The organism is Pantoea sp. SO10, from assembly GCF_005281435.1.
Classification (GTDB): Bacteria; Pseudomonadota; Gammaproteobacteria; order Enterobacterales; family Enterobacteriaceae; genus Pantoea; species Pantoea leporis.
On sequence record NZ_CP040096.1, the window covers coordinates 1 to 57388 of the forward strand.

Consider the following 57388-nt stretch of genomic DNA (forward strand, 5'->3'; position numbering starts at 1 on the left):
GTTTTGACCCTATACTAAGTCAGGATATGTCTTATAACGTCTGGAGGATAATGCGATGAGTACGGCTACTGACAGACTTTCTCAGGCAGCGCTGCGCCGCCACCATATTGGGGTGAAAACCAAAGGATTGCGCTATCGCGGCGATCTATATGTGTTCCGCTATAACGCCGGCCACTACGATGTGTTCCTTAATAACGACCGCGTAATGTCATTGAATACCAGCAATGTTCAGGAAGCGATTCAGCTGTTCAAGCAGCAAGCTTAATCTTCTCCTCTCCATTTCTGGAGCCCGCTCTGCAATCCCGATGTATGCCGCTGTAACGCCCTTTTACCTCTCGCACCTATCCTCGCTTCGGCGTAAAGTCCTGGCAACGACAAGCCTGGATGGCGCGAGGTATGAGTAATGGAATACGTATATGGCTTAATTAGTGGCCTATTAGGATTGGCCGTAGGCAGCTTTCTTAACGTGGTGATCTCGCGGTTGCCATTGCAAATAGTGCACCCGAACACTCCGCTAAATGTGTGTTGTCCGCCCTCTCACTGCCACCAATGCACCACCGCGCTGCGCTGGCGCGACAACATTCCGCTCATAAGTTGGTTACTGTTACGCGGTAAATGCCGTTATTGCCATTGTAAAATCAGCGGGCGTTATCCACAGGTGGAGATAATTACCGCGCTTCTGACGCTGCTGCTTATCTGGCTGATGCCAGTCAATATGCAATTGCTGGCGCGCTCATATTGTTCTGGGCGTTAACGGTATTAGCCTTTATTGACCTCGAACATCTGCTTTTACCGGATGTGATTACGCTGCCCTTGCTGTGGATTGCGCTGCTGTTTAAAGCGATGGGATGGCTACCCGGCTCATTACAAGAAGCGGTATGGGGATCCATAGCGGGATATTGCTTGTTGTGGGCGCTATCAATTTTATATCAATGGATTAGAGGGATTGAGGGATTAGGGATGGGCGATGCAAAACTGCTGGCTGCAATCGGCGCCTGGTTGGGCTGGTCGCTTTTACCTTGGGTGCTTTTATTGGCTTCGGGCGGCGCTATTTTATGTGTTTTGATTTCCAGAGTTAGCGGGCAGCGCGAGCTCAATCACGTCATCGCCTTTGGTCCGTGGATCGCCTTAGCGGCTATAAGTCTCTTTATTCATTCGATTATTTTTTAACCACCCCAACTGAGGTGCGAAATTAAGTGGCCAATTTCTGGCCAACGCCCTGATTCATATATGGAAAGAGTAAACAAATCTAAACAAAATTAATCATTGTGATGTAGGTCAAAAGGCTCTATATTGGCCGCGTTTTTTCACAGCTGTTACTTTTTTGTTCAATTAGTCAATTGGCGAGCCTTACGTGCCCCGGTTGAAGGAGAGATATGATGACGGATAAAGTCCGTATTGATAGTTTTGGTGCCAATGCATTCAACGGAAATAACGACGCATTCTTAGCCCGTCAGGCTGAGTTTGAATCTAACGTCAGGAGTTACCCGCGCAAACTGCCTTTAGCTATCGCTAAAGCCCATGGCGTGTGGATCACAGATGTTGAGAATAAACAATATCTTGACTGTCTGGCTGGCGCAGGGACGCTGGCACTGGGTCACAACCATCCTGATGTTCTCCAGAGCATTCAAAATGTCATTACCAGCGGCTTGCCGTTACATACTCTTGATCTGACTACTCCACTGAAAGATCAGTTCTCTGAGTCTCTGCTCTCGCTGCTGCCAGGCCAGGGTAAAGATTATTGCCTGCAGTTCACCGGCCCTTCGGGTGCCGATGCGGTTGAAGCCGCGCTGAAACTGGCGAAGAAAGCCACTGGCCGTAGCGGCGTGATCAGCTTCTCTGGCGGTTATCACGGTATGACGCACGGCGCGCTGTCCGTCACCGGTAACCTGGCACCGAAAGAAGCGGTTGATGGCATGATGCCAGAAGTGCAGTTCATGCCTTATCCGCATCAGTATCGTTGCCCGCTGGGTATCGGTGGTGAAGCTGGCGTGAAAGCGCTGACCTATTATTTCGACAACCTGATCAACGACGTGGAAAGCGGCGTGCGTAAGCCTGCAGCAGTAATCCTCGAAGCCGTTCAGGGCGAAGGCGGCGTGAACCCAGCTCCCGCTGAGTGGCTGCAGCGCATCCGTAAAGTGACGCAGGAACACGGCATTCTGTTGATCCTCGACGAAGTTCAGGCTGGCTTTGCCCGTACCGGCAAATTCTTCGCCTTCGAACACGCCGGCATCGAGCCAGACATCATCGTGATGTCTAAAGCTGTGGGCGGCGGTCTGCCACTGGCTGTGCTGGGCATCAAAAAGCAGTTCGACGTTTGGTCACCGGGTCATCACACCGGCACCTTCCGTGGCAACCAGCTGGCGATGGCTACCGGCCTGACCACGCTGAAAATCCTCAAAGAGCAGGATATTGCAGGCAAAGTGGCCGCGCAGGGTGAATGGCTGAAACAGCAGCTGGCCGCGATGCAGAAACGCTTCCCGGTAATTGGTCACGTTCGTGGTCTCGGCATGATGATCGGTATTGAGATCGTTAAACCGAACGAAGCGGCCGATCACATGGGCAGCTTCCCGGCTGACGGCGAACTCTCTGCGCTGCTGCAGAAGAAGTGCTTCGAAGCAGGTCTGATTCTGGAGCGCGGTGGCCGTCATGGCGCAGTTCTGCGTCTGCTGCCTTCACTGCTGATCACCAACGATGAGCTGGCGATTTTCCTGGATAAATTTGAGCAGGCGCTGATTGGCGCTGGCGTCAAACCTGTTTGATTGGAAGAGTAAATGTCTGAAGTAAACCCGATTCTGGCCGCCTCTGCACAAAGCATTGAGGCGTACCAGCAGGCGATTGCCCAGAGCAGCGCCGCGGTTGTGCAGTGGCTGCAACAGCCTGAGATGTATCAAGGCAAAAGCGTTGCCGAACTGCGCGAGCGTATCACGCTCGACTTCAATCCAAACGGCCTGGGTAACCAGGCCGCGATTGAACGCGCGATTGAATATTTCCTGAAAGACAGTCTTTCAGTGCATCACCCACAATGTGTAGCGCATCTGCACTGCCCGAGTCTGGTGGTAAGTCAGGCGGCAGAAGTCCTGATCAACGCCACCAATCAGAGTATGGATTCGTGGGATCAGAGCCCTTCTGCCACCATCATTGAGATCAAACTGATCGAATGGCTGCGTGCGCAAGTGGGTTACCCTGCTGGCGACGCCGGTGTGTTCACCAGCGGCGGCACCCAGAGCAACCTGATGGGTCTGATGCTGGCGCGCGACGCCTTCTATCAGCGCCAGGGTCACTCGGTGCAGCAGCACGGGATCACTGGCGATCTGCGTAAGATCAAAGTGCTGTGTTCTGAAAACGCGCACTTCTCCGTACAGAAGAACATGGCGCTGCTTGGCCATGGCTACCAATCTGTGGTGCAGGTGAAGTCTGATGAGTTCGCCCGTATGGACGTGTCAGACCTGAAAGCCAAACTGGCGCAGGCCGACGCTAACGGCGAACAGATCCTGGCGATCGTGGCGACCGCCGGTACCACCGATGCCGGTGCTATCGATCCGCTGCGTGAAATTGCCGGCATTGCTGCCGAGCGCAACATTTGGGTACACGTTGATGCAGCATGGGGCGGCGCGCTGCTGCTGTCCGAGAAGTATCGCGACTACCTCGATGGCCTGGAGCGGGTGGATTCCGTCACTTTGGACTTCCATAAACAGTATTTCCAGACCATCAGCTGCGGTGCGTTCCTGCTGAAAGATGAGCGTCATTACGAGCTGATGCGTTATCAGGCGGCTTACCTGAACTCTGAGTTTGACGAAGAGGCCGGCGTACCGAATCTGGTATCGAAATCACTGCAGACCACGCGTCGTTTCGATGCGCTGAAACTGTGGATGGGCCTGGAAGCGCTGGGTCAGAAACAGTATGCGGCGATCATCGATCACGGTGTGACGCTGGCGCAGGAAGTGGCGAAGTTTGTCACCTCTGAACCACGTCTGGAGCTGGTAATGCAGCCTCAGCTGGCTAGCGTGCTGTTCCGCTATCGTCCAGAGCAACTGACCGATACTGCTCAGATTGCGCTGTTCAACCAGCGTATCGGCGATGCGCTGCTGGATTCAGGCCGCGCCAACGTAGGTGTGACCGAGAATCAGGGCGTAACCTGCCTGAAGCTGACCTTGCTGAACCCAACCGTCACGCTGGAAGATGTTAAACTCCTGCTGGCGCTGGTTGAGAAAACCGCGAATCAGCTGCTAAACGCATAATTACCTGTGATGCGAATAAGCCGATAACTGGCAACGGTTATCGGCTTTTTTTCGCTTCTGCACCTGAATTCAGTTCGCGCACATAATCCAGAAACGCCTGTAGCGGCGCCGGAATCAACCGGCGATCGTTGTAATAGAGCCAAAGGCCAGAGAAGCTTTGCCACCAATCCGGCAGAATCGGCTGCAGGCTGCCATCACTCAGCGCCAGTCTAATCCAATCCTCAAATAAGTAGACCACGCCGCAGCCAGCGATTGCCGCTTCTACCGTCAAGTCCATCGCCGCGCCGATACTGCAAATCAGCGGACCTTTCGGCTGCAAGCGCACGGTTTCCTCGCCGCAGGTAAATTCCCATTCGGCAATAACGCCAGTCGCATAGCGTCCGTGTAAACAGCGATGCTGCACTAAGTCGCGCGGATGCTGTGGTTTACCGAATTGCGCCAGATACGCGGGAGATGCCGCCAGGGCAAAGCGCTGGGTGCGCGGACCGATTGGCAGCGCCACCATGTCTTGCTCCAGATGATCGTCATAACGAATGCCGGCATCACAACTATCGCGGAACACATCCTGCACATTACTTTCCGCCACCACTTCCAGCTGGATATCGGGATAGCGCTTTAGAAATCCCGGCACAATCGCCGGTAACACAATGCGCGCGGCGCTCACCGGCACGTTTAAGCGCAAGGTGCCGCCCGGCGTATCGCGGAACGTGTTCAACGCATCCAGCGCCGCATCCACTTCGTTCATCGCCGGAAGCAGGCGCGACATCAGCGCCCTGCCGGCTTCAGTTAACGCCACGGTGCGCGTGGTGCGATTAAACAACCGTACGCCAAGTTGCTCTTCGGCACGCCGCACCGCATCACTTAAGCGCGACGGATTACTGCCGGTTATGCGCGCCGCCTCGCGAAACCCGCCTGCTTTGGCCACCGCCACCACCGCGTGCAGCAAGGCAATATCTAATGCCATTGTTCGCTACCTCGTACACTGTGTCCTGATTTGTACGGATAGTCGCACAGCGTTTTGGCGATTACAATCTAACCACACACTGACGAAGGAGCTTTCCATGTCTCATCCAGCATTGACTTACACCCTTGGCGACCGCCAGGTTGCACGACTCGGTTACGGTGCCATGCAGTTAGCCGGTCCCGGCGTGTTTGGTCCGCCGAAAGATGAAGCGCGTGCTTTACAGGTGCTGCGCGATGCGGTCGCAGCAGGCGTGAATCACATTGATACCAGCGACTTCTACGGTCCGCACATTACCAATCAGCTGATCAAAAAAGCGTTACATCCTTACGCCGACGATCTGGTTATCGTCACCAAAGTGGGCGCGCGCCGCAACGATAAAGGCGGCTGGTTACCGGCATTCACGCCAGAAGCGCTAACGCAAGCGGTGGAGGATAACCTGCGCAACCTTGGGCTTGATGTGATGGAAGTGGTCAATCTGCGTTCGATGCTGGACGTGCACGGACCGAAAGAGGGTTCGCTGGAGCCGCAGGTTGAAGCGATGATCAAGCTAAAAGAGCGCGGGCTGGTTCGACACATTGGTCTGAGCAATGTGACGGCTAAACAGGTGGCCGATGCCCAGGCGATGACGCCGATCGCCTGCGTGCAAAATCTCTATAATCTGGCCAATCGTCAGGATGAGGCGCTGCTCGACCAGCTGGCAGCGCAAGGCATTCCTTATGTGCCGTTTTTCCCACTCGGCGGATTTTCACCGCTGCAATCGGATCAGCTGAGCGAGGTAGCGAATGAGCTCAATGCTACGCCGCTGCAGGTGGCGCTGGCGTGGCTGCTGCAGCGTTCGCCTAATATTCTGCTGATTCCGGGAACGTCATCGCCGGAGCACCTGAAGCAGAACCTGGCGAGTAGCGAAGTGACACTTACGCCAGAAATTGTGCAGCGGCTAAATACAATCGGCCAGCGATAGAGCACCCTTCGTAGCGGCGCCATTTATTGCGCGTGTTTTGCCCATATACATTGCGCAACAAGTTGCGCCGCTACGGATTATTCACTGTTTAAATGATTTTTGCCTCGACCAGACAACCTTTGAGAATACCAAACGCATCCTGACACTGCCGCTCATCGACGCAGGCAAAACCCAACAACAAGCCGCGCCGCTCCTGCGGATGCATATAATATTGCGACAACGGCCGCACCTTAACGCCGCGCCGTAGCGCCAGCGCGGCGACCGCCACATCGTCGCAGCCGGTTGGCAAATTCATTACCAGGTGCAATCCCGCCTCATGATTCACTACCGGCAGAAAATCGGCGCCCACATAACGCTCAATCAGGCTCACCATAAAGCGCCGCCGCTGGCTGTAGAGCTTGCGCATGCGGCGAATGTGCGACATGTAATGCCCTTTTTGGATGAACTCTGCCAGCGCGCGCTGCACCAGCAAATGCCCGCCGCGATAGAGTTCCGCCGCCGCCACACGCAGCGGCTGCGCCAGCGCTTTTGGCACCACCAGATAACCGAGACGCAGCGCCGGATAGAGCGTCTTGCTAAAAGTGCCCATATAAATCACCGGCGCATCCGGCTCAAAGCCCTGCAACGACGGGAACGGCTGGCCGGAGAAACGAAACTCGCTGTCGTAATCATCTTCCACCAGCCAGGTTTTGTGTTTGCGCGCCAGATCGAGCAGCTGCTTGCGCCGCTCCAGGCTGAGATGCACGCCCAGCGGATATTGATGTGACGGTGTCACGAAAATCATCTTCGGTGCGCGACTGCGCGGCGGCAAATCGGGGATCAATCCCTGCTCATCCACCGCAATGGCATTGATTTTCAGTCCGTTGATGCGTAGCAGATTGCGCGTCCCCCAATAACCAGGCTCTTCGATCCACACCAGATCGCCGGGATCGCACAACACGCGCGAAACCAAATCCACCGCCTGATGAATCCCTTCAGTGATGATGATTTGGTCGGCATCAGCGCGTACCGAACGCGCCACGCTCAGGTACTCCGCCAGCGCAGCACGCAGCTGTGCACAGCCGCCATTGCTGCTGTAGATCAGCCGTTCAATATCCGGTTCACGGTTTAGACGCGCCTGAATCTGGCTGAAGAGTTTATGCGGGAACTGCGTGACATCCGGCGCGCCAGGCACAAAAGCGCCCCACTGATATGGCGAGGCATTGGCATGGCCGAGCAGCGAAGCGCCGCGTTTGGAAATCGCCGCCGGTTTCGCGGTTAACGTTTCGATCGGCGCCACGTTGCGCGGCGTGTTCAGCGATCCCTCCGGCAAATTTTCTGCAATCCATGTTCCGCTGCCGGTACGCGCCGTTACGTAGCCTTGTGCCATCAAATTCTCATACACGTTCAACACCGTGTTGCGCGACACCGACAGCTCGCGAGCCAAATCGCGCGTGGCGGGCAAGCGCGTGGCGCGCGGGAAAATGCCTTCTGCGATAGCGGCTTGCATACAGCTCAGCAAACGCTGCTGCAACGTCCCTTCCGGCATAAACTGCATGCGCTCTAATACATGATCGGCGTACAAACTTCGCAATTGGCTCCCCTCTTTTCACTGAAAGTGGCTCTGGCAAGATAACTCAGCGCAGGCATAAATAAGCGTGTTTGTCGTGATTTGTAAAGACGCTTATCGCTAAGGAAAGGTTATGGAAGGTAAAAACAGCCAGTTGCAGCAACGTAAAGATGATGCCCTGCCACGCGGCACCGGCAATCTTTGTCAGTGGTATGTAGAGCACGCGGAGAACGCCACGCTGCGCGATGGTGAAGGCAACAGCTGGATCGACTTCGCTGGCGGCATCGCGGTGCTGAACACCGGGCATCGCCATCCGCGCATCGTGCAGGCGATTGCCGATCAGTTAGAGAAATTTACCCATACCGCATTCCAGGTGACGCCGTATGAGAGCTATGTGGCGCTGGCGGAACGCCTCAACCGCGTGGTGCCGATTGCCGGTAAAGCCAAAACTGCGTTCTTCTCCACCGGCGCTGAAGCGGTAGAAAACGCGGTAAAAGTGGCGCGTGCGGCGACGCGTCGTCACGGCATCATCACCTTCGGCAACGCCTTCCACGGTCGTACTTTCATGACAATGGCAATGACTGGCAAAGTGGCCCCTTACAAACGCGACTTCGGTCCGATGCCCGCGTCGGTGTGGCACGCGCGCTATCCCAACAGCGTTACCGGCATCAGCGTTGATGATGCGCTGGCCAGCTTGCAGGATATTTTCACGCAGGACATCGCGCCACAGGATGTTGCGGCCATCGTGCTGGAGCCAATTCAGGGCGAAGGCGGCTTCCACGTCGCGCCGCCTGAATTCTTCAACCGCCTGCGGTCGCTGGCCGATGAGCACGGCATTTTGCTGATTGCCGATGAAGTACAAACCGGCTTTGCCCGCACCGGCAAATTGTTCGCGATGGATCACTATACGGTGAAACCGGATCTCATCACCATGGCGAAAAGCCTCGCGGGTGGCATGCCGTTATCGGCGGTCAGCGGCCGGGCCGAGATTATGGATGCGCCGGGTCCAGGCGGCTTGGGTGGCACCTACGCTGGCAATCCGCTGGCAATTGCCGCGGCGCATGCGGTGCTGGAAGTGATAGCCGACGAGAAGCTGTGCGAACGTGCGCAACAACTCGGTACTCAGTTAACCGATTTCCTGCACAGCGCACGCAGCCAGTGTTCCTCCATCACCGACATTCGCGGCCTTGGCTCGATGATTGCGGTGGAGTTCGCCAGCGCGCAAACCGCGCAAACCATCCAGCAACACGCGATGGCGCGTGGGCTGCTGCTGCTTACTTGTGGCCCGCAGGGCAATGTCATCCGCTTCCTCTATCCGCTCACCATTCCTGATGCGCAGTTCGGCCAGGCGCTGGAGATCCTCAGCAATGTGCTGAGTCAACACGCCGATTCGTAACAATCTACCCAGCTCGCGCGGCGGGCTGGGCTTCTCACCTGTTGTAACCCGGCTGCGCGTCGCGCGGCCTGAGAGACGCTTTGGAGAAACATTGATGAGTTCACAGAATGCCGATGTACTGGCGCAAGGCTTGAAGCCGCGCCATGTACGGATGTTATCGATTGGCGGCGTAATTGGTGCCGGATTGTTTGTTGGCTCTGGTCATGCGATCGCCGAAGCCGGTCCGGCGGTACTGCTGGCCTACATCGCCGCGGGCGCGTTGGTGGTGCTGATTATGCGCATGCTGGCAGAAATGGCGGTGGCGTCACCGGATTCCGGCTCTTTCTCCACCTACGCCGACAAATCGCTGGGCCGCTGGGCCGGCTTCACCATCGGTTGGCTTTATTGGTGGTTCTGGGTGTTAGTGATCCCGCTGGAAGCCAATGCCGCTGGCACCATTCTGCATTCGTGGTTTCCGCAGGTTCCGGTGTGGGAATACACGCTGGCGATCACCACGTTCCTGACCATCAGCAACCTATTCAGCGTCAAAAACTATGGCGAGTTTGAATTCTGGTTCGCCCTGCTGAAAGTGGTGGCGATTGTGGCGTTCCTCTGCGCGGGAAGTTTAGCGGTATTCGGTTTGATGCCGGGCAGCAGCACGCAGGGGATCTCACATCTGTATGACACGCAAGGCTTTATGCCTAACGGCATCGGCGCGGTGCTGGCGGCGATCCTCACGACCATGTTCTCTTTTATGGGCACCGAGATTGTCACCATTGCCGCCGCCGAATCGCGCGAGCCGAAGAAACAAATCACCCAGGCCACCAACTCGGTGATCTGGCGCATCGCGCTGTTCTATCTGCTGTCGATCTTCATCGTGGTAGCGCTGGTGCCGTGGAATACGCCGTCGCTGATGAAAGCCGGTTCTTATCAGACAGCGATGCAGATGATGAACGTGCCTTACGCTAAGCAGATCGTTGATGTGGTGGTGTTGATTGCGGTGTGTAGCTGTCTCAATTCTGCGCTGTATACCGCATCGCGCATGATCTATTCGCTTTCACGTCGTGAAGATGCGCCTGCCGTCGCGTCGCGCACTACACGCAGCGGCACGCCGTGGGTAGCGGTGTTGCTCTCCACGGCGGCGGCCTTCCTCGCGGTGATCGCTAACTATCTGGCGCCGAGCGCAGTATTTGAGTTCCTGCTCGCCAGTTCCGGCGCCATCGCGTTGCTGGTGTATCTGGTGATCGCCGCTTCTCATCTGGTGCTGCGTAAAAAGCGCGAAGCGCGCGGTGAAATCCTCAGCTATCGCATGTGGCTGTTCCCTGGCCTGACGTGGGCGACGATGGTGTTCATCGTTGGCGTGTTGGTTGCCATGCTTTTCAACCAACAACACCGTCCAGAGATTATCGCCACCGGCCTGTTGACGCTGGGTGTCGTCGCCGCCAGCCGTATTGTGCATCGCAAACGCGTGGCGCGGAAAAACGAGGAGATGGTGGCGTTACGTTCGTAACGCATAACTTCCAGGCAAGGATGCCGCGGAACTTAGTCGTACTGCACGTCGATGCTGATGGCTTCTTCCTGCACGTTGAGGTTTATCGCGCATTTACGCCACACCGGCAGACCGTTGGTCATGTTGTTATCCACGAAGTACTGCTGAAAATCTTTCAGCGCCTCCGAGAGATCGCCTATCGCGCGCGCATCGGGTTCAAACCAATCCGGTTCACCGTTTTCATCGATGTAATCGAACTGAAACTGCCCGCCATCATCGTCCGCAAACAGTTCAGCCTGAACGATCAATTCCCGCGCACCTTGCGGGCCACAGCTAAAGATGATCTGGCCGATACGGCGATAAAGGTCTTCGTATTGCATAGGTTTTGGGTTCCTCAAATAAATTTACTGCGTGCAATTCATTGCGACGCTACAAAATCCCGTACTTATCAGTAGCGGCGCGATTCATCGTGCAAACCATGACACCATTATTGACTTTAGTTCGCATGATAAGAGAATGAGGCTCTTCGAACAGAAAGTTGCAAAAAAGAGAGTTTATCATAGCCTGTTCACATCGTTTTCCCTGGGTTAACACCTATAAAAAATCCGCTGCGCTGGTCGCCATTGCTGTCGCCCTCTCACTGGCCAGTTGCTCCTCGCCGCCACCGAAATCGCTGGTCACGCCGTTGCCGACGGTCACCAAACCGCCAATGCCGACTAAACCAGCGCTGAGCAAAGAACCGGTACGCGGCGTGTGGCTCACCACCGTTTCACGCCTCGACTGGCCGCCAATCAATTCCGTGAATGCCAGCCCGGCCAACCGCATCCACCAGCAGCAACAGGCGTTGACCGATAAGCTAGATAAACTGAAAAGCCTCGGCATCAATACGGTATTTTTCCAGGTAAAGCCGGATGGCACCGCGCTGTGGCGCTCCAGCATCTTGCCGTGGTCAGATATGCTCACCGGCAGGATTGGTGAAGATCCCGGCTACGATCCGCTGAAATTTATGCTGGATGAGGCGCACAAACGCGGCATGAAGGTGCACGCGTGGTTCAACCCATATCGCGTCTCGACCAACGTCAAACCTTCCACGGTTAACGCGCTGAATAATACGCTTGCGCTGCAACCGGCCAGCGTATTTGTGCTGCATCGCGACTGGATCCGCACCGCCAGCGACCGCTTCGTGCTCGATCCCGGCATCCCCGCCGCGCGCGACTGGATCACCAGCATCGTTGCGGAAGTGGTGTCGCACTATCCGATCGACGGCGTGCAGTTCGATGACTATTTCTATACCGAAACGCCCGGTTCAACCCTCAACGACAGCGCCACGTTCCGCCAATATGGTCAGGGTTTTGCATCGAAAGCTGACTGGCGGCGCAACAACACGCTGCTATTAATTGAGCAGGTGTCGCGCACCATCAAGCAACTGAACCCGAACGTAGAATTTGGCGTCAGCCCGGCAGGCGTGTGGCGCAATCTGTCGCATGATGCGGCGGGCTCCGACACGCGCGGCGCGGCCGCCTACGACGAAGCCTACGCCGATACGCGTCGCTGGGTGCAAATGGGACTGCTGGATTACATCGCGCCGCAGCTTTACTGGCCGTTTGCGCGCCAGGCCGCCCGTTACGACGTGTTAGCCCACTGGTGGGCGGACGTGGTGAAGCCAACGCATACGCGGCTCTATATCGGTGTGGCACTGTATAAAATCGGCGAAGCGTCGAAAAGCGAACCTGACTGGACGGTGAATAACGGCGTGCCGGAGTTAAAAAAGCAACTCGATCTCAACGAGTCGCTACCGCAAATTAACGGCACCATTTTGTTCCGCGAAAATTACCTTAATCAGCCACAAACCCAGGATGCGGTGAATTATTTGCGCAGCCGTTGGGCCGATTAACATTATCGTAAGGTCGCCATTCAAGGCGACCGATTACGCCAGCAACTCCTCACTCTGCATCAGTGCAAAAAACGACTCCAGCTCGCGCAGCATCATCGAAGCGGCAATCGAAAGCTGGCGCTGCGGCGCAACACACAGCGACAAGGTAAATGGCTTCAGCACCGTATCGATCAGCGGAATAAACTTCAGTTCACCGCGCCGATACTCATCAACGATATCCAGCCAGCACATCAGGCTTATCCCCACATCATCACGCACCAATGAACGCAGCATATGAATGTTATTGGTGCACGCCACTTCGTTGATCTTAATGCCCGAGCTGTTGATCAGCGCCTCCAGCGGATCGGCCAGCATTAGCGGCGCGGCGGGCACGATAAATGGCCAGGATTCGCAGTGGCTGAAACGGATCGATTCCAGATTGGCCAGCGGATGTTGACTGCTCACCACAATACCCAGACGTAAATCGGCAAACGACTTCACCAGCAACTCGCGCGAACTTTGCGGATTAAGCATGATGCCGAAATCCGCATCGCCCGAGGTCAGCGCATTGGCGATGTGGATGTTGCTCATGGTGGTCAGCGTGAAGGAGATGCCGGGATAGTCGCTGCGAATGCGCTGCAAAATCGATGAAAAAAAGCCGCGATTAATCGCATCAATGGTGGCGATATGCACATGACCGTGACGTAATCCGCGCAAATCATCCAGCTGCGTGCAGACGCGACCAAAATCCCGCTGCCAGTTTTTCGCCGCATTCAGCAGGATCTCACCCGCTGCGGTCATACGTAATCCTGATGGATGGCGCTCAAATAGCGGCATGTCCAGCTTTTCCTCCACGCGCAGAATCTGCCGATCAATTGAGGATGCCGAGACGTGCAGCACCTCAGAAGCCTTGCGCAGCGAACCCTGGCGGGCCACCTCAGTGAAATAGAGCAGAAATCGGGAGAAGGCGAACATAAGAGGTGCTCTCTTTTTTGCAACGCATCATGCGAATTAAACAGATGGACGCTTACACATGGGCAAAATAATAATCGCTGCCATGATTAAAACAAGGGTTTGCGCGGCCTCCCAGCCGACGACATCCCTGCTCAGGCAGATAGATGATGAAATCCACTCCTCTCACCGTCACCGTCATCGCAAAGCAGTTCAACGGTGCAGGCAATGTGTTACTGACGCTGGCGAATCGCAGCGGGCAGCCGCTGCCTGCTTTCACGCCCGGCGCGCACATCGATGTCATTATTCCTGACTGCGGTAAACGCCAGTATTCACTCTGCTCTGCGCCAGCCGATCATTATGAAATCTGCGTACGTCTGGATGAGTGTTCAACCGGCGGATCGCGTTGGCTGCATCAGCAGTTAACCACCGGCGATAAGCTAGAGATATCCGCGCCACGTAACCACTTTCCGCTGCCGCACGCGTCGCGCACGCTGCTGTTTGCCGCCGGCATCGGCCTGACGCCGCTGTTGGTGATGGCCGAAGCACTGGCGGCGCGTCAGGCGAATTTCACCCTGCACCTTTACCTGAAACACGCCGACCAACTCGCTTTCAGCCAACGTCTGTGCAATCTCGGCACGCGCGTGGTCATTCACTACAGCAGCGAAGGCGACAGCCTGCGCCAGCGCGTTCCCGAAGAACTCACCCAGCCAGACAACGCTGCGCTGGTGTTCTGCGGCCCGGCGGGTTTTATGCATCATCTGCAGCAGCTGGCGTTGCAACATGGCTGGGACGAAGCACAGCTGCACAGCGAGCGCTTCCAATCCACATCTTCGCTGATGGCTGGCGCTGCCTTCGACGTGCAGCTCGCCTCCTCCGGCGCACGCTTTGCCGTGGGCGAGCAACAAACCATCGCTGAAGTACTTGAAGATGCAGGGATTGAGATTGAACTCTCCTGCGAACAAGGCATGTGCGGCGCCTGCATCACCGGCGTGTTGGCGGGCGAGCCGGATCACCGTGATGATGTGCTGAGCCAGCAAGAGCGTGCGGCCAACGATTGCATCGTGCTGTGCTGTTCACGTGCGCGTTCACCTTTATTGGTACTGGATCTATGAGCGGCTATCCGGGTGCGACCGGCGCACGTTTACCCCGCTGGCTGCTGCCAGAAAACTGGCCTGAAGCCAACAATCAACCGCAGCTGGCGACCTTACATTTCCACGCCGCGGGCCTGCAATTCGAACCCGACCATGCAGCAGCACCCGCTGATTATCTGCCGCTTCACGGCGCGCTGGTGCTGCCCGCGTTTATCGAACCGCACGCGCATCTGGATAAAACCTTCACTATTCAACGCAGCCCGGCGCAACAGCCCGGTTTGCTGGCCGCGATTGCTGCCATGCATCAGGACCGCGCGCACTGGAACACAGCAGATCTGCAGCAGCGCGCTACGCAGGCGCTGCGCTGGGCGGTAGAAGCTGGCGTCGGTTTGCTGCGCACCCACATCGACTGGTTCTCCGTTGATGCACCATTAGCGTGGCAAGTGATTGGCGATCTGCACCATCCGCTGTGCAGCATTGAGCGCGTGGCCCTCGCGCCACTCACCTTCTTTGCCGACGCCAGCGATGCGCAGCATATTGCCGCGCAGGTGGCGACCAGCGGTCCCGGCACGCTGTTGGGCGGCTTTATTCACAGCAGCAACTGGGATGCGCAGGCGTTTCAGCATCTGATGGAAGCCGCCGAATTGTGGCAGCTGGATATTGATCTGCATATTGATGAAGAACTTAACGTCGAGGCGCAGGGATTGCGCTGGCTGGCGCACTATTTGCAGCAGCATCCATTTAGCGGCGCGATCACCTGCAGCCACAGCTGCGCGCTGGCGCAGCAGGACGATGCGCAACAGATTCTTGCCTTACTGGCGCAACACAATGTGACGTTGATTGCGCTGCCGCTCACCAACCTGCTGTTACAGGACGCGGTGCCCGGCCGCACGCCGCGTCTGCGCGGTTTAACGCTGGTAAAAGAGGCGCAGGCGCTGGGCATTCCGCTGCTGCTAGGCGCGGACAACGTGCAGGACGCGTTCTGTCCGTTTGGCAGTTACGACCCGCTCGATACGCTGTTTAGCGGTTTGCTGAGCCTGCAACTGGGCGCGGCGTTTGATCAGGCTTCCGCGCTGATCTGCCAACGCCACGAGCTGCAGGCCAATGATTTGGTGATTTTTCCGCATGCCGATGTGGCGAGCTGGCCGTTGCGTCAACGTCAGCGCTATCGGCTGAAAAGGGGTGTGCGTTATGGAGAAACAACAGATGGCGCTTGATGCAGGAGCGGGAAAACCGCTGGCGAAATATGCCGCGTGGCGACGCGCGGGCGACTTCATCTTTCTCTCCGGCATTATTCCGGTGAACCCACAAACTGCCACCATTGTGCGCGGCTACGACGACATTCCCGCAGCGGCGCAACAGCTGCTTGGCCGCACCGGCGAATTCTCCACCGATATTAAAGAGGGGCCGATTCTGGCGCAGAGCTGGTACGTGCTGGAGAGCATCCGCACCACCATCGAAAGCGCCGGCGGACAGATGAGCGATGTCTTCAAACTGGTGCAGTACTTCCGCAATCTCGACCATTTTCCCCACTACAGCCGGGTGCGTAAGCAATTTTTTCCCGATGCGCCGCCGGTTTCTACCGTGGTGCAGGTGAGCGAGATGCTGCCGAGTCCGGACGTCTTAATTGAAGTTGAAGCCACGGCGTGGTTGCCGCAATAACACGAGGAGTTGAAATGTTGCATGGTTATATTCCGGCAAACCGCTTTTTGCCGTACCTGAGCTGGACCGACATCGCCACGCTGGAAAATAAAGCCAACACCGTGATCGTGTTGCCGACCGGCGCGATTGAGCAGCACGGCCCGCATTTGCCGTGCGCGGTGGATAGCGTGATCGCCTCCGGCGTGGTCGGCCATGCGCTGGCGCGCTTACCGGCGGAAATCCCGGCTTACGCCATTCCGCCGATCACCTATGGCAAATCGGATGAGCATCTGCATTTTCCCGGCACGCTAACGCTGACCGGCGAAACCCTGCTGCACACCATTCTGGAGATTGGCGAATCACTCTATCGCGCCGGTTTCCTCAAGTTCCTGATGGTTAACGGCCACGGCGGCCAGCCGCAGCCGTTGCAGATGGCGGCGCGCGAGCTGCGTCTGCGCCACGGCGACATGATCATCATCATGCAAGACACCTTTAAAGTGCCGAACTGCGCGGAAAGCTTTATGGACGACAAAGAGCGGCAGATGGCGATGCACGCGGGACATGCCGAAACCGCGCTGATGCTGGCGCTGGCGCCCGATACCGTGCAGATGGATAAAGCGGTGGCTAATTATCCGCCGGCATTCCCCTGCCCGACGCTTTCGACCAACAAGCCGATGGCGGCGTGGGCCTCCTACGATTTCGGCCCGAGCGGCGTGATTGGCGATCCTCTGCCCTCCACGCCCGAGCAAGGTGCAGCCATTCTCGATTCACTGGCAGAAAGCTGGGCGCAGGTGATTACCGAAGTGCACCAGATGACATGGGTAACCCGCGCCGAACCGGCGTGGGGCACCGGCCAGTGGCAAGGCAAAGTATTAGATCACCACGACGCAGCCGCCTTTTTACCACCTCGCTAGGGAATAATGATGAAAAAGACATTGAGCACTGTTGCCGCGCTTGCGCTGGCACTCTCGGCCCCGAGCATGGCGGCGGAGAAATTCACCTTTATGACCAACTGGTATGCGCAGGCCGAACACGGCGGCTTCTATCAGGCGCAGGCGCAGAATCTCTATCGCGATGCCGGCCTCGACGTCACCATCAAGATGGGCGGTCCGCAGGTGCATACCATGCAGCTGATGGCGGCCGGTCAGGCCGACTGCATTATCAGCGATAACATGCAGGCGCTGGAAATCTGGCAGCAAGGCGTGCAGGCGATGCCGGTTGCCACCACCTTCCAGCACTCGGCGATTGCCTTTCTCACCCATCCGGATGTGAAAAACCAGGCCGATTTGCAGGGCAAAACCTTCCTGCTGGCGGCGGAAGCCTACACCTCATATTGGCCGTGGGCGCAGAGCGCGCTGAAGCTGAAAAATGCCCGCGTGCGTCCTTACACCTTCAGCATTCAGCCGTTCCTGGCCGATAAAAATCTGGTGCAGCAAGGCTATATCACCTCCGAACCGTTTGCGGTGCAAAAAGCCAATGCGCAGGCCAATGTTTACCCGATCAGCGATTGGGGCTATCCGCCATACGGCAACAGCATCGTGTGCATGAAATCGACCATTGAGAAACGGCCGGCTGCGGTGGCGGCGTTTGTGAAAGCGTCGATGCAGGGCTGGAAAAACTATCTGCAAGATCCTGCCGCTGGCAACGTGCTGATCAAGAAAGAGAACCCGCAGATGAGCGATGAACAGATCGCTTTCGGCATTGCGCAGATGAAGAAATACCAGATGCTGACCGGCGGCGATGCGCAAACCGGCGGCATCGGCATCATGACCGAAGCGCGTCTCAAGCAAACCTGGCAGCTACTGGTCGATACCAAGCTGATCGATGCGGCCAAAGTACCGTTTGACGGCAGCTACACGCTGAAATTTATCCAAGACGTCAAGGTTCTGCCATGAATAGCGCCAGCCATCTAACGCTGCTGCATCCCGATGCGCAAGCGGTGCCGCGTTCTGCGGCGCCACCGGCGATTGAGGTGCTTTCAGCGGAGAAAATTTATCCCAACGGTACGCGCGCACTGCTGCCGGTCGATCTCACCATTCGTCAGGGCGAATTTGTCTCGCTGCTCGGCCCGTCCGGCTGCGGCAAAAGCACCTTGCTGAAAATGATCGCCGGGCTGATTGAGCCCACCGATGGCAAATTAATGCTGTTTCGTCGCGATCGGCGCGAAAATCAGCGCGAGCTGCCGCTGTCGTTTGTGTTTCAGGAAGCGACGCTAATGCCGTGGAGCAACGTGCACAAAAACGTGCGTCTGCCGCTAGATTTGGCAGGCGTGCCGCGTGCCGAAGCGGACACCCGCGTGCGCGAAATCCTCGAACTGGTCGACCTCGGCCAGTTTGGTCACGTATTGCCGCGCGAGCTTTCCGGCGGCATGCAGATGCGCGTGTCGATAGCGCGCGGCCTGGTCACGCGCCCGAAGGTGCTGCTGATGGATGAGCCGTTTGGCGCGCTGGACGAGATCACCCGCAACAAGCTGGACAGCGATCTGCTGGATTTGTGGCAAGAGCAAAAGCTGACGGTGGTGTTTGTCACCCACTCAATTCAGGAAGCGGTGTTTCTGTCGCAGCGGGTGATTATGATGGCGGCGCGCCCCGGGCGCGTGGTAGATGACATCCGCATTGAAACCACGTTACCGCGCGACGATGAGTTTCGCGTCAGCCAGGATTTCACGCATTATGCGCAAAAGCTGCAACGCGGCCTGCTGGCGGCGAGCAAGGAGAGTCAATGATGAAACCGTTAGCAAGCCATCGGCAATTTCAGCAGTGGCTGTTTCCCGCCATCGTCGCGGTCGCCATGCTGCTGCTGTGGCAGTTTCTGGTCACCGCCTTCAAGGTGCCGGTGTTTCTGGTGCCGTCGCCGCTAGTGGTGGCGCAAAGTCTGGTGCAGAACTTCCCGACGCTGTTTATGTCATTGCTCTACACCCTGAAAATCACCGTGATTTCCTTTGCGGTGGCGATTGTGATTGGTTCGATTGTGGCGTTTCTGCTGGTGCAAAATCGTTTTATTGAGACCGCCCTTTTTCCCTATATCGTGTTCTTGCAGGTGACGCCGATTGTCGCTATCGCGCCGCTGATCATCATCTGGGTGAAAGACACCACGTTGTCGCTGGTGGTGTGCGCCACCTTAATGGCGGTGTTTCCAATAATTTCCAATACCACGCAAGGTCTGCGCAGCGTGTCACCAGGATTGCTGAGCTATTTCCGCCTCAATCATGCGTCGCGCATGCAGATTCTGCTGCGCCTGCGTATTCCTTCAGCGCTGCCGTACTTCTTTGGCGCGCTGCGCATCTCCAGCGGTTTGTCGCTGATTGGTGCGGTGGTGGCAGAGTTTGTCGCTGGCACCGGCGGCACCGATACCGGGCTGGCGTACCAGATTTTGCAGGCCGGTTATCAGCTCAATATCCCGCTGATGTTTGCCGCGCTGCTGCTGATTTCACTGGCAGGCTTCCTGCTGTTCGCGCTGATGTCGTGGCTAACGCGCCGCGTGCTGGCGGCATGGCATGAGAGTGAATTGAGCCCCAGTTAAGAAACACGCATGCGCCGTAGCGGCGCAATAACCCTTTTCACACAGGAAATAAACATGTCTGATTCCGATCGCCAGTCTGCACTGGCGGCGCTGGTCGCGGCGTTGCCTGAACTCGACTGGATTAAAGAAGCGCCGAAGGTCAAACGTCTGTCGCGCGATTTTCACTGGTTCAGTCCGGTCTTGAAACCGCAGCTGGAAGCGAAGTTTGCCGAGCTGGCGGTGCGTCCGCGTGATGAGCAGGAGCTGGCACTGATCGTGGCAGCCTGCGCCAAACAGCGCGTGCCACTCAATTTGCGCGGTGGCGGCACCGGTAATTACGGTCAGTTGATTCCGCTGCACGGTGGCGTGATGGTTGATATGACGCGCCTCAACGCGGTGACCGCCGTCGGCCACGGCACGGTGCGTGCGCAGGCGGGCATTCGCCTTGGCGACCTCGAATCGCATACGCGTCCACTTGGCTGGGAGCTGCGCTGCATGCCCTCCACCTGGAAACTGGCGACGCTCGGCGGCCTGTTTGGCGGCGGATTTGGCGGCGTAGGTTCGATTAATTACGGTCCGCTGGCCGCGCCAGGCAACGTGTTGTCGGTGCGCCTGATGACCATGGAAGAGACACCGCGCATTATCACCCTGCAAGCGCCGGATGCGCTGCTATTGCATCACGCGTACGGCAGCAATGGCATCGTGCTGGAGATTGAACTGGCGCTGGCACCGCGCCACGACTGGATCGAACGTCTCGACACTTTCAACGACTTCCCTACGGCGATGGCCTTTGCCGATGCGCTGGCCCGTTCGCCGGGCATGGTGAAGCGCCAAATCGCCGTGTTCGCGGCGCCGGTGCTTGATTACTTCAGCGATCTGGCCGATGCCGATGTGGCGGGCAAACATGGGGTGATTTCCGTGGTGGGCAGCGAAAGCGACGGGCTGTTACCTGCGCTACTGAGCCAGCATGCGGGCCGCAATGCGCTGCATTTTGCCGCAGGGGAAAATAGCGGCCATTCGCTGATTGAATATTGCTGGAATCACACCACGCTGCAGGCGCTGAAAATCGATAAGACGCTAACTTACCTGCAAACTGCTTACACGACGGATAACTATTTGCAGCAGGCGTTAACGCTGGAAGCGCAATTATCCTATGAGGTGATGTCGCACATTGAATTCTTACGCGATATGAACGGCAGCATTACCTGTAGCGGTTTACCGTTGGTGCGTTATCAGGACGAAGATCGCCTTAACGCGATTATGGCTACTTACCGCACGAATGGCGTGAAAATTAATAATCCACATGTGATTCATATTGAAGATGGCAAACAGGGCATGGTGCGTGCTGATGTGGTGGCGATGAAACGCGCCTGTGATCCCCACAATTTATTAAATCCCGGCAAATTGCGCGGCTGGGAAGTACGCGATACGTTACCGGATGTGCATATCCCTGGCGTCAATTAACCACGTAGATTTTATTATTGTCGAGCCAGCAACCTCGATTGCTGGCTCGATAAAATTAATAGGGATCGGTAGCACTGTGCAATTCAATACTGCGCTCCGTTCCATTGACTCGAACTTTTAAGAACCGACGCGTTCTCCATGTTCCATCGGGATTTTGCACGCTCTTTTCGAACACCGGACCATGCAATAACAACTCTTTATTGTCGTTGTACCCAAAGCCAACTTGTTTATTACCAATCCAGTGCTGTTCAAAGGCAACAACTTTCTCCGCATCCAGTCTGGTGCTCTCTTCCGCGCTACAGGCCGTGAAACTTTTACGGAAAATAAAGCAATTTCCAGCCTGGTATCGGTCTTTGCCATTGGTATCGACTAGCGCAATGGAATAGGCGGTAAAGCCCGCAATTTTCACATAGAGTTTGGTTCGGGCACCATTACCCGAAATATGCACTTTGGTCACCGGACTGGAACCTTCGCCGTACCAGCTGCCAATAGAATCTGCACCATTTCTTGCCTGCAGATAGATATTTGCCACGCCTTCCGGCGTACGGCTACTAAAGTCAGTTTGGGTTGCACTTTGTGAGAGGAATTGTGCGGTGCCAATAATTCGCACATGTATTTGCGAGTTGGCATTAGAGAAGGCGAATTCCCCGACATAAAACCACTGTTCAGCCTCCTTCCCCTGATTATCCATGTGATATTGCGAGGAGATATAGTCATAGCTCAATGAACCTTGCGCAACGATTCCCCAATCCGACATCTCCAGTACGCCACGATCGCCTTCACCGATAAGCGTCCACGGCTCAATACCTTCGGTACTGTAATCGAATCCGGCACTTTGGTTGTGAATACTTTTTTGAATTATAGTGGCGCGGCAATAACCCAGTTTTAATGGGTTATCGGTGGATTCAATCGCTAATCCCTCAATCACCCACTGGCCATTGGAAAGATCACCGGCAAATTCGGAGTGTTCAATCCAGCCGTTGCGAATAAAGGATTGCGTACAGCGCGGTAAATCCAGCACCGGCTTTTTGGTGCCGCCCTGCAAATTAAAATTGGAGAGTTCAATTGCCGTAGAGTGATCCCAGGCGCCTTGTTGGCGATCGGACCAACGAGCATAAACAATGCTGTCCTGACAACCACGGGAATAGAACTGGTCGATTTTACAATCCAGCGTATCGATAAGATCAAGCGCACGTCCGCCCAAATAGCGGAATTCCATACTGCTGACGCGCAAGAACTGGCCGCCGATAATGGTGTTGGCATAGAAACCGACATTATTGAACGCCGTGCCGCCATCACCACCGCTGTCCGAACTCTTGCCCTTCACAACCAGCCCAGAAATTTCGGCATAGCGTGCCTGCACTTTAAAGAAATGCTGACCACGAGGTTTGGTATCCCAGTTAAAAAACAACGTCGTCGTTGGGAAATAACCGAAATTGACCGCCGCACCGGTAACCTTAAAACGGTTAATTTCTTTATCTGAGATATCAAACGTCGACATACTAAATTCGCCCGCAGTAAAACGTATCCCTGCTGATGGCAACACGCGCTGCGACCAGTCAAACATGCGTTTTACCGCTGCGATGCAGTCGGTTTTCCCGTCAGGCACCGCGCCAAAATCCAGCACGGTGACCGAGTTATAATCCAGTATCACCCTTTTCCAGCGTTTATTTCCCCCAGTCACAATCACCAACCCACCATCGTCTGGCGATGTGGTATCTGTTGCGTCATAAACAAATACGCCGCCGCCAGCTTTCGTTCCGCGCTTATATTCCAGCACCGTAGCAAGTTCACCGCCGGTTGTGGGTTCGGTGGCTTTGAGCTGTTCGATATCTATGACCTGAATAACCGGTGCCGCCGCCGTGACAGTATTTTGTGGTGTGGCATTCGTATTGCTGGACGCATTCGCCATGGTGTACCCCTTAACCATTAAGAGAAAGTAACTGCACCATCGAGTATAAGTAACTGAAAATTAATGTGTTGATGCGTACCACGCTAACTGGGGCATTTGACTTATGTGATTTTTGCATGGCCAGACAACAATATGATTAATGGAAAAAAGCGTAGCGGCAGCGAGGCGATTTACAGATTAATCGCAGACAACTTCTTTATTTACATGGTACGAAATAGAAGAGAAAACGCGGAAATACAAGGTTGATTGCTAAGCAGAGAAAGCATTTGTGATCGTTATAAATTAACAGGCCAGCAACTAACAGTTACTGGCCTGCATGCTTAGAACGTGGCGTTGACACCGACATTCCAGGTCACCTGATGGTAATCGCTATTCCCACCGACGGTTGAAACCCCGGCAAACGCATTCACCGTTTCGCCGAGCGGCACGTTGGCACCTAGCGACAGATCCAGCCAGTTTTTATCGCGCGCCTCAACGCTGCGTTCAAACGAAGTACGCGTCGATTTCAATCCGGCACGCACCGTGGAATCGGTATCGCCAAACTGATGGTTGTAGCTCACCTGTGCCCAGGGATTAACCACCCACTGTTTGCTGTCGATGCGCCAACCCACTGAGCCAATCTGTGAATGGGTGGTTTGATCGGAGTAGCGCATCGCGGTGCTGCTATCACTGTTCTCGCTGTAGCCGCCGACGCGACCGTAATCCAGCGCGTAACTGGCGACCGGTCCGGTGCTGAGATTTTCAGTAATTGGCAGCGTCCAGCCGCTTTGCACACGCATGCCGAGCAATTTACCGCTGGTGCTACCCTGCTCGGTACGTTTGGCCGGGCCGATGTGGATGTCACGCTCGATGCTGTCGAAATCGAGATCGGCATAATGCAGATCGGCGTTAATCCAGCCCTGATCGAACACCGTCAGCTGGCTGTAAAGCGCCACCAGATTGCCGCGCAGTTTGTAGTCGTAGTTCGACGAAGGTTCCTGGCGCTGATTGGTGTTGGAAAACAGCACACCCGTTTGCCAGTTGTCGGTGATCTGATAGCCGATACCCAGCGTTAAGTTGGTGGTGTTGGCATTTCCGTCGCTCCAGCTGTCGCCCTGATAATCGACATGTTGCCCGGCATAGCCGCCAAATACCGTGAACTTTCCGGCGCTGGCGGGCTGTTGACGCTGCTGCTGCAAATGTCCATCCAGCGTGTTTTGCGTATCACGCGCCATCATCAGTGGCGATTGTGATAACGCCGCCACCTGCGCTGGCGCATCCAGAATCGACTGGATGTAATCGGCAATCATCGCATGCACCGCTGGGCTCGGGTGCAGACGGTCGGCAAACAGATAATCCTGCGCCGTGGAGAAGCCCGGCGTGCTGGATTGACACTCATCCGCTGAGGTGCCAATAGGACAAGCGATGCCGATGGTGTTGGTTAAGCCATATTGGGTTGGATTGGCGATCACTTCATCGAACAGCCCGGCGATATCCACGCGCACAATATTGCCATTCAAGGTCGCCAGCCCCGCTTCTTCCTGCTGGTTATAACCGTCGGAGAGCGCCGTGACCTGCTCGCTTAGCTCCTGCCATGCGTTATAAAGCTGTTGCGCCAGCGCGTCACGCACCGCTGGAACCGACGAAACTTCACCTGCCGCTTGCGTGAAGGCATCCTGCACCGCTTGCTGTCGCGCGGCTTTATCTGGCGTGGTCACGCCATCCAGTGACTGAAACGCCGCCACCATCGCTGGTGTGGCTTCACTTCCCAGCACGCGCAGCACGGTTTGAATCATATAGGGCGTTGAGCCGAGCTGCGGCACGGTGGGCACAATCACCGCGCCCGCGCCGGCATCCAGCAGGGTTTTAATTTGCGCAACCGATTGATTGGCGCTGTTGCTGATGGTTTCACTGGCGGTTAAGGGATTGGTGACGGCAATGGCGATGTCATTGGCACCGACCCAATGAATATACAAACCGTTGCTATCCGCGCGACCGCCGGTTGAAGCGAGATAACCCGCCAGCTGATCCTGGGTGTTTAAATCAGGATCGAGCTTGGGTACCGATACCGCGCCACCCTGCGCATAATTGCTGCCGCCTAACGTTGAGCGCTGTAAATCCTCCCCCAAATGCGCGGCAAGAATCTCATCATATAAAGGATGTTGTGCACCGTCGAAGGTAAAGCGGCCTACGTTGCCGCTATCACTCAGGCTATCGCCAAACACGGTCAGGCTGTCCCATGCCAGCGCAGGTGCGGGCGTCAATAACGCAGTGAGTGTGGCGGTGGCGACGGCAGAAAGCGCAGATTTGTGGTTGTTCATCATCAACTCCGTGATGGGCCAGAGATGCAGCGTCTGACCGGCAAAAGGTAAGGTCCGCGCATCAAGCGAACCCGCAACATCGCATCAGGAATGCGTAAAGAAAATATCAAGGACGTTTAACTGTTTAGTCAGGAAGGGGGCGTTATGCCAGTTTGCAGCGGCAAATAAACTCAAGTTTATTAACAGCCCTTTTACATGCATTTAAATTAAACCTTTAAATAAGGCCGCCGATAACTCGTATTGCGGAGCGCGAGTACGCTCTGAGCGGTACATTTTGAAAACATCAGGTAGGTTAATTACATACCCCGTGCGGCGCTGCGGCGCACAGAGACACTTAAGTGTACGGCGAAGGGGAATCTGCGGGCAGCTCAGGTGACGCATGTTGAGCGTGACCAATTTTGCACTGCACGCATTACGTTCAACAGCACAATAATCACCTGAGGCTTCCCATGTTTGGTGTGAAAAAGTCGAGTCTTTCTTTGCCGTTTTATAAAAGTGGCGATGTGGCTAAAGATATCAATGCGATCAAACAGCATGTGGCATGGATTGAATTTACGCCTAACGGCGAGATTCTCACCGCCAATCACCTCTTCCTTGCCACCACCGGCTACCAGTTAAATGAGATTCAGGGGAAGCATCACCGCCTCTTCTGCAGCCCGCAACACAGCCAATCCTCGCGCTATCTTGCGTTTTGGCAAACGCTGGCGTCTGGCGAATCGGTGACCGGCATTTTTGAGCGCTTTAATAAGCAAGGCCAGCGCTTCTATCTCAGCGCCACCTATTTCCCGGTGAGCGATGACAAAGGCCAGGTTTACAAAGTGATCAAGGTGGCATCGGATATCACAGAACGTCATCAGGAGTTGGAGCATAAAGAAGCGGTGATCACCGCGCTGGATCTCTCCATGGCGGTGATTGAGTTCACGCCGGACGGACAAATCCTCACTGCCAACAATAACTTCCTCAAGCACATGGGATATGAGCTGGCTGCGGTTGTAGGGCAGCATCATCGCATGTTCTGCTTCGATAACTTCTATAGTGAAAATCCCGACTTCTGGCGCAAGATGGCCAAAGGCCAGCACTTTGTCGGCCGCTTCGAACGCAAAACCGCCGGCGGCGAACGCATCTGGCTTGAGGCCAGCTACAACCCGGTTTATGACGCCGATGGCAAGGTGTACAAGGTGATCAAAATCGCCTCAGATATCACCGCGCGCGTGGAAGCCGCCAAGCGCGTGGCCGACATCGCGCTGACGACCTCAGAAGAAACGTCACAAATTACCGACAACGCCAACGAGGTGCTGGACGAAACCATCCGCAATTCAGGGTTGGTGGCGCTGCAGGTTAATGCAGCAACGGCGATCGGGGGCGAGCTCAACGCCTCGGCGAAAAGCATTGGCGAAGTGGTCGAGACCATCAACCTGATTGCCTCGCAAACCAATATTCTGGCGCTGAATGCGGCAATTGAGTCTGCGCGCGCCGGTGAAGCAGGACGCGGATTCAGCGTGGTGGCGGGCGAAGTGCGACGTTTGGCGGCGTCCACCTCCAGCGCGACGAAGCAGATCACGCAAGTGGTGGAACACAACGCCAGCCTGATTGCGCAGATGGAGCAGCAGCTTAATGAGGTCAAGCAGTTTGTGGTGACCGAGCAGGATAAAATCAGCGTGTTGTCACGCAGCCTGCGAGAAATTAACAGCGGCGTACATGAGTTTGTGAACGTGATTCATCGGTTGGATGTGTAATGTTCGGCCGGTGTGCAACAACGCGCACCGGCCCACCCTCACATCATCTGCGGTTCACGGATCGCCTGACCTTTGGCGAACCGCGCCAGGCTGTACGGCTTCACATCAGTGAACAGCGGTTTGTTATTGACCATCTGCGCGCACAACAAGCCTGCGCCTGGCCCAATACCAAAACCGTGGCCGCTGAAGCCGGAGGCGATAAACAAGCCCGGTATGCTCGTCATCTCATCAATCACCGGCACCAAATCCGGCGTGGTATCAATCCAACCGCCCCACGCGTAATCCACCTTAATGCCGTTCAGCTCCGGATAGAGCTGCACCAGCGCCTGCATCGCTTCCTGCACAATGCCGTTATCCGCTGCCGGATCGAGGGTGCGGATCTTCTCGAACGGCGACTCGCTTTGATTGGACCACGAACCGGAGGCTTCCGGGCCGTTGAAGAACGAGCCGTTGATGCGCACCTTGAGCTTCTTAGCGATCTTGCTGCGATACATCGCATAGAACCTGGTGGCGTAACGGATATTTTGCGGCGCGAGATCAATCTGCCCGCGTCCGGCGAGCGCCACGGTGTAGCTGCCATCCTGACGACGGCGAATACACAACCCGCCGGTGCTGAGACAGCCTTTGATTACTTCAGGCGCCGCCGTGGTTTTGAACGCGGTGCCCAGGATATTGGCGCTCGGCAGTTCAATGCCATATTGCTTGCAGAAGCGCGAACTCCACGCGCCGCCGCAGCAGATTACACGGTTAGCTTTCACCAGGCCGCGCTCGGTCCAGACGCCGGTGACGCGTCCGCCAGATACATCGAGGCCGCGCACCGCGCAGTTTTGCTGGATTGATGCGCCGAGATTTTTCGCGCCAGTCGCCATCGCCGGTGCTGCCAGCGACGGCTCTGCGCGACCATCGCTCGGCGACCACACGCCGCCAATCCACGGCGCATTATTGCTGATGCGCTCGCGCGTCTCTTGTGCGGTCATCAAATGGCTGACGAAACCCAGTTGCTGCGCCTGCTTGCCCCACGCTTCCCAGCGCGCCAGATCGCTTTCACTCTGCGTGCCGTAAGTAATGCCCTGCCGTGAGAAGCCGAGATCGAGGCCAATTTTACTGCTCAACTCGTCCCAGCGCTGCAAACTGCGCATCGCCATCGGCAGTTCGTACAGTTCGCGGTTTTGCTGCCGAACCCAGCCCCAGTTGCGGCCGGATTGCTCGCCGCCGATCACGCCCTTCTCAAACAGCGCCACGGAAACGCCCTGTTTTGCCAATTCGTAACTTACTGACGTGCCAATGATGCCGCCGCCAATCACAATCACATCAACGGATTCGGGAAAGCGTTCACTGTCTGCTACTGCATTGATTTTGATGCGCATCGTCTTAAATCCTGTCCGCTTTTTGTTGATGTAACCATATTTAGTGTTTTAGGGGAAATGCCGTTTAATTCCGTCTTTATGACACTTGCCCCTTTCGTAAATTTTTGTCTTTACACTGGCGTTGTGAACAAAAATGACTCATATAGATAGCATCAGCTATATATTATAGCATTGGCTATATTACTTTGGAGATGATCATGTTCACTCAACGCCTTTTGCCTGCGATTGCCGTTCTGTTGTCACTCAGCGCATTTACCGCGTCAGCGGCTGAAAAACTCAAAGTGGTCACCACCTTTACGGTGATCGCCGATATGGCGAAAAACGTCGCGGGCGATGCGGCGGATGTGACGTCGATTACCAAAACCGGCGCAGAAATCCACGAATACCAACCCACGCCAGGCGATATTCGTCGCGCGCAGGGTGCCAATCTGATTTTGGTAAACGGCTTTAATCTGGAACTGTGGTTCAGCCGGTTTTACCAGCGTCTTAACGATGTACCGCAGGTCACCGTGACGCAAGGCATTGAGCCGATGGGCATTACTGAAGGTCCGTACAACGGTAAACCGAATCCGCATGCGTGGATGTCGCCGGATAACGCGCTGATCTACGTCGATAACATCCGCAACGCGCTGCAGAAATACGATCCCGCCAATGCCGCAATTTATCAGGCCAACGCTGAGCGTTACAAAGCGCAGATTCAGCAAACCATCGCGCCGATGCGTGCCGCTGTCGACAAGCTTCCCGCCGATAAACGCTGGCTGGTGACCAGTGAAGGTGCCTTCTCTTATCTGGCGCGCGATTTCGGTCTGAAAGAGCTCTATTTATGGCCGATTAACGCCGATCAGCAAGGCGCCCCGCAGCAGGTGCGTAAGGTGATCGATGCGGTGCGCGATCATCAAATTCCTGCCATCTTTAGTGAAAGCACCATCTCTGCCAAACCCGCTCAGCAAGTGGCGCGTGAAGCCGGCATTCATTACGGTGGCGTGTTGTACGTCGATTCGCTGAGCAACAGCGATGGCCCAGTGCCGACCTATCTGGATCTGCTGCGCGTCACCACCGAAACCGTGGTGAAAGGCATCACAGAAGGAAGTCAGAAATGAACCCAGCCGCAGGATTAATCGTCGAGAATGTGGGTGTTACCTACCGCAACGGCCACACGGCGCTGCGTAAAGCCTCTTTTAGCGTGCCCGCTGGCAGCATCACCGCGTTGATTGGCGTCAACGGCTCCGGTAAATCCACACTGTTCAAAGCGATCATGGGATTTGTGCCGCTCTCCTCGGGCGCGGTAACGCTAGCGGGTTTGCCGGCCAATAAGGCGTTAAAACACAACATCGTTTCCTATGTTCCGCAATCGGAGGAAGTGGACTGGAGCTTCCCGGTATTGGTGGAAAATGTGGTGATGATGGGCCGTTACGGCTATATGGGCATGCTGCGTATACCGCGTGTCGCCGATAAACTTAGCGTTGATCAAGCGCTGGAGCGCGTGGGGATGAGCGCTTATCGCCACCGGCAGATTGGCGAGCTGTCGGGGGGGCAGAAAAAACGCGTTTTTTTGGCACGCGCGCTGGCACAAAGTGGTCAGATTATCCTGCTGGATGAGCCGTTTACCGGCGTGGACGTCAAAACCGAAGCCGCGATTATAGCCCTGCTAAAAGAGCTGCGCGACGAAGGCCGCACCATGCTGGTTTCCACTCACGATCTCAACGCCATCCCTGATTTCTGCGATCGCTGCGTGCTGGTAAAAAATACCGTGCTGGCGAGCGGCCTGCTGCATGACACCTTCACCGCCGATAATCTGGCGCAGACCTTTGATGGCGCGCTGCATGAGCGTAACGCGGTGTTAATGCAGCTGATGAAAGACAAAAATCCTGACCGGGGAGCGAACCATGTCGTGGATTATTGAACCGTTTGGCTATCAATACATGCTGAATGCGATGTGGATCGCCGCGCTGGTCGGCGCGATTTGCGCCTTTCTCTCCTGCTTCCTGATGCTGAAAGGCTGGTCACTGATCGGTGATGCGCTGTCGCACTCAATTGTGCCCGGCGTGGCGGGCGCGTACATACTCGGACTGCCCTTTTCCCTCGGCGCGTTTCTCTCCGGCGGGCTGGCGGCGGGCAGCATGCTGTTTCTCAATCAGCGTACGCGCTTAAAAGAAGATGCCATTATCGGCCTGATCTTCTCGTCTTTTTTTGGCATCGGCCTGTTTCTGGTTTCGCTCAATCCCACGTCGGTGAATATTCAAACCATCGTGCTGGGCAATATTTTGTCGGTCGCGCCCGCCGATATCTGGCAGCTCGGCGCGATTGGCTTTATCACCCTGACCATTCTGCTGCTGAAGTGGAAAGATCTGATGGTGACCTTCTTCGACGAGAGCCACGCGCGCTCGCTCGGTTTGAATACGCTGCGGCTGAAGATCCTGTTCTTTGCCCTGCTCTCGGCGTCCACCGTCGCCGCGCTGCAAACCGTCGGCGCTTTTATGGTGATTTGTCTGGTGGTGACGCCAGGCGCCACCGCCTATCTGTTGACCGATCGCTTTCCGCGCCTGTTGCTGATCGCCGTGACCATCGGCAGCGTCACCAGTTTCCTCGGCGCATGGAGCAGCTACTTCCTTGATGGCGCGACCGGCGGCGTGATTGTGGTCGCGCAAACGCTGGTATTTTTAGTGGCCTTTGTTTTCGCGCCAAAACATGGCGTGCTGGCTTCGCGCCGCCGTGCGCGTCAGACCATGGAGGACGGCGTTAATGGCTGAATTATTGTTGAGTCCATTCCAGTTCGAATTTATGAACATGGCGCTGATCACCACCTTGGTACTGTCGCTGCCGTGCGCGATGCTGTCGGCGTTTCTGGTGCTGAAAGGTTGGTCATTGCTCGGTGATGCGATGAGCCACGCGGTATTTCCTGGCGTGGTGATCGCCTGGCTGATTGGTTTGCCGTACGCCATCGGCGCGTTTGTCGCTGGCATGGTGTGCGCCGTCGCTACCGGCTACATCAGTGAGAACAGCCGCATCAAACCCGATACGGTAATGGGCATCGTCTTCTCCGGCATGTTTGGCGCCGGTTTGGTGCTGTATCTGAAATTGCAGCCCGAAGTGCATCTCGACCACATCTTGTTCGGCGATATGTTGGGCATCAGCCTGGCGGATATTATCCAGACATCGGCTATCGCGCTGATTGTTAGCCTGTTGATTGGCATCAAATGGCGAGATTTACTGCTGCACGCGTTCGATCCCAATCAGGCGCGCGCCTGCGGCATCAACGGCAAACTGATGCATTACGGCTTGTTGTGTTTAATCTCGTTAACCATCGTCGCTGCGCTGAAATCGGTGGGCGTGATTTTGTCAATTTCCATGCTGATCGCGCCTGGCGCTATCGCTTTACTGCTGGCGCGTCGTTTCGTGCAGGTGATGTTGCTGGCGATTGGCATTGCGGTGGTGACAGGTTTCAGCGGCGTGTACGCCTCGTTCTTCCTCGACAGCGCGCCGGGCCCAACCATTGTGGTGATCTACGCGGTGCTGTTCGTGCTGGCGTTTTTGTATGTCACGGTGAAGGATCGGCGCACGCAGCAAGTGCCTGGCTAATGATTTTGGTCGCCAGGCATTAAATCACCTCTAACCCCTCATCCTTGAGGGGTTGAAAACCACTTATCTTGACGCACTCCAGCATGCGCGATGAACAGGCTGAATTTTAAAACGACCACCTCACGCCCGCGTTATAGCGCCAGCCTTTGGCGCCGTTGCCGTCGATCTCTTTGCGGTAATCCGCTTCGGCATACAGCGCAACATCCTTATTCAGCGTGGCGCTGCCGCCTAAGCCGACATCCCACATCTGGCCAAACTTGCCACTTTCGAAGATTTGACTGCCTTCAGTATCCGCCGCACCGATTTTGGTTTTCGCGGTGCCGCCCCAGCCTTTGTAGTAGTTGGCGCGAACGTACGGCGTGTAGGCATTCTGGCTGGCGTCCAGCCAGGTGCGATCGAGGCGCGCGCCGAGTCGGCCGATGGTTTGATCGTAATCGTTGTACGACACGCGCGTGCGATCCTGATCGGTGAAGCTGTCCATCTTCATCTGCAGCCAGGTGATTTGCGCCTGCGGTTCGAGGCGCACGCCGTTGGCGAAGGTGAACGGATAGCCCGATTCCACCGACGCCGTCCAGCCGTTACCCTTCGGTGTTGCCACCTCTTTCTGCCGGGCGATGTCGGTTTCACCGCGATACCAACCCCAACTCAGCGAACCATCGAGGTAGAATCCGCTGTCGCGCAGCCAGGTGCCGTACAGCGAAATGCTGTCGCTGTCGAAACTGGTAGAGCTGTAACCGTCGGCTGCGTGAGGGCGAATGCGCGTATTACCGCGCGTGTAGGCCACGCCGCCGCGCAAGCTGTCTTGCGGGCCGTCGGCGCGCAGCACGTTGCCACCCAGTTGTACCGCACTGTAATCCAGATCGAAGTCGTAGCCGTAATCGGCCAAACCGCGATTGCTTTGATATTTCAGGTTGGAGCCGAGATAGCGGATAAACATCTCGCCGCCCACGGCATCGGACGCGCTTTGCTGCTGACGCAGTTCGCCGAGACGTTTATGCAGATCGTCGGTCACCGCCAGCGAGTAATACGCCAAACCCACCGGCGCGGAGATGTAGGACGGCACCTGCGGCGTAACGGCCAGCCGCACGGCACGCTGATTGCTGCCCGCTTGTGGCTGGCACAGCGAACCGTCTTCACAGACAAAGGTGTTAGCGAGTCGATAATCCCACGCACCGGATGTTGAACTGCCCGGCGCGAAGCTGGCTAAACCATATTGCCACGGCCCGGACGCCACATAGCCGCTCTTGAGCGCAAAACTGGTTGCGCTGGCGCTGCCGGTTACCTGCGCCAGCGACACACCTTCGCTGGCGGCAATCACGCCATCGCGATTGCTATCCAGCTGCGGGCCGCCGATCAGCGTATCGTCGATCAAGGTGGTGCCCGACACATTGCCGTTTACGCGCAGGTTGTCGCTCTGCGTGGCGGAGGAGTTGAGTTTCAGGCTGCCGCCCGCCGATGCCAGTTCGCCATCAATGGTTAAAACATTCGCCGCCGCATTGCCGCCGTTAGTGAGATCCAGCGTACCGGCGTTATTTATCACCAGCGAATCATTGGTCGCGCCTTGCAGCAGCGGATTGACGTTATCACCGGCAAACAGCGTACTGCCGGCGTCGATATTGATGGTGCTGTGCGCGAGTTTGATGTTGTCGGTTAGCGTCCACTGGGTGGCGAAGAAGTTGAGCGTGCTCCAGCCCGCGCCGAGGTTGGTGCCTTTGCTGACATCATCGCGGGCAAACGAGCCGCCGCGCGCCGTCAGTTCGCTGAGATTGAGCGTGCTGCCAGCGCCGTTTTCGGTGGTGATGTGACGGGTATCGGCCAGGCTGACTCTCTGCACCGTTGCCTGATTCGCCGCACCATTGCCCATCGTCAGGCTGCCGTTCAGCGTGCCGCCGGTCACCACCAGTTCATCGCTGCCGCTGCCGGTATTCACATCGCCGACCACCGCACCATCGAGCAGCGCGATGACATCATTGCCTGCGCCTCCGGCTACGACGACCTGATCCGGGAACGGCGCGGAGATGGTGCCCTGGTTGATAAATACCGTGTCGCCACCGCGCAAATCGATCAGCGGAGAGACGCGGCTGAGTGAGGCAATCGAACCCTGGTTGATCACCTGGCTGGCGGTGCTGGTGACAATCGCCGAACCGCCGTTGAAATCGCGAATGCCAATCGAACCCTGCGAAATCACTCTGCCGCTGGTGTTAGCGCGAACGCCGGTGCCTTGTCCGGAAACCAGAATCGAATAATCCTTGCCGATCACCAGATCGTTGCTGGTGGTTGAGCCATCGGCATTTTCGAAGCGATAACCGGTAGCGCCACCGCTGACGTTGATCAGCGCGCGACCATTGGGATCAAACGAAGTCGCCGAACGCACGCCGGTGCCGCCGCTCACATCGAGCATCACGTTATCCAGCGAGATATTGCTGGTTTCCGCGCGGTTGTTGATTACGCTGCCGCTGCCGTAAGCGCCGAGGATGATGTCGTTGGCTTCAAAGCCCTGCGCGCCATTATCCAGCAACAAGCCATCGGCTTTGCCCATCGCATAAATATTGCTCGCGCCCTGCCCGTCGCCGTAGATTCTCAGCCAGCCGCCGTTGCCAACGCGTAACGCTGCGGTGCCGTCATCAACGCGTAGGGAACTGTCCACCGGTACGTATTGGCCGTAGCCGCTGCTGACATCCACGCCGATGCCCGACGCGATACGCATGCTGCCACGGTTAATGAAGTTACCGCCGTCATGCACGCGCGCGCCGGTGCTGTTTGGTCCGGTGAGATCGACGACGCCTTGATACTGATTAAACAACCGTGCGCCACCGCTCACATCAAAAGCGGTGCTGTTGCTACCGTTACCGGTGATTTGCGAGGCGGCGTAGATTTCCGACTCATCGCCGCCGACCACCGCCGCAGTGCCGCTTTCGCCATTCAGGGCAATGCCGCTGGTGATCACGCCCTCGGCGCTGCCGCTGACGCGCATCACGGTGGCATTTTTGCCGGTCACGGTGTAATTGTCGGTGCGGGAAACCATCGCGTCGTATCCGCTCACCTCCATCCCAGTGCTGTTTTCCCCGCTGAGCGTTACATTGCCTGGCGTTTCGGCATACAGCCACGCGCCGTTGACAATCTCGTATAGTCTGGAGTTTTCAGTGCTGACATCAACGCTGCCGCCGTGGCTGATCAAACGCGTGCCGGTATCCGCGGCGCGAAAACCGTATTGGTTCCTGTCGTGGAACACCACGCGATTGCCATCACCTAAATCAAGTAGTCCACCGGCAAACACCGCGCCCGCCAGCGCGTTTGAGCCAAACAAATTGATGGTGCCGTTTTGATAGAAGCGCGCCAGCTCATGATAGGAGATCAATCCTCTGCTGGGTGAGAAACTCTCGGCATCCACGTTATACACATTGAGCAAGCCGATATTGATAACTTCAGTCGGCGTTACGCCATCGGTGTATTCGGGATTGCCATACGCATACAGACCGGTGCTGCTGCGCGTCACGGTGACATCGCCACGGTTGAAGGCAAAGGCACCATTCTGCGCATAAATACCGTTGGTGCTCTGACCGCCTAAGGTAATGTCGCCGGTATTGATCAACTGGGCGTGATTCGTGACAACCAGCGCCTGTTGATTATCAGCAACGCCGCTGAGCGCCGCATGGTTGACCAGCAGCGTATCGGGATTGAACTGGGTTTGCGGATTGATCGGGTCGCCTGTCAGGGTGAATTTATTGCCATCCGCCACCGCGCCGGTCGCGCCATTGCTGAGCAGCCTGATGCGGGTCGCCGCATCAATGGTGGCGTGCGCGCCGTCACTGATCTCAACCGCACGCGCGTAATTGCCGGCAACGTTGAAGGTCGCGCCATTGGTGTTGACGTCGGTGAACTCACCGCTGCCGTACACGCCCGTGGCGAACGAGTTGTTCATGGAAAGCGTGCGGCCGGTGCCGTCAAAATCTGCCCCATCTGCAACACGGAAAATATTGCCGTACGGCACGGTGGTGCTGTAGCTGCCGTTGGCGGGCAAGTTGATTCTGGCGTTGGGGCCAAGGGTGTAAAAACTGATATGCCGTGCGGTATACACGTTGGGATCAGGCACGGATAGCGGCACCGCATTAGCGCTGACATCAACCACCGCAAGCCCTTCGGCACGAATACCAATATTCGAGTTTCCGCCGAGTCTGATCGGCCCGGTCAGTTTCGCGTAAGCCGTGCCGCCCGGATCGCCCTTCACCCATACCGCCGTGTTAAAGGAATTAACAAACCGATCGCCATCGCCAGGCACGTTGATCGCGCCGCTGGAAAATGCCACGGAGTCATTGCCATCGCGCGCGATGACTTTTAGGCCAGTGCTGTTGTAGCCGTTGACATTGATGGTGCCGATATTGCCAACCTTGCCGAGGCTGCCGGAATCCAGCACCAACATGCCAACGTTCTCGGCGGGTTGAACTTGCGCCTTGCCGTTAACGTCGATGACGCCATTGTTCAGCGTGACCGCGTGAGGCGCGAGTTCCACCTTCATCCCTGCCGCGTTTTGCACTTTGGATCCAATCACGATGTGGCCATTATTCACGGCTTTTGAATCAAGAAATTGATAGATGCCGCTGGCGCCGCCACCCAGATTGACGGCGACATCTTCGGTTGGGTCATTTTTGCGATTTTGCGGCGTGCGCCCGATGTAAATGGTGCCGTCTTTGGCGTTAGCGAAACCGCCTTTGCCATCGCTGCTCAGCAATACGCCCGCCGCCGTGCCGCCGCTGCTGACATCGCTTACGCCAACGTTGATGTTGCCGTGGTTAACCACTTTGCTGTTGTAGGCATTGATGCCGGTACTGAAGCCCGCGCCGGGTTGCAGGTTGATCACGCCACGATTGATAAACCGACTTTCATAACTGACGTCGACCGCGCTACCGCCCGCGCCAACCGTGCTGCTATCGACGCCTTTGCCATTGGCGTTATTAAGAAAACCGGCGTTGATGACGCCGTTGTTGAAGCCGCGCGCGCCGCTGAGCAACTCCAGGCCAGAACCGGTGCTGGCGAGTTTGCCATCGACTATCGCCTTCGCCCCGTTGCTGGCACGCATCACCGCGCTGTTGCTGTTCACCACTTCCAGCGTTTTGCCGCGATTGATTTTCACTGTTGCCTTCGGACCATCGGCGCTAAGCACCACCTGATCGAATATCGGTAGCGCCACTTCATCATCGAAGTTGTTGGTGCTCATGCGATACACCACGCGCCCTTCGCGCAGCGCGTAGGCCTTATTGAATTCTGTGTTGTAACTTTCGGTGCTGAGATTGGCGTTGGAGAGCTGATCGATCAGCCAGTCGTTGTAATTGCGCAGTTCATTGAGATTAGTGACGTTGAACGTGTTAGTGCCGCCATCCAGTGTATTGACGGTGAATACACCCGCGTATTCCACCACGTTGCCGACATCGTAAGCCAGGCGATCGCCACCGTACGGCGTGGTGCCGGCGGTGAAGGCGATACGGTTATTGGAATTCCAGTTCAAATTGCCTTTTTTGCTGGCGGTAAATAACTGGCTTTGCTTCGCCGCCATCGACCAGCTATTACTGGAGGAAGTCGACGCCGCGTTATGCTTGCCAATATCGATATTCAGCGTGCCATTACTGACGGAAGCGACACGCGCGTTGATATATTGTTTGTCGTTTACATCAAAATAATCTGGCACTACGGTATCCAGACCTACAGCAGGTAAATCAACCAGTTCTGCAGTATTAAATACCTGATAGGTGATGTAGGTATTTTCTTCGTAATTGGGGATGCCAATAGCGTAATTCTGCGCACCGATTTGCAGCCGCGCCGCGCCAATCACGTTGTCATTGATAATTCGCCCAATATTGCGCAACTCACCAATCGTTACGCTGCCCGTACCGTTTTCACCCGGCGCGAACTGCGGCAATCCGCTCAGCGTTTGCGTGCTGCCATTACATAAACAGTAAGCACCAACCTTATTGTCATTAATTTCAGGCGTATAAGGCTTTAATATCGCCGCCGTTGTCGGCAACACAGGGAACATCACGCCTTGCGCAGCCACAAGGCTTAGTAACACCGGATTTAATTTAAACACAATGTTTTCCTCAACAGAGAAAAGACGATACGTGCACGGCTTATTACCGCTGCGCTTTAGGTTTGTTTAAGTAATCGAATTATTTTGTTTCAGCTTTTTAATGTTTGAAATCGGGTGAAATGATTATCTACGCTTTAGCTGGCAAGCGTCCAGTTTGAGTTAAGGATTTGTGAGGTGGGAGATGGGATTTAGGAAATTGGCTAAAATCATCAAAAAAACATTGGACCTAACTTTAATTTTTTCATCACAACACTTAAAAGACAACATTATTAACCTGAAATCAAATCGGCAATCAATTCGAAATATTACAAATAACTCTTATCTAAAAAAGAGCGCCATATATGAAAGATGAAAAACAAAATCGCCGAATTACTCTTAACCAAAAATTTTTTCTCATTAACTATAATGTGAAGTAGACAACAATTAATTAGAGCTATTTTTACTCACACCTCTTTTTTTGATACTTATAACATAGTATTATCTTAATGAGTAGTTAGTGATTATTTAATGGATTAGGGTGAATCACATGGCAAATGAAAACTTAGATATTGATTCAAAAACTAGTGAAGAACTATATGAATGGTATTTGCAGGAGAAACTTGTTGTCAACAGGAGGTATCAAAGAAAGCTTGTATGGTCTTTAGAGGAAAAAGCGTCATTGATATCTTCCATGATTCAACAATATCCTATCCCCCTATTATTATTTGTAACTTTGAAATCCACTAGAGAAATACTAGATGGAATGCAGAGATTAGAAGCCCTTACTAGCTTTATTGAACAAAGATATTCTTTAAATGGTGAACATTTTGATTTAGATTCAATTGCTTTAACTAAACAACTCAAAGACTCTGGTCAACTCATACAAAAAGAACCAGTACTATCCCGAGATAAATCCGCACAGATTGCACGATACCGATTTGCAATTTCTGAATATTCATCAACTGAAGATAACATTGATGAGGTTTTCAGGAGGATTAATTCAAATGGGAAAATTTTATCTAAGCAGGAACTCCGCAGTGCGGGTTGTGTTAGTAATTTTTGTGAGCTTGTACGTATTCTGTCCACCTCAATAAGAGGTGATACTACTCATTCTGATGTGATGGGTCTAAATAAGATTCACAACATATCAATAAGTAATGAAGGTCTTAATTACGGAATAAATATAGATAATCATTTTTATATTAAACACCATATATTAACCAGACGTAGTATCAGAGATTCTGATGACGAAGAGTTAGTAGCTAATATTTTAGGCTACATTATGATTGAAGATAAGCCTACTTCAGGTTCAACATCCCTTGACACATTTTATGGTGCAGGCACATCAACTCATGCAGCCGGTCAAAGACAACATTTAGAAAATTACATCCAAAAAAATGGATTTGATAAAATTATGGAAGACTACCTTGTAGTCTATGAAAATCTATCATCTCTTTATAATGATAAAGAAATTTATTTCAGACGGCATATTCTTGGAGAAGATTATACATCCCAAGAATGCCCAAGGTATTACCAAGCGGTTTTTTTAGCAATGTATCAATTGATCATTGAGAATAACATGCAGCTTAATGATAAAGATGGATTTTTTAATCAACTTGGTGATAGCGTAAGAAGATCAATGGTTCAAACTGAAGGTGGCCGTTGGGCTGCAAGCGCAAGAGAAAAAAGTGTCGAGGATCTGAAAGCCTTAATTAGTCGATACTTTTCACCTTCGGCTAAAACATATATCAATCATGCATGGTTAACTTTAATTAGAACAATATTAAATAATGCAAGAACAGAGCAACCAAGTTACGATTTCAAGCAAGGCCTATTCAATTTATCGGGTAAGCATGATATTGACGATGAGTGCTTAGTCAATATAATACAAACTTGTGTGGCTATAAATAACATTGGCAAAGAATCTAAAGGTTTTATTTTAATAGGCGTGTCTGAAAACATTCATACTGCTAATAGACTGAATTCGCTCTATAGCATACAACCAATTGAATTTAATGGTTTTTATATAAACGGCATAGATCATGAAGCAACTATCAAATCTGGTTCAATTGATGATTACTTCATGTTTATCAAGCAAAAGATACAAGGATATAATTTCACCAACGCTTTAAAGCAGCAAATACTAAAAGACATTGAGCTTTGCTCATATAACGGACTGCACGTTTTAAAAATTGAAGTTAAAAGCGTTGGCCAAGTATGTCATTATGAAAATAACTTTTTCATCCGGCAAGGTTCAAGTACTGAGTTACTGAGAGAAGGTGACCAAATCATCGATCTTAATGCTGCTTATTATTCGTAATATTTCCTGCCCCACATATAACTATATGTGGGGTTTCTTTTTTATATGAAAAACCTTCACGATAGCTTTGTTAAAAAAATTATGAATTTTAAATAAATCTTAGCCTATAGGACAGGCCGCCAAACCCTTTATCTCCTTCAGCACAAACATACTCTGCATCTCCTTTATCCCCGGCAATCTTCGTATAACCGACATTGCGAATTCCGCATACGCGTCCATATCTGCCGCTACCACCTGCAATAAGAAATCCGCATCGCCGCCGATGCTGTAGCAGGAAACCATATTATCCAGCGCCATTACTTCTTGTTCGAATTTACGCGCTTCGGCTTCGCTGTGGCTATCAATGGTGACGCGTACAAACACCATCACATTGAGGCCAATCTTTTTTCGATTAAGTACCGCGCGATAACCCTGAATCACTTCGTCCTCTTCCAGTTTGCGCACTTTGCGCCAAGTTGGGGATGCGGAGAGGCCAATTTCGTCGGCGAGATGTTGGTTGGTGATGCGCGCGTCCTGCTGCAACTGCTGGAGGATTTTGATATCTGTCTTGCTTAAGCTCATAAGTGGATAATCCTTTCCAATGTTTAGCGATTAAGGGATTTTTTTATCCCTAATATGTTCCTTTTGCAACGTAATCAGAAAGCACTTTCCTTTGGGGTTGCGGCATACTTTTTTCTCTGATGATTGTTATCAGAGTCATTGCGCGGATGTAGCCGGGTCGCCATGAATGAACTGCACCCCAAATGTTGGACCATAATCTGACATTGAAGGTGCAGGTCTATGGCGACAAAATATCCCGTCGAATTCAAACTCTCGGCCATTCACTATTTTCTTAGCGGCCATGCCGGTATTGATGGAACGGCTAAGCACTTCAGCATTGCCCCTACTAACCTGCGCCGCTGGGTTGCACGCTATCAGCATCACGGTGAGCAGGCTTTGCTTCCCCGCGGGCACCGGCGTTATTCTTCCGACTTCAGAGTTCAGGTGGCGCATTACGTTCTGGCTCATCCCGGTGAGTCATACGCCGCGGTTGCGGCGCGTTTTAATCTCACCTCATACAAAACGGTTGAATCCTGGGCCCGTCAGTACAGCCTTAAAGGCCACTACGCTTTCCCGCCCGAAAACAGCACGCGGAGTATACGAATGTCAGACAAAGCAAAATCACCAAAACCTGCCGGATCAATGACGGAGAAAGAGCTGCTTAAGGAGCTCGAATACCTTCGCGCCGAAAACGACTATCTGAAGGTTATGCAGGAGATTATCCTGGAAAAAAAGCGCCGGGAGCGGGAGAAAAAGCCGCTGCAGTGACGCGGTTGCGCACGCGGCATCGCCTGCCGGTGCTGCTGAGCGTATCGCGGCTGCCGAAAAGCACATTTTTTTATCAGCTTGCCCGCCAGCAGGCGGCGGATAAGTACGCAGAGGTGAAGGCGCTCATCGTCAGGCTGTCGGAGGAGCATCGCAGTCTTTACGGCTACCGGCGCATGGGCTGCCTGCTCAGGCAGCACGGCTGGGGGCTGAGCGGGAAAACCGTGCTGAAGCTGATGTCGGCGCTGGGCCTGCAGTCGCCGGTAAGAAAGAAGAGATACCGGTCCTGTCGGGGGCCCGAAGGGCGAACAGCCGGCAACGTGCTGCAGCGCAACTTCCGGGCACAGGCACCGAACGAGAAGTGGGTAACGGACGTAACGGAGTTCAGCGTTGCGGGTGAAAAATGCTACCTGTCCCCGGTTCTGGACCTGTATAACGGCGAAATCGTGGGCTGGGAAACGGCGCGTAAGCCGCTGATGCCGATGATAAACAATATGCTGAGCAGTGCCTTACGGCATCTGACGGGCGAGCAGCGTCCGCTTCTTCACAGCGATCAGGGCTGGCAGTATCAGATGCCGGAGTATAGGCAGCGCCTGGCGGAAAACGGGATAACACAGAGCATGTCGCGCAGAGGAAACTGCCTGGACAACGCGGTGATGGAAAACTTCTTCGGTCATCTGAAGTCGGAAATGTTTTACCTGAAGAAATACCGTGATGTAGAGGAGCTGGAGAAGGATATCGGAGACTATATCCACTTCTGGAATACTAAGCGGATAAAAATGGGGTTGGGTGGGCTGAGTCCGGTAGCGTACAGGACTCAGCATTACGCAGCGCTTTAACTAAACGGTCCAGGTTATGGGGTTCAGTTCATGAATGGCGCCCCTACGGCGTAGGGTGCGCATTTATGCGCACCGGGAAAACCAGCGTTATTCGCTGAACCGTGCACCTGTAACCCCACTCAAAGTGAAGCCTGAATCATGAATTTCGACGCAAATACCCATCGCTGCACCATCGTGATTGATCAGCAACTGCCCGCCGGATTGGCGATGAACGCTGCTAGCGTTATCGGCATCAGTTTTGGAAAATTGATAGGAAATTTGGTTGGGCCGGATCATCAAAGCCAGGATGGCGTTAATTATCCCGGCGTGATCTACGCGCCGCTGCCGGTGTTATTGGCGGACGGTAATTATCTGCGCGAGTTGCAGCAAATAAGCGGCGCGGATAGCGAGATTTTTTCGATGCCGTTCAGCGCGCTGGCGCAATCCTGCAAAACGTACGAAGAATATGGCGAACGTATTGCTGACGCGCACAGCGATCAGATCGAGTTGGTGGCGATCGGTTTGATCGGTTCAAAGAAAAAAATTACCCGTTTAACCGGCAATTTGAAGCTGTATCGCTAGACATCCTCTTTGGCGGCGAACCATGCCGGCGGCTGGCCGACGTAGCGACTGAATGCCACGCTAAAGGCGCTGGCGGAGCGATAGCCGACGCGCTCTGCCACTTCAGCCACCGCCATGCTTTTGCCGCGCAGCAAATTTTTCGCCAGCGCCATGCGCCACGTCAGCAGGTAGACCATCGGCGCCACGCCAACCGCTTCGCGGAAACGCACAAAGAAAGAGGAACGTGACAGCGCGGCGGCTTTCGCCAGTTCTGCCACCGTCCAGCTGTGCGCAGGATTAGCATGGATGGCACGAATCGCCGCCGCCAGCCGTTCGTCGGCTAACCCGCTCATCACGCCCGGACACGCATTGCAGATTGGCATCGATCGCAGCGCTTCGATTAACAGCAGCTCCAGCAAGCGTTCCAGTACCACATGACGTGCCGGTCGCTGCGCGCGGCATTCATCCATCACCAATTGCACCAGCGTTGTGAGGCGCGATTCGCCGCGCACCTGAATAAACTGCGGCAGCAGCGAGACAATCAATCCGGCATCGGGCGCGCCGAACTGGCAATAGCCAATCAGGGTTTGCACGTCGGCAGGCTGCTGCTGATCGCCTATCCAGAATTCGCCGGGCGCGAGCATCTGTGGCACGGTTTCCGACGCGTCATCGGCGGGCGGTTCGGCGCTGGTCATGCAAAATTCCCACGCCGCCGGGATTAGCACAAAATCGCCCTGCTCCAGCGTGATGGGCGGATGCCCTTTCATCTTCAGCTGGCTGCGACCTTCCAGTACCAGACAATAAAACGGCTGACCAGTTTCACTGCGGTGCACACTCCAGCGGCCATTAGCACGCGCGCGTTTAGAAAACGCCGCTTGCGGCTGCAGAAGTGACACCATCTCCGCTAAGGGATCGATCATTTGGACTCCTACGAATGAAAGATGGACGTTGCGTTGTAGTGAGTCCAGTTGGTTGACTCTATAGTGATCGTCTACCCCAATGCAATGCAGGAGTGAAAGATGAAAACGATTCTAATCACCGGCTGTTCTTCCGGCTTTGGTCACGCCACCGCGCTCTATTTTCTGGAACGTGGCTGGAAAGTGATCGCCACCATGCGCACTCCTCGCGCCGACTTGTTCCCGGCATCAGAAAATCTGCGTCTGCTGCCATTGGACGTCAGCGATGACGCCAGCATCAAAAATGCCATCGCTGCGGCGGGCGACATCGATGTGCTGGTGAATAACGCCGGGATTGGCGTGCTGGCATCACTGGAAGGCACGCCAATGTCGACGGTGCGTGACGTGTTTGAAACTAACACGCTCGGTACCATCGCATTGACGCAGGCTGTGCTGCCGCAGTTCCGCGCGAAACAAGGCGGCACGGTGATCAACGTGACCTCGACGGTAACCTTGAAATCTCTGCCGCTGCTGGCGGTTTACACCGCAAGTAAAGCGGCGATAAACGCCTTTACCGAATCGCTGGCTTTGGAGTTGCAGCCGTTCAATATCAAGGTGCATCTGGTGCTGCCAGGTTTGGCGCCCAGCACCGATTTCGGCAAGAACGCCATGCCGCGCATGGAGAACACGCAGCTTGAGCCGTATCAGCCGCTATTAGATGGCGTTTTCAGCACGATGCAGCAGCCACAACCGACCACCAAGGCGCTGGATGTGGCGGAAGCGGTGTGGCGTGCGGCGACCGATCCGCATGCTCCGATGCGCATTCCAGCTGGCGAAGATGCGGTGGCGCTGGCGAACGAAGTGGGTTAACTGTGAATTTCGGCGACTGCCATGGTGAAAACCAGCGGCAGTTCGCCGAGGTTCGCATAACTGTGCGGTGCGGCGGTTTTCGCTACTGCTGAACTGCCGCGCGGCACCTGCAACTGCTGTTCATCAACCGTCAACGTAAGTTCACCTTGCTCGACATGCAGCAGTTCGTAGGTGCGCTGCGGATGGCCCGGCGAGGCGAACTGTTCGCCGGGGAACATCTCCCAACGCCATAGCTCGATCATATCCGGGCCTTGCGTGCCCGCCAGCAAACGCGCCGTTCCGCCCTTGTCACCTTGCCAAAGTATTGGAATGTCCTCTTCAGCAACCAGATGCGCCAGCGGATCGGCGGTGACATTCACAATATCGGCCACCGATATTCCTAGCGCTGCCGCCACTTTGCACAAAATGGCGATGCTGGGATTCGCGCTGCCTTTTTCAATCTCAACTAACATGCCTTTACTGACGCCCGCGCGGCGTGAAAGCTCATCCAGCGACAGTTTTTGCTGTTGGCGGAAACTTTTGACGCTGGCTGAAACGGCGGCGCTGACATAGTCGATATCAGAACCTGCTTCGGTCAATTTATTGACTTTTGTCTTCATCGGTCACTATCATGGAATAAATTAGTCATTACAGGATTATGTTATGTTCGCCTTTCGCCCGTCAATCGATCCTTCCGTTTCTGCCTTAGCGCCTGACTTTACCGCGCTCTGCATTTTAGTTCAGGCTGCGCCAGTGTTACGTCCGCAAATTGGTGAAGAAGCTTTAGCGCAAGCTTGTCGCGATGTGCTGCAGGATGATTTTCCGTGGGCAGAAGCACATCTGACGCAATGGGCGGAAATGTTCAAACATTTTGGTGCCAAACCGAAACGTACGCCCTGTTCGGCAGATGCCTTGCGCAAGCGCGTGCAGCGCGACGGATCAATGGCAGCCATCGATCCAATCGTGGATCTCTACAATGCGGTGAGCATTCGTTTCGCCATTCCGGTTGGTGGTGAGAATGTGGCCGCTTACGTGGGCAACCCGCGGCTAACGCGCGCCGATGGCAGCGAACCCTTCGATGTCTATAAAGAAGGCGTCTTGAGCCATGAATCTCCCGAACCTGGCGAAGTGGTGTGGCGGGATGACGCAGGCGTAACCTGTCGTCGCTGGAACTGGCGACAAGGTGTGCGCACGCGTCTCAGTATTGAGCAAACGCAGATGTGGTTTGTGCTGGAGCGATTACCGGCGATGCCACTCGAAGCATTGCAACATGCGGGCGATATGCTGGAGCAAGGTATTCAGCAGATGATGCCCGGCGCTATTATCGAACGCAGTATACTTGGCAATATCAATCACTAATCGCTATGTTGTCACTCTCGCCTGCCACCTTTGAGGAATCGAAATGCACATCAGCCTGCTGGCGCAACAGCCTCAGTTTTTGGATGCGGTGACGCAAATGCTGCATAGCGAATGGTCGGATTTCCCCAACTGGCGAGATGCGGCAGTGATTGAGCAGCGTTTACAGGCGCGCAATGCCGCCGAGGCCAAAACGCTGACGCTGGTGGCAACTACAAGCGATGGCGAATTGATGGCGACCGCCAGCATTATCCATTACGAACTGCACGATATCGCCGAGCGCGAGTTTTGGCTCGGCGAAGTCATTACTGCCGCAACACACCGTGGAAAAGGGTTGGCGAGTGGCCTGGTGACGCGCTTAATTACCGAAGCGCGTCAGCGTGAGATCACCGCGCTGTGGCTGTATACGCCGGATCAACAAGCGCTCTATCGCCGCTTCGGCTGGCAGGATGTGGAGCAGCGCGAGATTGCTGATGAAGATGTTACGGTGATGAAACTGGTGCTCTAAGTCGATTTTGCCAACGCCTGCAGCGCCGCCAATCCGTCGCGTGCCATCCATGTGCGCAGCGGCGCAAACAGCGGTTGCGGCAGATTGTCTGGTGCGAACCATTGCCAGCCGTGGCACTTTTCAGGCTCCATCAGTTGTGGTTCACCGATTGCGTCCTGCGCCACCATCAGTAGCGTAATGTAGTGCTTGTTGACCTCGGGAAACACATCGCTAACGAACGCGCCGTTTTGCAGTTTACCAAGCTGTAAGCCAGTTTCTTCCAGCACTTCGCGACGCGCACAGGCTTCCGGCGATTCGCCAAACTCCAGATGCCCGCCCGGCGCAGACCAGTCGCCCGCGCCGTGGCTGCCTTTGCGTTGCCCTAGTAACAGTTTTCCATCGCGGAAAATTAAAACGCCGATTCCCACTTGTGGCGACATGGTTGCTCCTTGGTTTGCCAGGCCGTCATAAATGACGACCCTGCGTTAAAAATTGCCCCACGTTTTATCACATTCTGTGCCGTGCGTTTATCGCTGCGTTTTAAACCGCAGCGCCATCACCATCAGCAACACAATGCCCACGCTCATGATTATCCACGCACTATCGAGCGAGGCGGCGCGGTCACGCACGATGCCAGCGATCAGCGGCATCAACGCCGCCAGCAAATAACCGCCGCCCTGCACGAAGGATAGCAATGCGCCCGCTTCTTCCGGCGTGTGCGCGTGATCGAGCGTGACGATCAGCGAGAGCGGGAACAGCGCGCCAATGCCTAATCCGAGCAGCAATGTAGGCAACCACGCCTGCGCCCCGCCAAGCCACAGCAGACTGATCAAGCCCAGCAGAATCAAAGTTAACACCACCAGCAACGGACAGCGACGATCGCGGAAGCGATGAATCAACGCCGACAGCACAAAACCCGCGGCAACTTCCGTCAGCGTGAGCGCACCTAGCACATAGCCGCTTTGTTCAGGTTGCCAGCCGTGCTGCATGTAAAATGGCGGCAGCCACGCCAGCACCAACGTGTACGCGCCGGTGCCAATGCCAAAGAAAATCATCAACAGCCAGGCACGCGGTGAGCGAGCAGTGCGTGGAGCCTGGCTGCTTTGCATTGGCGTTACGCCGCGTGAAAACGTCAACCACAGCAACAGCGCGATGACTGCGGGAACAACAGGAATTGCCAGCGTTAACGCTAAACCTTGCGATTTCGCCAATGGTGCGGCGCTGGCGGCAGCAATCGCTGCGCCCGCCATAATCCCGGTGGTGAACAGCGCCATCAGCGTGCCTGCTTTCGCACCAAAGTGACGTTTGATCTGCGCTGGCATTAAGGCCTGAATCAATCCGATTCCGCAACCCGCCACCAGCGCGCTGGTAATCAACGCTGTGGCAGATTGGTCGAACCCACGCGCGACGCTCGCCAGCGCCAGCAACAGCAATCCGGCAGCGATACCGCGCACTTCGCCAAGCCGGCGCAACAGCAGCGGCCCGGCCAGCGCCGCCAATCCCATCATGATGACCGGCAACGTGGTCAGCAGGCTAAGCTGCGTGGCGCTGAGCTGCGCGTCGCGCTGCAGCAGTGGAAAGAGCGGTCCCATCGCCGCCATCATCGGCCGCAAATTCAGTGCGATAACAAAAACCAGTAAGGCAAACATCCCAACCGCAGGTAAAGTACGATTCACTTTGCATCTCCATGCTCATTAAAAGTATCTTAACGTTAAGATACTTTTCGCAGCAGCAACAGCCCATGCGCACAAAGCAACAAATGGGGATGAGATGGCGAATATTAATCACCGCACAATCCGTAGCGGCGCAATTTATTGCGCGATGAATCGCGCCGCTACGGATTGTGCAAACAGGCAACAACAGCATCAGGAGAAATCAATTTGACCGATCACGTCGATTTTGTAGTTGAACAGTGGGCCAGCGCGATGCCGGAGCTGGATGCATCGTCGATGGCGGTATTTGGTCGCATGCTGCGCATCATGAAACATCTGGCGAAAACGCGCGCTGAAGCGCTGGCACCGTTTGGTTTTCGCGAGGGCGAATTTGATGTGCTGGCGACGCTGCGGCGCGCGGGTGCGCCCTATCGCTTATCGCCGACCCAGCTGTATAAGTCATTGCTGGTGACATCGGGCGCGATGACCAATCGCCTCAATCGGCTGGAAGAAGTGGGGTCGATTGTGCGCGTTGCCGATCCCGACGATAAGCGCAGCATGCTGGTGGCGCTGACTGAAGAGGGATTAGCGAAGATCGAGCAAGCCCTGCTGGTACACACGCAAACGCAAAATAGCCTGCTGGAAACGCTGGATGCAGCGCAGCAAGCGCAGCTGAAAACCTTGCTGAGTCAATTGTTGGTGGCAACAGAAGCGGAAAGGTAAAAACGCGGTTGCTGATGTGTCAAAAAATGAATTCATTCAGCGCATTTTCCATTAAAGTAACCGTCCCGCCAGGCCTTTTTACGGATTAAAAATGAGCAATAAATACGCCCCATCGCAGATTTTTCTTCACTGGTTGACCTTCCTGTTGGTCGTCACTGCGTATTGCACCATGGAATTTCGTGGACTGGCGACGCGCGGTTCGTGGCAAGGCTTTGCCATGATTATTGGTCACTTCAGCGCAGGAAGTTGTGTGCTGGTGATTATGCTGTCACGCATCCTGCTGCGTTTTCGCCATCGCAGCCCGGCGATTTTGCCCAAGCCGCCGCACTGGCAAACCGGCCTGGCGCATCTGATGCATCTGGCGATCTACGTGTTTTTCATTGTCTTACCCACGCTGGGCATTTTGTCGCGCTTCTATATGGGCCGCACCTGGTGGATTTTTGGCATTCCGATGCCGGTGAGTGGCGATCCGGATCCGGATTTCGCCGACATGATTGCGGACTGGCATGAAACCCTCGCGCCTTACGGTTACTGGCTGATCGGCATCCACGCCGTGGCCGCGCTGGCGCACCATTATCTTTTCAAAGACAATACGTTAGTGCGCATGATGCCTGCGCGCCGCTCGCGCGCTAAAACGTCAGACTGAAGCTGTCATCCAGCAACGCCAGAATCTCGCTATCCGGCAAGCCGTTCCCCAGCGTGATGCTCAGCCAATGCTCTTTGTTCATGTGGTAAGCCGGATAAACGCCGGGCAACTGGCGCAGCGACCCAGTCAGTTCAGGTCGCGCTTTGATGTTCATCACGTCAATTACCGGCCCATCCAGTAAACCGAGTTTGTGACTCTCCAGCGTGAAAACCAGCGCAAACCATTTGCGGTGCCGCGGATGACGCAGCACCGCATATTCACTGTGCTTTTTCCACGGATAATCGGGTTCTACCTGATAGTGCTGATTGATGTAGTCGAACAGCTGCTGGCGTTGCATGCATCCTCCGTGGTGAACGCGGGATAAGGGCCGCCGAAGATGGCGGCCCTGAGACTTTATAAAGCTGAAGCAAATGTTGCCAGTGTTCGATTAAAACGCGCAGGTTCTTCGATAAATGGCGCATGGCCAGAATCATCAAACATCCGTATCTGAATGCGCGAATTGATACGCTTTACTCTGGCGAGAGATGCAGCAGGATTCACCAATGCATCATGCTCACCGTAGATGAACAGCAGCGGCACACGCACATTTTTTACTCCTTTTTCTAATGCAATGGTCATGGTGGGCACCGCTCGTTGCATGGGCCACGCAGCCAGCGCGGCGTTGGCCAGCAGGCGTTCAAAGGTGGTGCGGTCAGGTTGCTGATAAAAACACAGCTGCAGAAAGGCCCGCTCGCCATCCAGATGTGTTTTCAAATCACTTGCCGTCATTGCGCCATATACGTCATGCGCCGGAATCAACGTGGGATTGAGCTCTACCACGCCGTCGACGTAGATAGCGCCACTGATATTACCGTCACCATAGGCCGCCAGATAGTTGGTGATCACCGCCCCGCCCAATGACCATCCGACTAATAACGGCTTATTTGCATGGCTTTGATTAATTACTGCGCGGAGATCGTCGGCCCAGCGTTTCCCATCGCGGTAAGCTGATTCTTGTTCAGGCTTGTCGGATAAACCGTGACCACGCATATCGAATGTAATCAGCCGATAGCGTTGCTGTAACTGCGCATCACTGATCTGTTTTTCCCAGTTTAAGTGGCTACCAAGCAAACCATGAATAAACACAATAGGTAAACCATCAGGATTACCTGATTCCTGTATTGCCAGCTTCACGCCATCTGGCGCGGTAATGGTGTATTGCTTCTCAGCGGCAAACAGCGTGGCAGAAAAGAGCATGAGAACGACGCTAAACAGTGTGCGTTTAAAAAGTAACAGCATAAAAATCTCCTTAAATGAATGATTCCCGGCTATCCTGAACCCTGACACTTATGTCAGAGTCAAGCCGCTTTATGGGGAGTCACTTATGCAGTTATCAATTGGAGAGCTGGCAAGAGAGACAGGCGTGAGCGTGCGCGCCATTCGTCATTACGATCGCCATCATCTGCTAACTTCAACACGTGCCTGCAATGGATACCGTTTTTTCCCGCCACAGGCGATAACCCAGGTGCGCCAGATTCAACGGCTCATCAATACCGGTTTCAGCATTGCCGAAATCTGCTCTTTTCCGGATTGTATGCGCATGACCGAAGGGGCAGCATTCTGCCCGGAAACTCAGGCTGTGCAATATAAGCGACTGGCGGATATTGAACGCCAAATTAGTGAACTCGAATCTCGTCGGGCATTGCTGATGGCCACGCTGGCTGAAGGCATCACCCGATGATGCGGTTTTATCAACAGTGCGGTCAGTAATGTTCTTTGCGGATAAATTTTTGCGCTAAATCAGCGCCCTTAAACCAGGGAAGTGAGTGATGTTCCATCTGATTTTCAGCATACCGAGCTGGTATGTGATCGCCCGATTTTTGTTCCCGTTAGCCATGCCCTTGCTGTTAAAAATCATCCTTTCTCTGCTGGTGTTGCTGGCTTCGCAATATCTGCTGGTGAGCCGTTTTACCTCTGGCAGCATGTTCTCGCCGGAAATGCCGCGCGCCATCGTCATCCTGTTCAACTGGGGTTTCAGCGCCGTTTTATTCCTCGCGCTGACGCAGTTTGTGATTGATGTAGTGGCGCTGGTTTCACTGTTGTTCCGCCATCCGTTCGAAATCGTGCCCGCGGTGCGTTATGTGGCGGCGGCGTTTGCCTTGATTTTGGCCACGGTTGGCGTTTATCAGGCTATCCGCGTTCCCCCCATCAAAGATGTGACCATCGAAATCGACAACCTTCCGCGCGAATTCGAAGGCTATCAACTGTTGCAGTTAACGGACATGCACATCACCAAACTTTTTAATGAGAAATGGACGCGCGCGCTGGTGCAAAAAGCCATGACGCTGGACGTTGACCTGATTCTGGTCACCGGCGATGTGATTGACGGCACGCTGCAGAACCGTCGTGCGGACGTCGAACCGCTGCGCGGATTACACGCGCGCGATGGCGTTTTCGCCATCACCGGCAATCACGAATATTTCTTTGAGCAGGAGCGCTGGACCGCACATCTGGCGTCGCTAGGTCTGGAGCCGTTACTCAATCGCCATACGGTGATTAAGCGCGATAACGCCGAGCTGGTGATCGCCGGCATGCCGGATACGTCAGCAGCACGACGTGGCGCAGTTGGCCCCAATTTGGAACTGGCGCTGGCCGGTGCGCCGGAAGACGCTCCGGTGATCTTGCTCGACCACCAGCCGCGCAACGCCCGGCAAAACGCATTGAAAAACATCGATCTACAGCTGTCTGGCCACACGCACGGCGGGCTAATTATTGGCTTTGATCGCCTGTTTGCCAAACCCAACGCGGGTTTCGTGTCGGGTTTGTATCAGGTCGACGGCATGCAGCTCTACGTCAACAATGGTACCGCGCTCTGGCCTGGCATGGCGGTGCGTTTGGGCCGCCCCTCAGAGTTGACCCGCATTACGCTGCAGCGCAAACCGTAACGCACTTAAGATTGTGGGATTGCCCGCGAGGCATCCCACAATCTCATCATCTGCGCGATTCCGCGCTCAACCTCGTGGAGAGGAACGTCATCGCGCGCCAGGGTTGAGATCCCCAGCATAAAACTGTTGAAGCTGACCGCCAGCGAAAGCGTCTCCTCCTCATCCCGCAACTCACCGCTGCCGATCCCTCTTTCAACGCAATGCTTTATCCCTTCACGGGTGCGCATGCGCGATGCTTCAAGCGGTTTAAGCACGTGGCGATTTTCCTCAGAACAGGAAGACATCACGCTTAGCGCCACCATGCATCCACGCGGATGCGCAGGATCGTACTGCATTCTGGCGGAGTTGAGCAGCGCGGTTTCCAGCGCCTGGCGAGCGGGCACGCGGGTATCCCACAAAGCTTCCGTGACCTGAGCATGGGTTTGCAAATAACAGTTCACGGCTTCAGCAAAGAGTGCCTCTTTCGATCCAAACGCGGCGTAGAAGCTTGGCGCGGTGATGCCTTTGCCTATTGAGGCTTTGAGCTGCGCCAGCGAGGTTGATTCATAGCCGTTTTCCCAGAAAAGGTGCATCGCTTTGATCACCGCTTCATCCCGGTCAAATTGTCTTGGTCTGCCTGTTCTCATCATCACATCCTCCGCCATTTATACTAATCGATACAGAATTCATTGACAACGCACAGCTCACCTCCGCAATATAAATACCGATCGATACATATATCCATGGCGCTTCGCGGCGCTGTTGCAAATCAAGAGCAGGCTAAATAATGAATTCAACGTTTAAGCACGAAGAAGCCCAACGGCTGCCAATCCTGGCGCTTTTGGCGCTCGCAATGGCAGGTTTTATCTGCATCCTGACTGAAACCATACCCGCCGGATTGCTGCCACAAATCAGTCAGGGGCTTAATATTTCCCCCTCGCTGGCCGGTCAATGGGTTACCGCCTATGCAGCCGGTTCGCTACTGGCCGCGATTCCGCTCACATTGCTGACCCGAAGCTGGTCGCGCCGGGTTGTGCTGCTGAGCACCGTGTGTGGATTTCTGCTGTTTAACACTCTTACCGCCGTCTCTTCTGACGTTGTCATCATCTTAATAGCGCGATTTTTTGCTGGTGCGTCAGCCGGTTTGGCGTGGAGTCTGATTGCGGGCTATGCGCGAAGAATGGTGGTTCCATCGCTGCAGGGACGCGCATTGGCGCTCGCCATGGTGGGCACGCCCATCGCTCTTTCACTCGGTGTTCCGGCAGGCACATGGATGGGCTCGTTGCTGGGATGGCGTCTGACTTTTGCCGCCATGTCGGGTCTCTCTCTCATTCTTATCGGCTGGATTTTGCTGGCCGTGCCGAACTATCCCGGCCAATCTGCTACGCAAAAAATGCCGCTCGGCGCAGTTTTACGCCTCCCCGGCGTAGGTGCCGTGCTGGGTGTGGTGCTGACCTGGATGCTGGCGCATAACATTCTCTATACCTACATTGCACCGTTCATTGCTTCAGCCGGTCTGGCGCATCGCGTGGATGTGGTGCTGCTGATCTTTGGTATGGCGGCATTGGGGGGAATATTCATTACCGGTAAGATCATTGATACGCATCTGCGCAAAGCGGTGCTGCTGTCACTCTCCATCTTTGCTGCGGTGTCGGTGATTTTTGGTCTGAGTACGCCAACACCCGCCGTGATCTATGCGGGCATAGCCGTTTGGGGACTCACCTTCGGTGGTGCCGCGACGCTGCTGCAAACGGCTCTGGCAGATGCCGCCGGAGAATATGCCGATGTCGCGCTCTCCATGAATGTCGTCACCTGGAACAGCGCTATCGCCCTCGGCGGTTTGACCGGCGGAATGTTGCTGGAACATGTCGGCTCCCAATTTTTTCCGTGGGCGATTCTGCTATTGCTGTTGGTCGCGTTGGGAATTGCGCTGCGTGCTAAGCAGGGTTTCCCGGCTGCGAACAGCCGGGAAACCGGCATTACACCGGTGGCTTAGCGTAAACATACATTGCACATGCTGTAGCGGCGCGATTTATCGCGCAAATAATTGCGCCGCTACGATTCGTGAACTCGGTAATTTACGCTTTCGCAAACGCCAACAAATCAGGATTAATCTGCTCAGGATGCGTCGCGAACATACCGTGCGACAAGCCTGGGTAGGTTTTCAGCGTGCCCTGTTTCAGCAGCTTAATCGCCTTATGCGCCGAATCATTAATCGGCACCACCTGATCGTCTTCCCCGTGCAGCACCAATACCGGCACCGTGATCGCTTTTAAATCTTCGGTAAAATCAGTTTCCGAGAACGCAGCGATACAGTCGTACTGCGCCTTAGCGCCGCCCGCCATGCCCTGACGCCACCAGTTATCGATCAAACCCTGGCTCACTTTCGCACCCGGACGGTTAAAGCCGTAGAACGGCCCCGCTGGCACATCGATAAAGAACTGCGCGCGGTTAGCGGCTAGCGCCGAGCGGAAACCGTCAAACACCTCTTTTGGCAAACCTTCAGGATTGGCGGCGGTTTGCAACATGATTGGTGGCACGGCGCCCATCAACACCGCTTTCGCCACGCGACCTTTTTCGGCATGCGCCACATAACGCGCCACTTCGCCGCCACCGGTAGAGTGACCTATATGGATGGCGTTGCGCAGGTCAAGCGCTTTGGCCAGTTCTGCCACGTCAGCGGCGTAAGTGGTCATATCGTTGCCGCTAGCGGTTTGGTCGGAACGTCCGTGGCCGCGACGGTCGTGGGCGATAACGCGATAACCTTGTGCCAGGAAGAACAACATTTGGTTATCCCAGTCATCGGCGCTTAACGGCCAGCCGTGATGAAACACTACCGGTTGGGCGTTTTTTGGGCCCCAGTCTTTGTAAAAGATTTTGGTGCCGTCTTGGGTGGTGATGATGCCGTTGCTCATGAGTAAGTCCTCTGTATGTGATTGTCTGCGTTCGATGGGCTTATTGTTATGGAAAGCGGCAGCGGCTAATATTGTCAAATATGACACATTAAGGGCCGTAACTGACAAATGATTAAAACTGACGAAAGCAGCGTTGTCGCGGAGATTGGCTTGGTGATCTATCCCGATTGCCAACTCGCGGCGATATATGGCTTAACCGATATGTTCAGGATTGCTGCGGAATGGGCCGATAATATATCGGGTGAAGAGCGCAAGCGGACGATTCGTGTCTCACATTGGCAGATTGATGCGCACAGCGATCACATGGTTTGCGTCTGGGATAGCCATCCCGATACAGCACATCGCCTGAGCCACGTGATCGCGCCGCCAAGTCTGGTGGTGCCAGCGAAAATGGTGCCAATGAAGGTACCCGCCGACTGGATGAGTGAGCTTTATGACGCAGGCGTAACGCTCTGTTCGGTGTGCGCCGGTGCCTTTGTGCTGGCCGAAACCGGACTGATCGATCATCGTCGTGCCACTACACACTGGGCCTTTGCACAGACGCTGTCGGAGCGTTTTCCTGCGGTAGACGTCGCGGTGGAAAATATGGTGATTGACGATGGCGACATTATTACAGCCGGTGGGATTTTGGCGTGGACCGATTTGGGTTTAACGCTGATCGAAAAAGTGCTCGGCACCGGCACCATGCTGGCGACCTCACGCTTTTTACTGATCGACCCGCCGCGACGCGAGCAAAGCACCTATTCGGCATTTATCCCCAATTTCGATCACGGTGATAGCCAGATTCTGCGCGCGCAGCATCATCTTCATGCCCATGTTGCTGAGCAGCACAGCATTGAGAGCATGTCGGCGCTGGCAAGCATGACGCCACGTACTTTTCTGCGCCATTTCCAGAAAGCGACCGGCCTGCGGCCAACGGATTATTTGCAGCAGGTACGCATTATGAAAGCGCGCGACGCGCTGGAGCTGAGTAATCGTTCGGTCGATCAGATCGCCTGGGAGATTGGCTACAGCGACCCTTCCGCTTTCCGCAAAATTTTCCGCAAACTCACCGGCGTCACGCCCGGCCAGTATCGGCAGCGGTTTGGTACCCGGCAACATAATTAACGCCCATCACAGCAGGAAAATTGCCGTTTTCCTGCCATGATTACGTTCGTCCCGTTCCGATTACTTGCTAAGGATTCCTATGCCACTGCGTTCGCTTCAGGCTCTGTGTCTGGTTAACTTTTTTATGGCTGACGTACGAGATGGTCTTGGGCCTTTTCTCGGCATATTTCTGACAGAACGCCACTGGAATGCAGGAGATATTGGCTGGGTGATGACCGCCGGTGGCCTTGCAGGTCTGGTTGCCACCCTGCCGGCGGGTTTAGCCACAGACGCTACTCGCCATAAACGATCGTTGCTGCTCATCGGTACACTCCTGATCACCCTATCCACCTTGCTGCTGTGGTATTTCCATCAGGGATGGATCGTGGTTTTATCGCAGATTGTGACTGGCCTTTCCGCCGCGCTCATCGCGCCGATGTTGACGGGTATTACCCTTGGCCTGGCCGGTCCGCAAGGATTCAGCCATCAAATGGGGAGAAATGAAGCCTTCAACCACGGCGGAAATATGACGGCCGCCATTATTGCGGGTGCTTCAGTGTGGTTGTGGGGAACGGGTGCGGTGTTTGTACTCATGACGACGATGGCGCTGTGCGCAGGTGCAGCCGTGCTGGCTATTCGCCATAACGACATCGATAACCTTGCCGCGCGCGGGCTTTCTGGCAGCGAATCGGTTAGCAACGTCCCGCGTCTTTATCAGATTGCCCGTAATCCTGCCGTCATTATTACGGGAATTACGCTGTTACTCTTCCATCTTGGCAATGCTGCGCTGTTACCTATGCTGAGCCTGCGGGT

Annotated in this window: 52 protein-coding genes (1 of these 52 cut by a window edge); 35 read left to right on the forward strand and 17 right to left on the reverse strand. The window is 54.9% G+C overall.

Annotation, left to right across the window (positions count from 1 at the left end):
• Positions 1 to 55 precede the first annotated feature (55 nt).
• From FCN45_RS19600 to FCN45_RS19615, 5 genes are all read left to right on the forward strand, one after another.
• Complete coding sequence (locus FCN45_RS19600) at positions 56 to 265, forward strand: hypothetical protein (RefSeq protein ID WP_101761453.1); 210 nt, start codon at positions 56 to 58, stop codon at positions 263 to 265.
• A gap of 138 nt (positions 266 to 403) precedes the next feature.
• Positions 404 to 754, forward strand: a complete 351-nt coding sequence (locus tag FCN45_RS23900; RefSeq protein WP_371419609.1) for an A24 family peptidase — start codon at positions 404 to 406, stop codon at positions 752 to 754.
• Positions 739 to 1170: an A24 family peptidase gene (locus FCN45_RS23905; protein ID WP_371419610.1), complete on the forward strand. Its 432-nt coding sequence runs from the start codon at positions 739 to 741 to the stop codon at positions 1168 to 1170. The genes FCN45_RS23900 and FCN45_RS23905 overlap by 16 nt, the downstream gene beginning before the upstream one ends.
• Before the next feature lie 206 nt (positions 1171 to 1376).
• Entirely contained in the window at positions 1377 to 2762 is a 1386-nt protein-coding gene (locus tag FCN45_RS19610) for a diaminobutyrate--2-oxoglutarate transaminase (protein WP_110866938.1), read from the forward strand.
• Between the two features lie 12 nt (positions 2763 to 2774).
• A complete protein-coding gene (locus FCN45_RS19615) occupies positions 2775 to 4241 on the forward strand; it encodes an aspartate aminotransferase family protein (RefSeq protein ID WP_110866939.1) in 1467 nt (488 codons plus the stop codon).
• Positions 4242 to 4278: 37 nt separating this feature from the next.
• Here the strand turns inward: FCN45_RS19615 and FCN45_RS19620 are convergent, their stop codons facing one another.
• Positions 4279 to 5205 (reverse strand): LysR family transcriptional regulator, encoded by a 927-nt coding sequence (locus FCN45_RS19620; RefSeq protein ID WP_137386924.1) that lies wholly within the window; start codon positions 5203 to 5205, stop codon positions 4279 to 4281.
• A gap of 97 nt (positions 5206 to 5302) precedes the next feature.
• Between FCN45_RS19620 and FCN45_RS19625 the strand changes: the two genes are divergently transcribed.
• Positions 5303 to 6166: an aldo/keto reductase family oxidoreductase gene (locus FCN45_RS19625; protein ID WP_137386925.1), complete on the forward strand. Its 864-nt coding sequence runs from the start codon at positions 5303 to 5305 to the stop codon at positions 6164 to 6166.
• Positions 6167 to 6254: 88 nt separating this feature from the next.
• Here FCN45_RS19625 and FCN45_RS19630 read toward each other — a convergent pair whose 3' ends face one another.
• Entirely contained in the window at positions 6255 to 7739 is a 1485-nt protein-coding gene (locus FCN45_RS19630; protein WP_210421290.1) for a PLP-dependent aminotransferase family protein, read from the reverse strand.
• A 109-nt stretch (positions 7740 to 7848) separates the two neighbouring features.
• Here FCN45_RS19630 and gabT point away from each other — a divergent pair, with 109 nt between their 5' ends.
• Together gabT and gabP are read left to right on the forward strand one after the other, a co-directional pair.
• Positions 7849 to 9111 carry a 4-aminobutyrate--2-oxoglutarate transaminase gene (gabT, locus tag FCN45_RS19635; RefSeq protein ID WP_137386926.1) on the forward strand — a complete coding sequence of 421 codons (1263 nt, stop codon included), beginning with the start codon at positions 7849 to 7851 and terminating at the stop codon, positions 9109 to 9111.
• A gap of 94 nt (positions 9112 to 9205) precedes the next feature.
• A complete protein-coding gene (gene gabP, locus FCN45_RS19640; protein ID WP_101761447.1) occupies positions 9206 to 10600 on the forward strand; it encodes a GABA permease in 1395 nt (464 codons plus the stop codon).
• Between the two features lie 32 nt (positions 10601 to 10632).
• On the opposite strand, the gene FCN45_RS19645 is transcribed toward gabP, so the two are convergent.
• Positions 10633 to 10959 carry a hypothetical protein gene (locus tag FCN45_RS19645; protein WP_101761446.1) on the reverse strand — a complete coding sequence of 109 codons (327 nt, stop codon included), beginning with the start codon at positions 10957 to 10959 and terminating at the stop codon, positions 10633 to 10635.
• 176 nt (positions 10960 to 11135) lie between these two features.
• On the opposite strand from FCN45_RS19645, the gene FCN45_RS19650 reads away from it, so the two are divergent.
• Complete coding sequence (locus FCN45_RS19650; RefSeq protein ID WP_371419618.1) at positions 11136 to 12473, forward strand: glycoside hydrolase family 10 protein; 1338 nt, start codon at positions 11136 to 11138, stop codon at positions 12471 to 12473.
• Positions 12474 to 12506: 33 nt separating this feature from the next.
• On the opposite strand, the gene FCN45_RS19655 is transcribed toward FCN45_RS19650, so the two are convergent.
• A complete protein-coding gene (locus FCN45_RS19655) occupies positions 12507 to 13427 on the reverse strand; it encodes a LysR family transcriptional regulator (protein WP_137386927.1) in 921 nt (306 codons plus the stop codon).
• A gap of 143 nt (positions 13428 to 13570) precedes the next feature.
• Between FCN45_RS19655 and FCN45_RS19660 the strand changes: the two genes are divergently transcribed.
• From FCN45_RS19660 to FCN45_RS19695, 8 genes are read left to right on the forward strand one after another with little or no spacing between them, the layout of a single operon-like run.
• Entirely contained in the window at positions 13571 to 14518 is a 948-nt protein-coding gene (locus FCN45_RS19660; RefSeq protein ID WP_137386928.1) for a PDR/VanB family oxidoreductase, read from the forward strand.
• Positions 14515 to 15714: an amidohydrolase family protein gene (locus FCN45_RS19665; protein ID WP_137386929.1), complete on the forward strand. Its 1200-nt coding sequence runs from the start codon at positions 14515 to 14517 to the stop codon at positions 15712 to 15714. The genes FCN45_RS19660 and FCN45_RS19665 overlap by 4 nt, the downstream gene beginning before the upstream one ends.
• A complete protein-coding gene (locus FCN45_RS19670; protein WP_101761775.1) occupies positions 15704 to 16159 on the forward strand; it encodes a RidA family protein in 456 nt (151 codons plus the stop codon). Before FCN45_RS19665 ends, FCN45_RS19670 begins: the two co-directional genes overlap by 11 nt.
• 14 nt (positions 16160 to 16173) lie before the next feature.
• Positions 16174 to 17052: a creatininase family protein gene (locus FCN45_RS19675; protein ID WP_137386930.1), complete on the forward strand. Its 879-nt coding sequence runs from the start codon at positions 16174 to 16176 to the stop codon at positions 17050 to 17052.
• Positions 17053 to 17061: 9 nt separating this feature from the next.
• Entirely contained in the window at positions 17062 to 18033 is a 972-nt protein-coding gene (locus FCN45_RS19680) for an ABC transporter substrate-binding protein (RefSeq protein ID WP_137386931.1), read from the forward strand.
• Positions 18030 to 18863: an ABC transporter ATP-binding protein gene (locus tag FCN45_RS19685; protein ID WP_137386932.1), complete on the forward strand. Its 834-nt coding sequence runs from the start codon at positions 18030 to 18032 to the stop codon at positions 18861 to 18863. The genes FCN45_RS19680 and FCN45_RS19685 overlap by 4 nt, the downstream gene beginning before the upstream one ends.
• Positions 18860 to 19660: an ABC transporter permease gene (locus tag FCN45_RS19690; protein ID WP_137386933.1), complete on the forward strand. Its 801-nt coding sequence runs from the start codon at positions 18860 to 18862 to the stop codon at positions 19658 to 19660. Before FCN45_RS19685 ends, FCN45_RS19690 begins: the two co-directional genes overlap by 4 nt.
• Before the next feature lie 54 nt (positions 19661 to 19714).
• Positions 19715 to 21103: an FAD-binding oxidoreductase gene (locus tag FCN45_RS19695; RefSeq protein ID WP_137386934.1), complete on the forward strand. Its 1389-nt coding sequence runs from the start codon at positions 19715 to 19717 to the stop codon at positions 21101 to 21103.
• Positions 21104 to 21158: 55 nt separating this feature from the next.
• Here the strand turns inward: FCN45_RS19695 and FCN45_RS19700 are convergent, their stop codons facing one another.
• Both FCN45_RS19700 and FCN45_RS19705 read right to left on the reverse strand, forming a co-directional pair.
• Entirely contained in the window at positions 21159 to 23015 is a 1857-nt protein-coding gene (locus FCN45_RS19700) for a hypothetical protein (protein WP_137386935.1), read from the reverse strand.
• 320 nt (positions 23016 to 23335) lie between these two features.
• Complete coding sequence (locus FCN45_RS19705) at positions 23336 to 25315, reverse strand: autotransporter outer membrane beta-barrel domain-containing protein (protein ID WP_137387427.1); 1980 nt, start codon at positions 25313 to 25315, stop codon at positions 23336 to 23338.
• A gap of 449 nt (positions 25316 to 25764) precedes the next feature.
• On the opposite strand from FCN45_RS19705, the gene FCN45_RS19710 reads away from it, so the two are divergent.
• On the forward strand, positions 25765 to 27051 hold the full coding sequence (locus FCN45_RS19710; RefSeq protein ID WP_137386936.1) for a PAS domain-containing methyl-accepting chemotaxis protein: 1287 nt from the start codon (positions 25765 to 25767) through the stop codon (positions 27049 to 27051).
• Between the two features lie 38 nt (positions 27052 to 27089).
• On the opposite strand, the gene FCN45_RS19715 is transcribed toward FCN45_RS19710, so the two are convergent.
• Positions 27090 to 28418, reverse strand: coding sequence for an FAD-binding oxidoreductase (locus FCN45_RS19715; protein ID WP_137386937.1), 1329 nt, complete (start codon positions 28416 to 28418; stop codon positions 27090 to 27092).
• Positions 28419 to 28615: 197 nt separating this feature from the next.
• On the opposite strand from FCN45_RS19715, the gene FCN45_RS19720 reads away from it, so the two are divergent.
• From FCN45_RS19720 to FCN45_RS19735, 4 genes are read left to right on the forward strand one after another with little or no spacing between them, the layout of a single operon-like run.
• Complete coding sequence (locus FCN45_RS19720) at positions 28616 to 29518, forward strand: metal ABC transporter substrate-binding protein (protein ID WP_137386938.1); 903 nt, start codon at positions 28616 to 28618, stop codon at positions 29516 to 29518.
• A complete protein-coding gene (locus FCN45_RS19725) occupies positions 29515 to 30321 on the forward strand; it encodes a manganese/iron ABC transporter ATP-binding protein (RefSeq protein ID WP_137386939.1) in 807 nt (268 codons plus the stop codon). Before FCN45_RS19720 ends, FCN45_RS19725 begins: the two co-directional genes overlap by 4 nt.
• Complete coding sequence (locus tag FCN45_RS19730; protein WP_137386940.1) at positions 30305 to 31168, forward strand: metal ABC transporter permease; 864 nt, start codon at positions 30305 to 30307, stop codon at positions 31166 to 31168. Before FCN45_RS19725 ends, FCN45_RS19730 begins: the two co-directional genes overlap by 17 nt.
• Positions 31161 to 31997: a metal ABC transporter permease gene (locus FCN45_RS19735; RefSeq protein ID WP_137386941.1), complete on the forward strand. Its 837-nt coding sequence runs from the start codon at positions 31161 to 31163 to the stop codon at positions 31995 to 31997. Before FCN45_RS19730 ends, FCN45_RS19735 begins: the two co-directional genes overlap by 8 nt.
• 106 nt (positions 31998 to 32103) lie before the next feature.
• On the opposite strand, the gene FCN45_RS19740 is transcribed toward FCN45_RS19735, so the two are convergent.
• Positions 32104 to 38079 carry an autotransporter outer membrane beta-barrel domain-containing protein gene (locus tag FCN45_RS19740; protein ID WP_137386942.1) on the reverse strand — a complete coding sequence of 1992 codons (5976 nt, stop codon included), beginning with the start codon at positions 38077 to 38079 and terminating at the stop codon, positions 32104 to 32106.
• Between the two features lie 526 nt (positions 38080 to 38605).
• Between FCN45_RS19740 and FCN45_RS19745 the strand changes: the two genes are divergently transcribed.
• Positions 38606 to 40378 (forward strand): DUF262 domain-containing protein, encoded by a 1773-nt coding sequence (locus tag FCN45_RS19745; protein ID WP_137386943.1) that lies wholly within the window; start codon positions 38606 to 38608, stop codon positions 40376 to 40378.
• Positions 40379 to 40477: 99 nt separating this feature from the next.
• Here the strand turns inward: FCN45_RS19745 and FCN45_RS19750 are convergent, their stop codons facing one another.
• Positions 40478 to 40939, reverse strand: coding sequence for an Lrp/AsnC family transcriptional regulator (locus FCN45_RS19750; protein ID WP_137386944.1), 462 nt, complete (start codon positions 40937 to 40939; stop codon positions 40478 to 40480).
• A gap of 219 nt (positions 40940 to 41158) precedes the next feature.
• On the opposite strand from FCN45_RS19750, the gene FCN45_RS19755 reads away from it, so the two are divergent.
• Positions 41159 to 42522 (forward strand): IS3 family transposase gene (locus tag FCN45_RS19755; RefSeq protein ID WP_137385294.1). Its coding sequence is split into 2 segments (ribosomal slippage): positions 41159 to 41654 and positions 41654 to 42522, totalling 1365 coding nucleotides; the frame shifts between segments, so codons are not numbered across the junction.
• 138 nt (positions 42523 to 42660) lie between these two features.
• Complete coding sequence (locus FCN45_RS19760) at positions 42661 to 43083, forward strand: DUF2000 domain-containing protein (protein ID WP_137386945.1); 423 nt, start codon at positions 42661 to 42663, stop codon at positions 43081 to 43083.
• Here FCN45_RS19760 and FCN45_RS19765 read toward each other — a convergent pair.
• Positions 43080 to 43982, reverse strand: coding sequence for an AraC family transcriptional regulator (locus tag FCN45_RS19765; RefSeq protein ID WP_137386946.1), 903 nt, complete (start codon positions 43980 to 43982; stop codon positions 43080 to 43082). The two genes, FCN45_RS19760 and FCN45_RS19765, sit on opposite strands and share 4 nt — an antisense overlap.
• Before the next feature lie 99 nt (positions 43983 to 44081).
• On the opposite strand from FCN45_RS19765, the gene FCN45_RS19770 reads away from it, so the two are divergent.
• Positions 44082 to 44828, forward strand: coding sequence for an SDR family oxidoreductase (locus FCN45_RS19770; protein WP_137386947.1), 747 nt, complete (start codon positions 44082 to 44084; stop codon positions 44826 to 44828).
• On the opposite strand, the gene FCN45_RS19775 is transcribed toward FCN45_RS19770, so the two are convergent.
• Positions 44825 to 45427 (reverse strand): helix-turn-helix domain-containing protein, encoded by a 603-nt coding sequence (locus FCN45_RS19775; RefSeq protein ID WP_101761427.1) that lies wholly within the window; start codon positions 45425 to 45427, stop codon positions 44825 to 44827. The two genes, FCN45_RS19770 and FCN45_RS19775, sit on opposite strands and share 4 nt — an antisense overlap.
• A 43-nt stretch (positions 45428 to 45470) precedes the next feature.
• Here FCN45_RS19775 and FCN45_RS19780 point away from each other — a divergent pair, with 43 nt between their 5' ends.
• Complete coding sequence (locus FCN45_RS19780) at positions 45471 to 46166, forward strand: B3/4 domain-containing protein (protein WP_137386948.1); 696 nt, start codon at positions 45471 to 45473, stop codon at positions 46164 to 46166.
• 43 nt (positions 46167 to 46209) lie between these two features.
• On the forward strand, positions 46210 to 46671 hold the full coding sequence (locus tag FCN45_RS19785; RefSeq protein ID WP_137386949.1) for a GNAT family N-acetyltransferase: 462 nt from the start codon (positions 46210 to 46212) through the stop codon (positions 46669 to 46671).
• Here the strand turns inward: FCN45_RS19785 and FCN45_RS19790 are convergent.
• Entirely contained in the window at positions 46668 to 47090 is a 423-nt protein-coding gene (locus tag FCN45_RS19790) for an NUDIX hydrolase (RefSeq protein WP_137386950.1), read from the reverse strand. The genes FCN45_RS19785 and FCN45_RS19790 overlap by 4 nt on opposite strands.
• A gap of 87 nt (positions 47091 to 47177) precedes the next feature.
• A complete protein-coding gene (locus FCN45_RS19795; protein WP_137386951.1) occupies positions 47178 to 48326 on the reverse strand; it encodes an MFS transporter in 1149 nt (382 codons plus the stop codon).
• Positions 48327 to 48530: 204 nt separating this feature from the next.
• On the opposite strand from FCN45_RS19795, the gene FCN45_RS19800 reads away from it, so the two are divergent.
• Together FCN45_RS19800 and cybB are read left to right on the forward strand one after the other, a co-directional pair.
• The gene (locus tag FCN45_RS19800; protein ID WP_137386952.1) at positions 48531 to 49025 is read left to right on the forward strand and encodes a MarR family winged helix-turn-helix transcriptional regulator; all 495 of its coding nucleotides are present in this window, start codon (positions 48531 to 48533) and stop codon (positions 49023 to 49025) included.
• 91 nt (positions 49026 to 49116) lie between these two features.
• Complete coding sequence (gene cybB / locus FCN45_RS19805; RefSeq protein WP_137386953.1) at positions 49117 to 49671, forward strand: cytochrome b561; 555 nt, start codon at positions 49117 to 49119, stop codon at positions 49669 to 49671.
• Here the strand turns inward: cybB and FCN45_RS19810 are convergent.
• Both FCN45_RS19810 and FCN45_RS19815 read right to left on the reverse strand, forming a co-directional pair.
• Positions 49655 to 50008 carry an MmcQ/YjbR family DNA-binding protein gene (locus tag FCN45_RS19810; RefSeq protein WP_137386954.1) on the reverse strand — a complete coding sequence of 118 codons (354 nt, stop codon included), beginning with the start codon at positions 50006 to 50008 and terminating at the stop codon, positions 49655 to 49657. The genes cybB and FCN45_RS19810 overlap by 17 nt on opposite strands.
• Positions 50009 to 50064: 56 nt before the next feature.
• Complete coding sequence (locus tag FCN45_RS19815; RefSeq protein ID WP_137386955.1) at positions 50065 to 50949, reverse strand: alpha/beta fold hydrolase; 885 nt, start codon at positions 50947 to 50949, stop codon at positions 50065 to 50067.
• Between the two features lie 85 nt (positions 50950 to 51034).
• Between FCN45_RS19815 and FCN45_RS19820 the strand changes: the two genes are divergently transcribed.
• Together FCN45_RS19820 and FCN45_RS19825 are read left to right on the forward strand one after the other, a co-directional pair.
• Entirely contained in the window at positions 51035 to 51391 is a 357-nt protein-coding gene (locus tag FCN45_RS19820) for a MerR family transcriptional regulator (RefSeq protein ID WP_137386956.1), read from the forward strand.
• An 88-nt stretch (positions 51392 to 51479) separates the two neighbouring features.
• Entirely contained in the window at positions 51480 to 52595 is a 1116-nt protein-coding gene (locus tag FCN45_RS19825; protein WP_137386957.1) for a metallophosphoesterase, read from the forward strand.
• A 5-nt stretch (positions 52596 to 52600) separates the two neighbouring features.
• On the opposite strand, the gene FCN45_RS19830 is transcribed toward FCN45_RS19825, so the two are convergent.
• Positions 52601 to 53224, reverse strand: a complete 624-nt coding sequence (locus FCN45_RS19830) for a TetR/AcrR family transcriptional regulator (RefSeq protein ID WP_137386958.1) — start codon at positions 53222 to 53224, stop codon at positions 52601 to 52603.
• A 137-nt stretch (positions 53225 to 53361) separates the two neighbouring features.
• Here FCN45_RS19830 and FCN45_RS19835 point away from each other — a divergent pair, with 137 nt between their 5' ends.
• Positions 53362 to 54570 (forward strand): MFS transporter, encoded by a 1209-nt coding sequence (locus FCN45_RS19835; protein WP_137386959.1) that lies wholly within the window; start codon positions 53362 to 53364, stop codon positions 54568 to 54570.
• Positions 54571 to 54652: 82 nt separating this feature from the next.
• Here FCN45_RS19835 and FCN45_RS19840 read toward each other — a convergent pair whose 3' ends face one another.
• On the reverse strand, positions 54653 to 55489 hold the full coding sequence (locus tag FCN45_RS19840; RefSeq protein ID WP_137386960.1) for an alpha/beta fold hydrolase: 837 nt from the start codon (positions 55487 to 55489) through the stop codon (positions 54653 to 54655).
• A gap of 108 nt (positions 55490 to 55597) precedes the next feature.
• Here FCN45_RS19840 and FCN45_RS19845 point away from each other — a divergent pair, with 108 nt between their 5' ends.
• The gene (locus tag FCN45_RS19845) at positions 55598 to 56596 is read left to right on the forward strand and encodes a GlxA family transcriptional regulator (RefSeq protein ID WP_246862579.1); all 999 of its coding nucleotides are present in this window, start codon (positions 55598 to 55600) and stop codon (positions 56594 to 56596) included.
• A 79-nt stretch (positions 56597 to 56675) separates the two neighbouring features.
• Positions 56676 to 57388 carry the 5' portion of an MFS transporter gene (locus FCN45_RS19850; RefSeq protein ID WP_137386961.1) on the forward strand. The gene runs 505 nt beyond the window's last position, so only the first 713 of its 1218 coding nucleotides appear in the window; the start codon lies at positions 56676 to 56678; its stop codon lies beyond the right edge, outside the window.

What these genes read in the sequence shown, in the direction of transcription:
- FCN45_RS19600 (WP_101761453.1), top strand. Translation starts at nt 56, where the DNA reads ATGAGTACGGCTACTGACAGACTTTCTCAGGCAGCGCTGCGCCGCCAC.
- FCN45_RS23900 (WP_371419609.1), top strand. Translation starts at nt 404, where the DNA reads ATGGAATACGTATATGGCTTAATTAGTGGCCTATTAGGATTGGCCGTA.
- FCN45_RS19610 (WP_110866938.1), top strand. Translation starts at nt 1,377, where the DNA reads ATGATGACGGATAAAGTCCGTATTGATAGTTTTGGTGCCAATGCATTC.
- FCN45_RS19615 (WP_110866939.1), top strand. Translation starts at nt 2,775, where the DNA reads ATGTCTGAAGTAAACCCGATTCTGGCCGCCTCTGCACAAAGCATTGAG.
- FCN45_RS19620 (WP_137386924.1), bottom strand. Translation starts at nt 5,205, where the DNA reads ATGGCATTAGATATTGCCTTGCTGCACGCGGTGGTGGCGGTGGCCAAA.
- FCN45_RS19625 (WP_137386925.1), top strand. Translation starts at nt 5,303, where the DNA reads ATGTCTCATCCAGCATTGACTTACACCCTTGGCGACCGCCAGGTTGCA.
- gabT (WP_137386926.1), top strand. Translation starts at nt 7,849, where the DNA reads ATGGAAGGTAAAAACAGCCAGTTGCAGCAACGTAAAGATGATGCCCTG.
- gabP (WP_101761447.1), top strand. Translation starts at nt 9,206, where the DNA reads ATGAGTTCACAGAATGCCGATGTACTGGCGCAAGGCTTGAAGCCGCGC.
- FCN45_RS19645 (WP_101761446.1), bottom strand. Translation starts at nt 10,959, where the DNA reads ATGCAATACGAAGACCTTTATCGCCGTATCGGCCAGATCATCTTTAGC.
- FCN45_RS19655 (WP_137386927.1), bottom strand. Translation starts at nt 13,427, where the DNA reads ATGTTCGCCTTCTCCCGATTTCTGCTCTATTTCACTGAGGTGGCCCGC.
- FCN45_RS19660 (WP_137386928.1), top strand. Translation starts at nt 13,571, where the DNA reads ATGATGAAATCCACTCCTCTCACCGTCACCGTCATCGCAAAGCAGTTC.
- FCN45_RS19665 (WP_137386929.1), top strand. Translation starts at nt 14,515, where the DNA reads ATGAGCGGCTATCCGGGTGCGACCGGCGCACGTTTACCCCGCTGGCTG.
- FCN45_RS19670 (WP_101761775.1), top strand. Translation starts at nt 15,704, where the DNA reads ATGGCGCTTGATGCAGGAGCGGGAAAACCGCTGGCGAAATATGCCGCG.
- FCN45_RS19675 (WP_137386930.1), top strand. Translation starts at nt 16,174, where the DNA reads ATGTTGCATGGTTATATTCCGGCAAACCGCTTTTTGCCGTACCTGAGC.
- FCN45_RS19680 (WP_137386931.1), top strand. Translation starts at nt 17,062, where the DNA reads ATGAAAAAGACATTGAGCACTGTTGCCGCGCTTGCGCTGGCACTCTCG.
- FCN45_RS19685 (WP_137386932.1), top strand. Translation starts at nt 18,030, where the DNA reads ATGAATAGCGCCAGCCATCTAACGCTGCTGCATCCCGATGCGCAAGCG.
- FCN45_RS19690 (WP_137386933.1), top strand. Translation starts at nt 18,860, where the DNA reads ATGATGAAACCGTTAGCAAGCCATCGGCAATTTCAGCAGTGGCTGTTT.
- FCN45_RS19695 (WP_137386934.1), top strand. Translation starts at nt 19,715, where the DNA reads ATGTCTGATTCCGATCGCCAGTCTGCACTGGCGGCGCTGGTCGCGGCG.
- FCN45_RS19700 (WP_137386935.1), bottom strand. Translation starts at nt 23,015, where the DNA reads ATGGCGAATGCGTCCAGCAATACGAATGCCACACCACAAAATACTGTC.
- FCN45_RS19705 (WP_137387427.1), bottom strand. Translation starts at nt 25,315, where the DNA reads ATGAACAACCACAAATCTGCGCTTTCTGCCGTCGCCACCGCCACACTC.
- FCN45_RS19710 (WP_137386936.1), top strand. Translation starts at nt 25,765, where the DNA reads ATGTTTGGTGTGAAAAAGTCGAGTCTTTCTTTGCCGTTTTATAAAAGT.
- FCN45_RS19715 (WP_137386937.1), bottom strand. Translation starts at nt 28,418, where the DNA reads ATGCGCATCAAAATCAATGCAGTAGCAGACAGTGAACGCTTTCCCGAA.
- FCN45_RS19720 (WP_137386938.1), top strand. Translation starts at nt 28,616, where the DNA reads ATGTTCACTCAACGCCTTTTGCCTGCGATTGCCGTTCTGTTGTCACTC.
- FCN45_RS19725 (WP_137386939.1), top strand. Translation starts at nt 29,515, where the DNA reads ATGAACCCAGCCGCAGGATTAATCGTCGAGAATGTGGGTGTTACCTAC.
- FCN45_RS19730 (WP_137386940.1), top strand. Translation starts at nt 30,305, where the DNA reads ATGTCGTGGATTATTGAACCGTTTGGCTATCAATACATGCTGAATGCG.
- FCN45_RS19735 (WP_137386941.1), top strand. Translation starts at nt 31,161, where the DNA reads ATGGCTGAATTATTGTTGAGTCCATTCCAGTTCGAATTTATGAACATG.
- FCN45_RS19745 (WP_137386943.1), top strand. Translation starts at nt 38,606, where the DNA reads ATGGCAAATGAAAACTTAGATATTGATTCAAAAACTAGTGAAGAACTA.
- FCN45_RS19750 (WP_137386944.1), bottom strand. Translation starts at nt 40,939, where the DNA reads ATGAGCTTAAGCAAGACAGATATCAAAATCCTCCAGCAGTTGCAGCAG.
- FCN45_RS19760 (WP_137386945.1), top strand. Translation starts at nt 42,661, where the DNA reads ATGAATTTCGACGCAAATACCCATCGCTGCACCATCGTGATTGATCAG.
- FCN45_RS19765 (WP_137386946.1), bottom strand. Translation starts at nt 43,982, where the DNA reads ATGATCGATCCCTTAGCGGAGATGGTGTCACTTCTGCAGCCGCAAGCG.
- FCN45_RS19770 (WP_137386947.1), top strand. Translation starts at nt 44,082, where the DNA reads ATGAAAACGATTCTAATCACCGGCTGTTCTTCCGGCTTTGGTCACGCC.
- FCN45_RS19775 (WP_101761427.1), bottom strand. Translation starts at nt 45,427, where the DNA reads ATGAAGACAAAAGTCAATAAATTGACCGAAGCAGGTTCTGATATCGAC.
- FCN45_RS19780 (WP_137386948.1), top strand. Translation starts at nt 45,471, where the DNA reads ATGTTCGCCTTTCGCCCGTCAATCGATCCTTCCGTTTCTGCCTTAGCG.
- FCN45_RS19785 (WP_137386949.1), top strand. Translation starts at nt 46,210, where the DNA reads ATGCACATCAGCCTGCTGGCGCAACAGCCTCAGTTTTTGGATGCGGTG.
- FCN45_RS19790 (WP_137386950.1), bottom strand. Translation starts at nt 47,090, where the DNA reads ATGTCGCCACAAGTGGGAATCGGCGTTTTAATTTTCCGCGATGGAAAA.
- cybB (WP_137386953.1), top strand. Translation starts at nt 49,117, where the DNA reads ATGAGCAATAAATACGCCCCATCGCAGATTTTTCTTCACTGGTTGACC.
- FCN45_RS19810 (WP_137386954.1), bottom strand. Translation starts at nt 50,008, where the DNA reads ATGCAACGCCAGCAGCTGTTCGACTACATCAATCAGCACTATCAGGTA.
- FCN45_RS19815 (WP_137386955.1), bottom strand. Translation starts at nt 50,949, where the DNA reads ATGCTGTTACTTTTTAAACGCACACTGTTTAGCGTCGTTCTCATGCTC.
- FCN45_RS19820 (WP_137386956.1), top strand. Translation starts at nt 51,035, where the DNA reads ATGCAGTTATCAATTGGAGAGCTGGCAAGAGAGACAGGCGTGAGCGTG.
- FCN45_RS19825 (WP_137386957.1), top strand. Translation starts at nt 51,480, where the DNA reads ATGTTCCATCTGATTTTCAGCATACCGAGCTGGTATGTGATCGCCCGA.
- FCN45_RS19830 (WP_137386958.1), bottom strand. Translation starts at nt 53,224, where the DNA reads ATGATGAGAACAGGCAGACCAAGACAATTTGACCGGGATGAAGCGGTG.
- FCN45_RS19835 (WP_137386959.1), top strand. Translation starts at nt 53,362, where the DNA reads ATGAATTCAACGTTTAAGCACGAAGAAGCCCAACGGCTGCCAATCCTG.
- FCN45_RS19840 (WP_137386960.1), bottom strand. Translation starts at nt 55,489, where the DNA reads ATGAGCAACGGCATCATCACCACCCAAGACGGCACCAAAATCTTTTAC.
- FCN45_RS19845 (WP_246862579.1), top strand. Translation starts at nt 55,598, where the DNA reads ATGATTAAAACTGACGAAAGCAGCGTTGTCGCGGAGATTGGCTTGGTG.